Source organism: Verrucomicrobium sp. BvORR034 (assembly GCF_000739635.1).
In the GTDB taxonomy this organism is placed as follows: Bacteria; Verrucomicrobiota; Verrucomicrobiia; order Verrucomicrobiales; family Verrucomicrobiaceae; genus Verrucomicrobium.
This window is the reverse complement of sequence record NZ_BATQ01000064.1, coordinates 1-57,671: the sequence shown is the minus strand read 5'-3', so window position 1 is coordinate 57,671 and position 57,671 is coordinate 1. Positions and strand designations below refer to the sequence as shown.

Here is a 57,671-nt window from a genome sequence, read left to right as displayed (position 1 = left end):
CGTTACTTTTTTGCCACTGCCGAAAACCCTCAATCACCGCCTCTCTAAGCTCCTCAGGATGAGCAAAAAAACCTCTCTAAAAAGTGTTCAAAATCCGTTCCAAAATTGGCCTCCTTTTGCCTCACCTCATTTTGCCCAATCCCAAGTGTATGTTTGCAACGGCGGCAGCCCCATTCTGCTCTCTCATGCTTACGTCACCGTGGTCGCTTCGTTGAAGCATTCGAAAGCCCTCGAGCATACCTGGGAGGTTGCCTCAATAGACGAACACAGTCTTATCCGGCTCGCTGCGCGTATGGTCCCTTAAACCCATGAAAACGGAACTGGCTTCAACCCCGCGTCACAATCGCAGTGCTGAGAACAAGAAGTTAGATAAGAGCCGCCCACAAGGCAATCAAAACATGAAAACCAAGACCACGACTGACCGCATCCGTCACTTTGACGAAAGCGAGACTACTTCCATCGAGACGACCATCTACTCGGAGAACTCCATCTCCATGAGCGAATACCGTATCCTCAATCCCCAGACCGCCGAGGTGCCTACCTTGACTCAAAGCCGGGTGCTGGCTGCCGTGCTCGAACGTGTGCGGATCAAAGAAGCCCGCCGTGCCAAGAGCGCCGCCCGTCGCAAGGAGCTGATGGAAGCCGCCATGAACGCGGTGCTTCACCCTTGGGAGCAATTCCTGAGTGTGTTCCATCACGCTCCGCAGCCTGCTCTGGCCCGCGTGCATGTGGCGACCGGTCATCAGGCTGGTAAGAGCGCGCGCGTGACCTCTCCCTATCTCGCGCTGCCCCGCGCCTGATGAATTGATATTCCGATCGCGCAGCCCGGGCACCTGGCATACGTCCTGACGCCCGACTACTGCCCTCATGGGCACAAGCAACATTCTGCTGCGCCCCTTCTGCAGGTTTCCGGCCCGGCCAACCGGAGCCTCAGCAGAATCCCTTCCAAGTTATTCCCGTTGCCGATCAGAAAATCGGTTGTCGATCCGCGGCGGTCCATGGTCTAAGTTGGGACAGAAAGCCTCTGTTCAAACCTGGCCATCGCCATGATCCACCTCTTCCCTGCTGCCTCCGAGCACCACGATGCCATCTGGCACATTTTCCATGAAGTGATCCAGGGTGGGGATGCCTACGTCTTTCCGGAGCACATGAGCCGGTCAGAAGCGCTGGCTTACTGGCTCGCTCCAGGCAACCACGCCTATGTCGCCGTGGATGGCGGCGGCCAGGTGGTGGGCAGTTATATCCTGAAGCCCAATCTGCCGGGTCGCGGGGCTCACGTGGCCAATGGCAGCTACATGACCGCCGGCAGTGCCCGGGGCATGGGCGTCGGCTCCATCATGGCGGAGCACTCAATTGCGGAGGCGGAACGGTTGGGCTACCGGGCCATCCAGTTCAACATCGTCGTCAGCACGAACGGCACGGCGGTGCGACTCTGGCAGCGGCATGGTTTCAAGATCCTTGCCACCCTGCCCCAGGCATTCCATCATGCGAAGCTGGGCTACGTGGATGCCTATCTCATGCACCGATTTGTGGGTGAAGCGCCTGCAGATGCGACGATGCCGGGTGAAGCCCTGCCTTGATCACACGGGTCAGCTCCCACCGGCATCAGAATGCCCCTTATTGCCAAACGAAGGGAAGGTTAATCCTCGGCCAGGAGGCCCAGGAATCCGGGGGAGATTCTCAAGACACATAGTGTCGCGAAGCCCTTTTCCTGCCCACTACTGGTACGAATATGACCCACCCTCACACCTATGCCCGGGGTGGCATGCGGGCTGCTTGGTGAACGTCGGCCCAAGACTCCCTTAAAACTACCGTCTCCTACGGTACAAGGGATGTCCACGGCCGCGTCACAAGCAGCCCTCGCCGTATGAGACACATCACATTCGTATTTTTTCCACTTCTTGTTTGTACGTTTCTGACGCTGCCCAGCCTTGCCCAGACGCTGACTTTTGACGGCGTGCCCATCCCCGTCAATTCAGGTACGCAGAATGGTGGCGGAGACTGGAACACCACCGCCCTCAACTGGTACGATCTCACCCTCAACCAGAACGTCAGCTGGAACAACGACGGGGCCCACGACGCCGCCTTCGGCAACACGAACAGCGTCACCGGAGGCACGATCAACCTCACGGAAAACATCTTTGTCCGTAACATGCGGTTCAACAGCCTTCAGGCCGGCCCGACTATCGCTGGAGGCATGACGCACACCTTTAGCTCCACCAACGGCAGTGCATTGAACTTTGCCGACGGAGCCATCATCACGGCAGCAGAGAACAGCTCCTCAGGGTCGGGCACCATCCTGTTCATCAACTTCAACCTCGCCGTCAAAGCCCACAACCTGACGATGGCACGCGATTCCGGCACGCTGTCGGCGACTTTCCAGTACCTGCGCTTTGCCAATGACAACGACCTTACTGGCACCCTGACTCTACAATCCTCTCCCGATTTCACCAAAGGCATCTTCCTGCTGACCGCTGGCAACAACAACCTCGAGGGCCTGGACAAAGTGGTGGTACAGGCGGGCAGCGTCCTTGCCACCAGCGGCACCGGCCAGACATATGTGACCGACATTCACCTGGCCGGAAATGGCGTCGGAAACGGAGCCATCCGGGTGGACTCCGCAAACATCACCTATACTGGTGACATCGTCCTGACGGCGGATGCGGGCATCATGACCAACGCTTCCGCAGGAAACGCGGTCATTTCCGGCGGCATCTCGGAGCAGGGTGGGAGCTACGGTTTCGCCCGGTTCGCTTCGGCCGTGGATACCACTCTGACCATCACCGGGGTTAATACCTACACCGGTAAAACGACTTTTGGGCGATCCAACTCCGTCGCAGGAGGCATCACCATCCTGGATTTTAATGGTGCAGGCGCACCGGAGGATGACATCCTCTACAACAACGTGGCCAGCGCCGGGATGCTGGAACTTATCGGCGGCACCTATGGTCGCGCTGCCCTGGTGCTGCAAGGCAAAGACGGAGTGGCCAACAGCCAGCGCTTCGGCAATCTCAGCGCCACCGGCACGCGATCCACCGTGTCGTTGATCTCTGGCACTGGAGGAACCATGGACCTCTCTCTCGGCACCATCAGCCGGGTTCAGGCTTCCACTACCCTCGCCTTCATCACGCCAACATCAGGCACCATCTCCACCACCCAGGCCAATGGTCTCATCGGTCCGTGGGCAACGATTGCGGATGCGTCGGGCAATGGCGGCTGGGCCCAGGCCAGCAACGGTGTCGTGACCCGCTTCACCGGCACCACCACTCACACCTTGGGCAGCACGCTGAACACCTACACTGCCACGACGGATCTCCAGCTGACCAATGCCTCCCGCGCCGTTGCGACCGCCAGCGGATCAGCGATGGTGGCATCCATTTCCCAAACCGACACCGTCTCAAAGCGCTTGCTCGACATCGGCACGGGCAATCAATTGCAGCTTGGTCAAACCGCTGGCATCCAGATGACAGGCGGAGCCAAGGATCTGATCGTGGGACGTGCGGGCAGCGCTGGAAAGCTCACGGCAGGCACCGCCACGGGGGCCAGTCTCTTCCTCACCAACATGTCGCCGAGCGCCACGCTGACGATCCATTCCCAGATCGTGAACAATGCTGCTGGTCCCGTGAACCTCTACATCAACGGCTCGGGCAATGTCGTCCTGGATGGTGACAACACCTTTACAGGCAGCGTCCAGATCGCGAGCGGATCTCTGGAGATACGTCACCCAGGGGCTCTGGGCACCACAGCGGGCTCGACCTCCGTCCTCGCGGGAGCTGCGCTACGACTCTCCGGGGGCGTCTCCTCGGCAGAAGCCATCAGCATTGCGGGGAACGGAGTGAACAATGACGGAGCGCTGCGCAGTGTGGGCGGCAGCAACATGCTGACGGGTCCCCTCACCCTGGCCGGGCCGGGCCGCATCAATGTGGATACTGGCACGCTGACGCTTCAGGGCGCCACCCTCGCCACCAACGTGATTACCGTCAGCTCCACCTCCAACACCTTGACCTTTGGTGGGGCTGGCACCCTGGTGGTCAACGGCCGGATCAACTCCTCCACTGGCACCGCCTTTACGAAAGACGGCAGTGGCTTGATGATCGTGAACGGTGACAATGCATTCACCACTGCGACCGCCGTGAGCAATGGCATCCTGCGCATTGGCCACGTCAACGCGCTAGGCACCGCCGCCGGGGCCACCACGGTCTCCGGCACGGGAGCCGTCGAACTTAACGGGAACGGCTGGTCTTTGGCCGAGACCTTCACGCTGGGCAGCACCGGCACCAGTCAGGGCGGGGGTCTGCGCAGCACAGGTGGGGACAACAGCCTTACCGGGCTCATCACTGTCAACAACGCCTCCCGCATCCAGTCGCTGGATGGAACCCTCACTCTGGATGTCGCCAGTGGCAGCGCCATCATCAAGGACAACTCCAGCACCAACCGGGCGCTCGCCTTCGGAGGCGCGGGAAACATCTTGGTACTCGATGCCATCTCCAGGCAGAGCACCGGCATCTTCTCCATCACCAAGGACGGCAGCGGCACCTTGACGCTGCGTGCCGCCAGCAACTATGACGGCACCACCACGCTTAGCGGAGGCGAACTGTACCTGGACTTCGCCGACGCGGGCGTTTCCACGAACCTGATCTACAACGGCCTCTCCACCCCGGGCGGGCTCACGATAACCGGCAGCACTCTGAGGGTCACCGGACGTTCCGGCACCACTACGAGCCAGCAGTTTGGCAATCTGGCCATCGGCGTCGGCCAGTCCTACATCACCACGGTGCAAAATGGTGCTACCGCTGTAAACATCTCGTTTGGGAACATTGCCCGCGCGCTCTCCGGCAGCGTTCTGGAGTTCACCCCACCTCCTGCTGGCAGCTACAGCACCACCGGCGGCGTGAACAATGCCCTCATCACCCACGATGGCACCGCCTCCGTCACCTGGGGCAAGAACGACTGGGCTGCCACTACCGCGGCAGTGGATGGACGACGCCAGATCGTGGGACTCTCCAGCATTGTGGACGGCTACACTGCCAGCACATCCACAAGCCTGTCCGGCAACGCCGATGTGGTGCTGGGCGCAGGCATCATCACACTCGCAGCCAGTGCAGATACCAGCAGCCTCCGGTTCAATGCCGCACAGAGCAGCTACATCGGCATGAGTGACGGCATCACGCTCACCACCGGAGGCATTCTCGTGGGAGAGGGCGTGGGCGCCCACACGACTTACATTGACGGTGGAACACTGCGAAGCAACTCCACTGGCCTGTCATTCACCACCTCCGACCTGGTGATCGTGCAGAACAATACCTTGGGCGATCTCATCATCACCGCGAACATCGACAACAACCTGGGTGGCACGAATACCAGCACATCTCTCACCAAGAGCGGTGCTGGCACCGTCATCCTGGACACGGCCACGCACAACTACTCTGGCACCACCAAGGTGATAGAAGGCACCTTGCACCTCCGCACGGGCAACATCAACACCGCAGGTCAGTACACCCTCGGCGGAGGCGCTACCAGCGGCAAGTTTAAGATCGGCAACAACACCACCTCGATCCTGGTGTACTCAGACTGGCTGCAAATCGACGGCTATGGTACTCAGAACGCTCTCGTGGGTGGTGGGACGGTGCTCTCCACCTTCCTGCTGGATGGCTCCAACATCACCAGCGACTTCCGCAAAGGCTACATCGGCGGTGCCGGACAGTATGAGAACAACATCAGCATCCGCATGGCGGCCGACAACGCCCCGCTGATCTTGGGCGCGAACAACACCTATGCAGGAAAGACCACGATTTCCTTCGGCCTCATCGAGGTGGAAAAGCTGGCCGACCTTGGTCAAGTCAGCTCCCTGGGCACCGGCACCTTCAACGGCACCGGCCTCACAGCAGACTCCGGCATCATTGACCTCTCGAACCGCACGACTGGCTCGACGGGTCTCAATGCCTATTCCGTGCTCCGCTACATCGGAAGCACGGACTCATCCACCAATCGCGTGGTCCGGATTTCAAACACTGATCTACCCAATGAGATCATTTCCGTCGTGGCCGTGCTCGAAAACAACGGCACCGGCACGGTGAAATTCACCTCTGCGATGCAGGCAGCCGGGTCCAATCCGGTCGAGCGCCTCTTGCGTCTCAGCGGCACCAACACCGGAGCGAACTCCATCGTCAGCATTAACAACCCGAGTGCAACCATCCTAACCCGCATTGAGAAGACCGGGACCGGCACCTGGGCCATCACAGGTGCCAGCACCCACGGCGGCGGCACAGACATCCTGGCGGGCACCCTCCTGGCGATGAACACCGGCGGCAGCCCGGGATCCGCCACGGGTAGCGGGAACGTCACCGTGGCCGCAGGGGCCACGCTGGGCGGCATCGGGCGGGTCGCACCGGGAACAGGCTCGAACATCACGGTTAACGGCACCGTGGCAGTGGGCGATTCCACCCTGGCCATCGCGCAAGCCGCCCGTCTGGAGATCGCCACCACTGGCAGCGGCACTCTCACCTTCAAGTCTGGCAGCAGTCTTGCACTCGATCTCATCCATGGCCAGATGTTGGGAAACAACGCTGGCGACAGCACTGCGGCGGATGTCATGGTCATCAATGGCTCACTGGTCATCGAGAACGGAGCCACCCTCATCATCAACAACCCCATGGACATGATGGAATGGGCCGTGAACGATTCCTGGAAGCTCTTTGACTGGTCCGGCCTCGGGTCCCGGACGGGAGAGTTCAGCATTCTCGCCCTCCCCGGTTTAAGCGGGGATCTTTCGTGGGATACCAGCAAGCTTTATACAGAGGGCGTCATCTCCGTCACGAACGTGCCTGAGCCGGGAAGAACGGTGCTGCTAATGGTAGCCCTGGCGGTGGGAGTGATGAGGAGGAGAAGGCGTTTCTAGTGCTTGGGCCGGGTTCTGTTTGTTTCAAACAGCTTCCTCCGGGCTCCAAGTTGACATCCATTTGGCCTCGTCACGAGACACCACAATCGTTGGCCCTCGAACCCGGAGGGTTCACCATGAATAGCCATGGGTGAAGCGAGCGTAGCGAGTGCAACCCATGGAAAAGGGCACCCCGTATTCTACCGCAGAGCGGTAGGCCCATCGGGTGAACCGCCAAACCGCGCCCTCTAACCAAACAACCTCGCCAGGGCCTCACGCATCACGCCCTTGTCGGGCGAAACTCCGGCCCAATATTCAATATTGGTCGCGCCCTGGTTCACAAGCATGCCCAGACCATCCAGCACCTTGCAACCCAGGTTCTCGGCCTCATTGAACAGCCGGGTGTAAGGAGGATTGGGAATGACGTCCGCCACCACCATCTCTGGTTTTAATGTCGCCAAATCGATCTCCGGCATGACATCCACGTCTGGATACAGCCCGATGGAAGTCGCATTCACCACCACTCCGGCATCCTCCGGGATGGCGAAGGGTCCGGTCCAGGGTGCGAAGACCGCCGCAGCGGGCGTATTCCGCGTGACGTGCGTCGTCAGCTCCATGCCGCGATCCTCGGAACGGTTCACGATGGTGAATTTCCTCGCTCCCGCCAGGGCCAGCTCCACGGCGATGGCGCGAGCCGCGCCTCCGGCCCCCAGAATGACGACATGCTGCCCATTGGGGTCTGCCACTTCCTGAAGGCTGTTGAGGAAGCCTTTGCCATCGGTGTTCTCCCCGATCCACTGGTCCCCACGTTTCACAGCGCAGTTCACTGCTCCAATCAGTCTCGCCGATTCACCGAGTCCATCCAGGTGCTCGATGACCGCCACCTTGTGCGGCAAGCTGCAGTTAAATCCCACATACCCCTGGGCCTTGGCACCGCGCACGGCATCTGCCAAATTTTCAGGGGACACCTCCATGTTTACATAGAGGTAGTGCAGCCCGTGGTGGCGAAATGCCGCCTCCATCATCACCACAGTGGGATTTTCAGCGACAGGCTTGGCAAAACAGCCGATGAGGGTGGGCAGGAAGTTCATGCTGCGGCAGGCGGTGCATACAGGACGAACCGAACGACTCCGGCCTTTCGATCCATCGAGCAAAGATCATGACTCCCGGATTGTTTCCTTGTCAACCGTTGCGTAAACTGGCGTTGATGAACGGTGTCTCCCTCCCGCCAATCCCTGCCCTGACATTCATGGCTGGACTCGTCCTGCTGCTGATGGCCCCCGCCTGGGGCCAGAACGGAGGCAGCGGCACCTCGAAAGAAAAAATCGAGGCTCCCACCGTCGCGGACCCCGCCCTCAAGGTGGACCTCTTTGCCAGCGATCCCCTCCTGCGTACACCTATTGGGCTGACTTTCACCCGGGACGGCAAGCTGCTCGTCATCGAAAGCAACACCCACTTCCGTCCTCCCGGCTACCAGGGACCGGAGCACGACCGCATTCTCTGGATGGAAGACGCCGACAAGGACGGCAAAGCTGAGAAGGCCAATGTGTTCTTCGAAGGCACCAGCATGACCATGGATCTGGCCACGGCCCCGGATGGCTCCGTTTATGTGGCCACACGCAATGAGATCCTCCGACTGCGGGATGCGGACGGGGATGGCAAGGCTGAGCAGGTGGACCGCAAGCTCGTCTCTCTCGAGACAGAAGGAATTTACCCCCACAACGGTCTCGGTGGACTGGCTTTTGACGGGAACGGCGGCCTCTATTTCGGACTGGGGGAGAATCTGGGTGCCGCGTACACCCTGGCAGGTTCAGACGGGAGCAAACACAGTGATCAAGGGGAAGGCGGGAACATCTTTCACGCCACCACCGAGGGCGGCAAGCTGCGGCGCATCGCCACCGGCTTTTGGAACCCCTTTGGAGTCTGCGTCGATTCCTGGGGCGATGTCTTCGCCACAGACAATGATCCTGATTCCCGGCCACCGTGCCGTTTGCACCATGTCATCGAGGGTGGCGACTACGGCTACCAGTTCCGCTACGGCCGCAGCGGTCTGCATCCCTTCATCAGTTGGAACGGAGAACTGCCCGGGACGCTGCCCATGCTCGCCGCCACCGGCGAGGCCCCGTGTGACATCACCTTCTATGCCCCCGGCGCGACCAAGGGGTTCCGGGGCCTCCCCGCCCCATGGCACGGCAGCCTGCTCGTGGCCTCCTGGGTGGATCACACCATCGAGGCATACTTCCTGCCCGACACCGCCCATGCCTACCTCCCTGCGGAGAAAAAAGTCCTGGTTCATGGTGGCAACGACTTCCGCCCGGTCGCCTTTGCCACGGCACCCGATGGCTCCCTCTATGTGAGTGACTGGGTGAAGCGAGACTACGAACTCCATGGCAAAGGGCGCATCTGGCGAATCTCTGCCAAAAAAGCGACTGACTTGAAGGGACCGCTCGCGGTGAAAAGCGGCGTTGCCTGGAAGCAGGAGCAACTCGACAAGATCCTGAAGAAGGAAAAGGTCACCGCACTGGAGGCGGCAGAATGGCTCAATGATCCCAATCCGTGGACCTTCTCCGCCGCCATCACCCGGATGGCCCGGGAGCAGGATCTCCTCTGGATTCTGAAGGACAACAAACTCCCCTATCCCCACCAGCGGCAGGGGCTGCTTCTCGCGCTGAGCCGTGATGCCAAACGCACTGGAGCGGAGCCACTCCTCCTGCCCAAGGAATTCCTCACCGATACCGATCCCACCGTCCGCCTCCTCGCCCTGAAGTGGGTTTCCGACAATCGGATGGCGGACTACAAGGCAGATGTCGAAAAGCTGCTGACCGATCCTGAACTCACTCCGGCGCTGTTCTACGCTGGCATCACCGCATTGGGGCGCCTTGAGTCCGAGCAAATTCAGGAGGCCGATCTCATCAAGCGCTTGAAAGCCCGCCTTTCAGATGCCCAGACGCCATACCGCCTCAAGCGTGCCGCCCTGGAAATATTGCCGGATCGTGAACATCAACTGCTGGCTGCCGATCTCGCGCCCCTTCTGAATGAGGGCGACGGTGCCTTCCAGGAGTTTGTCACCCAGATCATCGGTTCCCTCCGCGACAACAATCGGGAGAGTCTGCTCCGACAGGTCGCGTTTGATCCCAAGAAGTCTCCCGAGGCCAGATCCGCAGCCTTGATGCACATGACCTTGAATGAGGAGGACAAGAAAGCCCTGGGTATTCTTAACATGGACTCCGACCCGATCATGAAGCGGGCCAAGGAACTCGCCATGAGTGACGCCCCGCTGCCGCCTCCACCCACCGGCCGTCCCCCATTCAACGACATCCCCGCGTGGGAGAAATACCTGGCTGCGGTACCCGACAAGCCCGATCTTGCGCAGGGACGCGAGGTGTTCTTCCACCCGAAGCTTGGCGGTTGCGTCCTGTGCCATCGGATCGACGGCGTGGGCAGCCCCGCCGGCCCCAACCTCTCCACCGTCGGTGCCGCCAAATCACCGGATTATATCCTTGAATCCCTGCTTCAGCCCAGCCGCAACGTCCCACCCCAATACGAGTCCTACAACCTGACCACCAGTGATGGAAAGGCGCGCACCGCCTTCCAGCTCATGGAGCGCGGCAATGTGCACACCTACGTCGGTCTGGATGGCCGCCCATTCGATGTGAAGATTGAGGAAATCACCAAACGTGAGCACCTCCCCGTCTCCATCATGCCCGAGGGCATGGTGGCCCGCCTGAGCGATGTGCAGATCCGGGATCTTGTGGAGTATTTGAAGTCGAAGAAGTAGGGATACCCAGCCCTGCAACATCTCAGGCTTATTCGCACGCCCCCTCCACCACACACCCAACACCTGATCTTGCGCAGCAAGATTTTGGGACTGCGGTGAGCATCACCGCTTTGGCTACGCCTTGTGAAATCCAGTCACCTCACAATCTCCGCCGAAGCCCCTGCTCTCAGGTCTTGCGTCTTGTGTCTCGCGCAGCAGGCCCTACTGCCGCATGATGAGCACATCCTCCGTGCGCGCCATCAGCCTCAACTCATCCGGCCCAGGCTGGTACAGCGTGGAGGGGTTCATCTCACTGATGCGGAGTAAGGTCCCATCTCGCGTGCAAAGCTCGTACTGCACCATCTCGCCGAGATAGGTGGTCTCGATGATGTTCCCAAAGAAGCGATTGGGAGAGTCCCCCACTTCCCCTAGAAAAAGAGCCTCCGGCCGGATGGACAAGGTCACCGGCTGACCAGCCACAGGCACAAACTCCCCGCTCGGGCTGCCCCGCAACATGCCGCAGGGCGTGTCCACGTCCCAGAGACCGGCACGGTAGCTCTGTTGTTTCACCGTACCATTGATGAGATTCGTCTCCCCGATGAAGGCGGCCACCATCTTGCTGCCGGGCTGGCAGTAGATCTGCGGGGGCGTTCCCACCTGGACGATCTTGCCGCCGTCCATCACCGCCATCCGGTCCGCCATGCTCAGCGCCTCCTTCTGATCATGGGTCACATAGACCGCCGTCAGACCGGAGTCACGGCAGATCCGACGGATCTCAGAGCGCATCTCAATCCGCAGACGTGCATCCAGGTTGGAGAGCGGTTCGTCCAGCAGCAGCACTTGCGGTCGTACCACCAGCGCCCGTGCCAAAGCCACGCGCTGCTGCTGTCCCCCGCTCAATTGCGATATCCGGCGGTCCCCCAGCCCGTCCATCTTGACCATGCCCAGGGCATCTTCCACCCGGCGGTCAATCTCCTTGGCCGGGCGGCGGCGCTCTTCCAGGCCAAAGGCCACATTCGCCGCCACATCCATGTGCGGCCATAGGGCATAACTCTGGAACATCATGGCCGCCCCTCTTCGATGCGGAGGCAGGCCACTGACATCTTCGCCGTCGAAAAGCACCTGCCCCTTGTCCGGCCGGTAGAAGCCCGCGATGTGACGCAGCAGAGTCGTTTTTCCACAACCGCTCGGACCGAGCAGGAAGAACATCTCCCCGCGCAGGATCTCCAGGCTCACGTCATTCAGGCCAAAGACCTGGCCGAAGCGCTTCGTGACGTGCTTGATGGAGATCGAAACCATCCCGCTTTCTAGTGGGTCTCAACGGCCGTGGCAAGCAACGAACCGCACAACCTGACCGGAGCCCCACGGCCCCGGCCTGAGTCAGGCACTACCGGCGCGAAGGAGATGCCGCATGCTTGAGGATGAACTCCACGATGGGCGTGCTGTCCTGCAACCCATGGGGGTGATGCCCCACACCCGCTTTCGCGATCAATTCAATCGGGGCACCCAGCTTGCGATAACGCTCCGCCACGAGGCCGGTGTTCTCCTGCCAGGGCACGATGTCATCGGCATCGCCAAACACGTGGATGATCGCCACCTTGCGCTTGGCCAGACCTTCCAGGTTGTCCACCGGATTGCCCTTGTACGCGAGCGCCTCGGCTTCGTCCTTGAACCCCCAGAGATCCATCACAAGCTGCCAGTTTTTCGCGTCGCCCTTGCCCTTGCCCTTGCCACCGGGCCAGCTCTTGAAGTCACACACTGGCGCATCGCCATAGATGCAGGCCACCTTGTCTGGGTTGGCAATGGCCCAGTTGTAGCAATACAGACCACCACGGCTCAGACCGACCAGGGCGGGCTTTTTGTTGAACCCATACTGCTTGGTGAGCACGGCATAAAAAGCATTCCAGTGCTTCACCGCAGGAGGACTGCCGAGCATGTCGCTCACGCGCATGTAGGCGATATGGAAACCTTTTTCCAGCAGGGCCACATCGGGATCCGGCTTGTGACCGAAGAACTCACCATGCCACACCCAGGGTTTGCCCTTGGCCGCCGTCTTGGGAGCCACCACCGTTACCAGCGGGCCGTTCACATCGAAGTCGTAGCGGTCAAAGCCCTGCCATTTGCTGCGGCGCCCTGGGAAAAGCGCGGGACCTTCGGGTTCTGCGGCAGAATCCACACTGTTCCCCGGCAGCAGAGGCACACCGGGATTCTTCAAAGCCGGAGGGGGCACGGGAGCGGACAAGGGAACCGGTTCCGCCTTGACCAAGGTGGCGGCTGCCACCATCGGCGCGGGAGGCAGGGGCAAAGAGGGTGAACCCTGCGGAGTCGGAGCCGTCGCAGGTTCGGGAGCGGGAGTGGCCTCCGGTTGGGGAGCAGAAGCTGCGACCACCATCGGGGCCGCCTGGGGCTCCACCTCAGGAGCGGGTGCAGGCGTCGGGGCCGGAGCCATCGCTACTGGGGCTGGGGCGGGTGTCGGCGCGACCTCTGCCGTTGAGGCTACAGGAGCGACCGCCATGGGAGCGCCAACGCCAACGCTGGCACCTGGTTCAGAAATCGGCACTGCGGAAGGCACAGGTGCCTCCGGCGTAGGACTGGCGGCCAGCACCGTAGGGCCACCCTTCAAAATCGCCTCGATCTCCGTGGTCAAGGCCGCGGCTTTCTGCTGGGCTTCCTCCAGAGGGAGACCCGCTTTTACCCCGGGCCGCTTGTGTCCCACCTCGCTCAGCCAGGCGGCCTTCATGAGGTGCTGGCGCTCTGCGACCACCGCGTAGAGCTTGCCCAGCCGTCCCTCGGGCGTGGTCAGGTCCTCCAGCTTGTAATCATGCTTCACTCCCCATGAGGCCAGCAGCGGTTGGGCGATGACCCAGTGCCCCTCCTCATTGGGGTGCACCCCGTCCTTGGCCAGGGTGAATTCTGGATCTGCCTTGCGCTTCTCCTCCAGATAGTCCGCCATGGCCGTGTGCACATCCACCACGCGCCACCCGGTGCGGCGGCCCTTCCCGTTCATCCACAGGGTGTAGCGGTCGAGCACTGAGTTGTAGCGCTCGAAGGGCTCGGGATAGGAGTTTCGCCCTGCAGGCAGGACCTTGTCCTTGATCGGCAGCGGGTCGAATACGGGTGGGGTGAGATGGGTGATGGCGATCTTGCGGTCCCAGGCGCGGTCCCGGACCACCTGCACGCCAGCCACGAACTTGTTGAAGCGGTCATCCCGATACGGGTGGTAGATGCCATCGTTCATGCCATAGCACGCCACGATGAGCTGGGGTTTGGTCTTCTCCAGGGCCCGGGCGAGACGTTCATGCAGGTTGGGGCGTGGGAACTTCCCGTCCGCATGCCCATTCTCCGTCAGCCCGGAAACGGTCTCGCTGGCCAGACCGAGGTTGATCATGTCATACCGCTTGTCGCTCGTGGCCAGCACGATGGTCTCCACGTACTCGATGTACTTGCCATCTGCCGTGATGCTGTCCCCGAGGAAGAGGATGCGTTCCGCCTTGGGGAGTTCACCCACCTTCCCCACAGAGTAGCCGGACGCGGAATTTTGCGCGGAGACATTGCTGGCCCCCAGCCCTGCGCAGACGGCAATCACGGCAGACAACACGGAGGTCGGCCAGGCATGCTTCAAAAAGAGATTCATCGCGAGAGAAGTCAGAGGTGGTAAGACAGGACGGGCAGGAGTTCGCCGGACACGCCGGAGACGCGCCGCCCTGCCTCGTGGCAGGGACTGCAAACCGACCTCTGAAAACGCCCCTCGCAAGCGATTTTTGACAATCTGTGCGGGTTCCCGCCCCGCAGTACCCCTTAAGATGCAGGCTTCGCGGGTTCGCTGGCGTGCTTGAGAATGAACTCCACAATGGGAGTGCTGTCCTGCAGGCCGTGCGGATGGTGACCCACGCCCTTTTTCTCGATCAACTCAATGGGCCCGCCGAGACCGCGATAGCGGGTGGCGATCACACCCGTGTTCTCATCCCATGGCACCACATCGTCCGCATCGCCATAAACGTGAAGCAGCGGCACCTTGCGCTGCGCCAGGGGTTGGAGGTTGTCCACGGGATTCCCCTTGTAGGCCAGCGCCTCGGCCTCATCCTTGAAGCCCCACAGCTTCAGCACGAGCTGCCAGTTCTTGGGGTCTCCTTTCCCCTTCCCTTTCCCGCCCGGCCAGCTCTTGAAGTCGCAGACCGGCGCATCCGCATAGATGCAGGAGACCTTGTCCGGGTTGGCGATGGCCCAGTTGTAGCAGTAGAGGCCGCCTCTGCTCAGCCCCACGAGGGCGGGCTTCGGCCCCAGGCCATACTTCTCTGTCAGGACCTTGTAGAGGTCGTTCCAGTACTGCACCGCCGTCGGACTGCCCAGCATGTCATTCACTTTCAGGTACACGATGTGGAAACCTTTGCCGAGGAGGGCCACATCCGGATCTGGCTTGTGGCCAAAGAACTCCCCATGCCAGACCCAGGGTTTCCCCTTCGCGACGTTTTTGGGCACCACCACACTCGCCACGTGCCCTTCCACGTCGAACTCATACCGATCATATCCCTTCCAGACGCTCTTCTTGCCAGGAAACGGCGCTGATGCGGACGCCGCAGCTGGCGCTGGCGCCTCCGACTTGGCCACGCCCACCCAGGCGGACGGCCCCACCGCCAGCAGGGTCTGGATCTCGGCCGTCAGTGCGGCGGCCTTGGCTTGCGCTTCTGGCAGGGGCAACCCTGGGGCCACGCCAGGGCGCTTGTGCCCAACCTCGCTCATCCAGGCCGCCTTCATCTGACGTTGGCGGGCGGCAACCGCCTTGTAGAGCACGGCCAGCCTGCCTTGAGGGGCCGTCAGGTCCTCCACTTGGTAATCGTGCTTCACACCCCAGGCGTTCAGCAGCGGCTGAGCCATCACCCAGTGCCCTTCCGCGTTCGGGTGAACTCCGTCCCGGGCGAAAGCAAATGCGGCATCTGTCTTGCGCTTCTCATCCAGAGCCTTGGTCATCGCCCCATGGATGTCCACCACCGCCCATTTCTCGCTGACAGCCATCCGCTGGAGCCAGGCTCCATACTTCCCCAACACCTCATTGTACCCCACGAACGGCCTTGGGTAGGCGTCCAGGCCTGCGGGCAGGACCTTGTCCTTGATCGGTACCGGATCAAACACCGGCGGCGTCAGATGAGTGACCGAGATGCCACGTGCAGCCGCCTCCCTGCGCAAATCGCGCATGCCCGACTCATATTTCCCAAACCGCTCGTCACTGAACGGGTAGTAGATCCCGTCGTTCATCCCGTAGCAGGCCACCACGAGTTGCGGTTTGGTCCTGTCCAGCGCCCGGGTCAGCCGCTCGTGCAAGTCTGGACGCGGAAACTTCCCGCCTGCGTGCCCATCCTCAGAAAGTCCGGACACGGTCTCGCTGGAGAGCCCCAGATCGATGATGTCATACCGCTTGGAGGTCTTGGCCAGCAGTACAGTCTCCACATACTCGACGTACTTTCCGTCGGCGGTGATGCTGTCTCCCAGAAAGACGATCCGCCCGGCGTCGGGAAGCTCCTGTTGGGCAGAGGAAGATGAAGCTGACTGGGCAACAACGGGGTCGACTCCGAGGACCGCGGATGCGGCAACAGCAACCGACAGCAGTAAAGCTGGCCAAGGACGATTCAGGGGGATGCTCATGAGGTGAGGTGACAGTGGAGAGACGTCTGGGCGCAAACAGACGTTCGCCCCTCTCCTAAATAGCCAGTCCCCGGCTTTTCTTCCCAACTATTTGCCATTCAATGGCGCAAAACCTCCCCGACCGTCACGCGCATGGCCTTAAGCTTGAAGGGACCGAACAGGGTCGCCAGCGCCACATCGGCAGCATCCCGCCCATAGGCCACGACGATGCGGTTGCCCTTGGTCACGTCCTCGGTGGCATCGAATGTGAACCACCGCCCGCCCAGATAGGCCTCGAACCAGGCATGCAGGTCCATGGGCTGGAGTTCGTGTAAGAAGCCCACCACCATCCGCGCCGGGATGTTCATCGCCCGGCACAGGCTGATGCCGAGGTGCGCGAAGTCCCGGCACACGCCCACCCGGCTTTGAGCGGTATCCAGAGCGGAGGTGGAGGCGTGGCTCGCTCCGTGTTGATAGGTGACGTTCCGGTGAATCCAGGTGCGGATGCGGGCCACCCTCAGATAGGTGCGGGGAGAGTTCCCCGCCACCTGGACGGCCAGTTTCCCCAGTTGATCCGACGGGCAGTACCGACTCGGTAGCAGGTAGTGCATCACCTCAGTGGGAAGCTGCTCCACCGGCAGGATGGGTGCCATGAGATCCACATCCACGCCATCCGCCACATCCGCCCGGTACTCCACAGACAGGTGAAGCCGCCCCTTGGGTATGACGAGCCGCTGGCACAGGTTGCCATAGAGATCGTCAAACTCCACCACCGGCACCCGGGGATGGAGATGAAAGGACTCCTTCATAATCCACTGGGCCCATCCGCTGCGCGGGCGCAGCATGAAGACGGCAGAGATGGAATTGGAGCATTCATAGTCCAACTGGCAGGTGGCATCGAGGATCATGGGTGGCAAAAAATCGCGACTTGGTTCTGACAGGCCGCCTAATCCCGATTCGCCCTGCCGCGCCACGCTGGTTGTGAAGCATGCTGGGGAAGTTGCCTTCGCACTCAAAATGGTTTTACATCATGTCCATGCGAACCAAGCGCGATCGGCACCCTGCCATGGCCACGGCGTCCCTGTGCCTCACCCTCCTGTTGCTGGCGGCGTGCAGCGGCCCCGTCAACGCCCGCAAGCCCACCTCACGCAAAACCACCCGCCAGATGGAGCACTACAACAGCCTCTACGGGACCCCGGTGCTGGGCGAACCCTCACCAGACGACCAGTACGTGCCCAGATCGCAGCAGGACGGATTCACCAACTTCCAGGTCCGCTAGGTGACGTTTGGAGCAGATCCCTTCGACAAGCCCCTTTTCCCCATGGATTCCTCCCAACCTCCTGTGCTTCCTGAAACCGTCGTTGGCGGTCTGACGCCCGGCGAGATCCGGGCGGTCACCCATGAGCGGCTCCGGCTCCTCTCCTGGGGTTATTTCATCACAGGCGGCATGGGCATCCTGATCTCCAGCTTCCTCCTCATCTATGTGGTGTTGTTTGGTGCCCTGTCGATGATTCCCGCCTCGGAGTGGGAGTCTTCATCGTCACATCGGGCTCAACAGGGGGAGCACTTGAGTGACGACCGAGACCCATCTGTGCAGAATGAAGGCCAAGCTGAGGAGTCCCCTTCTACTTCACAAAATCGGCCGTCCTCTGGGCCGCCACCGGTCTGGATCTTCCGCATCTTTGCCGGGATGATGTTGGTGTTTGTCCTCATCGGCTGGACCATCTCCGGGCTCACCATCTACGCCGGCCGCTGCATCCGCCAGCGCCGCAATCGCATGCTCATTCTGGTGATGGCAGGCTTCAACTTGATGAGCGTCCCGTTCGGCACGCTCTTGGGGATCTGCACATTCCTCGTTCTACAGTCCGATCCCGGCCGCCGGGAGTTTGGGCTTGCCTGATCTCGGACTGAAACAAACTCTAGCCGCCCTGAGTCACGGCCAGTCCGGGCACGGCCTTGATCTTCTCAGCCAGGTATCGCGAGTAGATGCACGCCCCCAACTGGTTCAGGTGGGTGCGGTCGGCGAGGTCCCCCTCGCCCGCCCCACACTCATCCGTGTCCAGAATCTGGATCACTGCCGCAGGAGTTGGCTTGAGGGAAGCCACATAGTCGGAGAACTGCTGGAACCCCTTGCTGTAGCGCGGATCTGACTTCACGAGTTTCACCACCTCGGGATGCACGGGCATCTGATGCAACACCACCGGCACCTTGTGCTCATCAAACCAGGCCAGAAGATTGCGCAACGACTCGTCCTGAAGCTCTGACACCCGCCAGTTGCCAAAGAAGCGGCGGGCGACCAGCTCCGGGGAGACCTTCTGACGATCGCGGTTGTAACGATGGGCGTGATTCACCACCCAACCGGCAGCCGGAAGAGCCTTCTGCTCCGGACAGGGGCAGAGTGCATTGCCCGGACAGGGATCAAGCACATTCAAAAAGACCGTCCGAAGAGACCGACGGGCCGAGTAGAGCGGCAGCACGAGGTCCATCAACTGCCGCCTCCGCATGTGGGCGCTGGCAATGGTGAGCCGCTCATGCAGAGTCGCCTTCTGGCTCAAGCTCAGCACCATGCGATCATCGCCTTCCAGCCCCTTTTGCAGGACGAACGGGTTGATCTCCACCACCGCCAGATGCAAGTCCTTGAAGCTGTCTGGATTCCGGCGCACGAGACTCCACATGTCGAACGGCGTCCCCCCGGGGGTTCCGAGATTGCGCACACGTTCCGCCTTTTCTCCCAGACAGGTGGCCACTTCACTCTCCGAGATGCCAAACACGCTCTGGCTCGTGCCAAAACAGGCGACCTCCACGGGGTTGGGATTCTTCTTCAGGTAGTAAGTTTCCACCGCCCCGTAGGCATCCATCCCACCCCGCTCATCAAAGTGGGGCAGTCCCCGCAATTTTTCCGCCGCGAATCTTCCGGCAAGAAGGACGGCCAGAGCCACCAGCGCCCCTGATCCAAACCACTGCGAAATGCCGCGCTTGGGTGAGGTGGGTAGAGAGTCTGCCATGAGAAGGGTAGAATGCCGGAAACGCATAACACACCCAAGTGAAAAATCCAGCCTCAAGCCGGGCCGGATTCATTCAGAGATCGTCCCGCGCCTTTTCCGCAGCCACTGGGTCCACCAAAGTGCGGATGTTCTCGCCCAGATGAAGGGAGTAGTAGCTGGCACCGCTTTCATTCAGGTGCATGCGGTCCGCCATGCCCGACATCCCCGCGCCGCACTCGTCAGGATGCAAGAGCCGCACCATGCCAGCCGCTTTCGGACGCAGGCTATCCACATAAGCGGAGTACTGGGTATAGCAGTGATGAAAATGGGTGTCGTTGTGGATGAGATCCACCACCTCCGGATGCAGCGGGAACTGGTGAATAAGCACCGGGATCTCGTGCTCCTCCATCCAGGCCAGCACCTTCTTCAGGCACAGGTCCTGCAAGGCAGACGCCTTCCACCCCTTGTATCCCACCAGCCGCCGGGCGGCTACATCCGCTGGCACCATCGAGCGCTTCGTGACGGCACCGGCATTGTGCATGTACCAGTCGGCAGCGGGGTGAATGCGCCCTTCTGGAAAAGGATAAAGTTCCGCCCCTTCCTCTGGATCCGCCAGTGCGAGAAACACCGAGCGCAATGAGTGCCTCGCAGAGGTCAGTGGCAGCAGCCACTCTGCCTGCTGCTTGAGCCGCTCATGCCGGTGATGCAGCAGATTGCGCTCCTCCAGCGTCGCGTGCTGGCTGATGGAGTGCTGCAAGCGAGCATCCCCTTCTTTCCCTGTCTGCATCATCACGGGATTCACCTCCACCACCGCCAGTTTCAGGTTGTCAAAGTACTCGGGGTTGCGCCGGATCAGGTTCCACATGTCAAACGGCGTGCCCGCTTCCACTCCAAGGACCCGCAGTTCGTCCGGATCGTGCCCGGAGGCGCGACCGATCACCTCCGGCACCAACCCCCAAAAAGTCTGGCTGCTGCCAAAGAAAGCCACCTGAGGATCCACCGGCTTCTTGCGCAATCCGTAGTGCTCCACGGCCGCAAAGGCCTCCATTGCACGGCTATCATAGTGCCCCAGCGTTCTGAGAGGCTCAGCGGCCAGCCTCCCCAACACGAATAGTCCAGCGGCAACCAACGCCCCAGAGCCCAACCATCGCTTCTTGGAGAGAGGTGCCGCCGGAGTGTCAGGTGAGGGATCGGTGGCGAGCATTGTGAATCATGAATGAATTTTCATTCATAGTCCAGCGCGCAACGATGCCTGCTTGAAACTTTTTTAACGCCTGCCTTGGGTGAACGGATCAGGCCGCCAGCGCGTCGTCGTCCCCCTTGTCGTCGGCATACGGCCCTTCAGACAACTCGATATCCGGGTTGCGATTCTGAAAGGTGCCGAGGTACCAGGCGTCTGAAATCAGCAGCACTGGGCGGCCCAGCTCGTCCCGGGCCAGGGCGGTTTCCCGCACAGGAGTCACCGCATCATCTGACCATGTTTCCCCTCCCTTGCGCCGCACCCATCGAACGACCTGCCAGGAGGCATTCTCCAGGCGCGATTCCGCGTTGTATTCGGATTGCAGACGGTACTTCACCACCTCGAACTGCAGGGGGCCGACCGCTCCGAGCAGAGGCACCCGCTGCACGGAGCCAGGCTGGTGGAACTGCTGGATCACGCCCTCCTGGAGGAGCTGTTGCAGACCTTCACGGAACCGCTTGTAGGTGGAAGGCGAATCGCCATGCAAATAAGCAAAACACTCCGGCACGAAGCGGGGCATCACATCGAACTTCAGCTTCGGATCGGCCGCCAGAGTGTCACCGATCATCAGGTCGTAGTTGCCCACGACGCCGAGCACGTCCCCTGCGAAGGCCTCGTCCAAGGTCTCACGCTCTCGGGCAAACACACGTTGGGAGTTGGACAGCTTGACCGCCTTGCCAGTGCGTGGGTTGTTCACCACCATGTCACGACGAAAGGCTCCTGAGACCACGCGAAGGAAGTAGATACGGTCGCGGTGACGGGGATCCATGTTCGCCTGGATCTTGAAGACGAAAGCCGAGAACTCTGGAGCTTCAGGGGTCACCGCTCCAGTGTTGGCCACCCGCGGTGCCGGGGGGGGAGCCATCTCCAGGAAAGCGTCCAGCAGGAGCTGCACGCCGAAGTTGTTGCTCGCACTGCCAAAGAACACGGGAGTCAGTTCACCGCGCGAGATGGCGTCCATGTCGAAGGCATGGCCCGCTCCATCCAGCATCTCCAGTTCTTCACGAGCCTGGGCCAGGGCATGCTCATCCACATGCTCTTTCACATACTCATCCTCCAGCCCACCCACCCGGACTGGTGCCCGATAAGCACCGCCGGCGGTACGCTGAAAGAGATGCACCTGGCTCTCGCGACGCTCGAAGATACCGCGGAAGCGGTCGCCCATGCCGAGCGGCCAGTTTTGCGCACACGCTCCGATGCCCAACACCGTTTCCAGCTCATCCAGCAGCGTCAGCGGTTCACGAGCCGGACGGTCCAGCTTGTTCATGAACGTGAAAATGGGCACACCGCGCTTGCGGCAAACCTCAAAGAGCTTCCGTGTCTGGCTCTCGATACCCTTACCGGCATCCACCACCATGATGGCGGCATCCACGGCGGTGAGCACCCGGTAGGTGTCTTCTGAGAAATCCTTGTGACCGGGAGTGTCCAGCAGGTTCACCACGCAGTCCTTGTACTCGAACTGCAACACCGTGGAGCTCACAGAGATCCCACGTTGCTTTTCCAGATCCATCCAGTCGGAGGTGGTGGAGCGCTGATTCTTCCTGGCCGTGACTGAGCCAGCCAACTGCACCGCGCCTCCGTAGAGGAGGAGCTTTTCCGTCAGCGTGGTTTTCCCGGCGTCCGGGTGGGAAATGATGGCAAAGGTGCGGCGGCGGCGGACTTCGGAGGCAATGTCCATAAGGTCAGGTCAGAATCGAGCGGCTCCCCTGAGAGGTCCCAGAGGAAAAAAGTGGGCGGCGAGCAAACCACGGAAAACGGGTGCTGGCAAGCGATGGTACACCGCACCTCAGCACCCGCGCGGATCAAAACTGGAAGTACACAAAGGACACCCCGGTCATCTCCCCCAGATAGGTGAGCAACAGGAGCAGGCAGCCGAAGACCAGCCCACGCTGCCAGGAGGGGGCGTCATCCGCCACGGGACGTTCGCGATCATTCCACCAACAGGGGAAATCCAGCAGCACCACGACGAGACCGTAGAAGGCAAAATAGACGGCCGGAATGGTATCGGCGGTGGAGAAGCCCTTAGTGAAAATGCCTGCCACATGGTTCCAAGCCTCCGTCAGGTTCCGGGTCTTCACGAACACCAGGGTGAGACACACCGCGTGGAAGGTGAGGAACATGCCCGCCAGCTGCACCGCCCAGGCACGGGGAGTGTGCGGCCGATGCGGATGTTTGCCCGCCTTGGGCCCCGCCCAAAGCTTGTGGATCACCAGCAAGATCCCCAGCACCATGCCCCAGAACACAAAGTTCCACGAGGCACCGTGCCAGATGCCGGACACGAGCATGGTGACAAAAAGGTTGAACGGGATCCACTTCTTGCCCCGGAAGATGCGGCACAGCGGGACGAAGAGGTAGTCCCGCAGCCAGCTCGACAGGGAAATGTGCCAGCGCTCCCAGAACTCGGTGATGTTTCTCGAGAAGTAGGGCTGGCGGAAGTTGATCATGAGTTCCACCCCCATGAGGCGGGAACAGCCGCGAGCGATGTCGCTATAGCCAGAAAAGTCCCCGTAGATCTGCAGGGCAAAGAGGTAGATGCCCAGCAGCAATCCCACCCCTGAGTGCGGCAGCCCAGGATTGAAGGCATCCGCCGTGATGGGAGCGATGGCATCGGCAATGGCCACCTTTTTCACATAGCCAATGATCACCAGCTGGAGGCCGCTCCAGAAGCGCTCTGGAGTGAGCGTGCGCTGCCGCATCAGCTGGGGCAGCAGATTCGGCGTCCGCTCAATGGGCCCTGCGACGAGCTGCGGGAAGTATGCATGAAACAACGCAAAGTCCCAGAAGCGATCCGGCGGCTTCTGGGAACCGCCATCCACATCAATCAGATACGACAAGCCCTGGAAGGTATAGAAGCTGATGCCCGCTGGGAGGATGAAATTCCGCTCCATCGCCGTTAGATGCCAGCCCATCTGCGCGGCCAGCGCCTCCACATTCTCCATGAAGAAGCCGCGGTACTTGAAGTAACCCAGCATCCCCACATTGATCGCCACGCCCACCCAGAAGATGACCCGCCTTCGCTTGGATTCCTCGGGCAATGGATAGAGCGCCACGGCGCAAACGTGGGTGGCCACTGTCGAGGTGATCAGCAGCACAAGGGGCAGCGCGCGATCAAAGCCATGCAGACCGGGAGCATGAAATCCCCACCACCCGTAGAACACATAGCTCGCGCCCAGAAGGAACCAGTTCTGCCAACGCCAACGGCGCGCCATCATCCAGTAGACGGCGAAGACAACGAGAAAAAAAACGACGAACTCAGGTGAGTTGAAAAGCATCAGTTAAACAAGAATGACGATATGTGCGTGAGCCCACTCCCCCCGATGGCGCAGTGCCTGGAGGTTCAATAGTTGGGTTGTGCTTCAATCATCTGAAGCACGTCAGCCCCGCATCACGGCGGCGTCATGGTCTTGGTCAATGGCATCGCTGGTCTTGAGCTTAGGAAACCTGCGTTGGCAAATCGGAATATGAAGAAAGTTTCAGCATGGATTCACCCGCACGCCCCTTGCGAGGAACGAAGCCAAAATCCGCGAGGAGCGTCTGCACCGGGACATTTTTGGCCGTGGGCAGGTATTCGCCGTTCACGGCATCGTAGCCCAAGTCCCGCGCTAGGTGGGCGAGATGGTTGAGGGTCCAGTGCTCAACCGTCCGCCCCATGGCGCGACAGCTCATCAGCCAAGTATCCAATCGCAACGCATTTTCGTCCCCAGAGCCCTTCGTCCCCAGCACCACGGCAATCAATCCGTAGTCACCAAACTTGTCCGCCAGACTCACCGCAAAGGCCACTGAGCCAGAGGCAGCGACCATCTCCTCCACCGCGGCGCGGGAGTGGCGTCGGGTGGTGAGGTTGAACTGGTTGGTCTTCGTGATGAGATCCACCACGCGGTCCAGATTGGCCTCGGTAACCGGCTGAGCCTCCGCCTTCATGTTCAGGGAGGCGAGGTAGTCCTCGGGTGATGCAGCGCTTTCCTGACTGGCGCGTCTGGAGCTTTCCGCCTGGTATTGCGCAGTGCGTTCCGCGTCCGCGCTGGTCACGTCCACGGCCTCAAAGGCCAGGGACTCCTGCAAAGCACGGATGTAGAGATCCGGATCGACCGGAGCCTCAACGACCGTCACCTCCGGCAGTTCCGCCCGCATACGCTCACGCTCCACGGGGTTGTCATCAAAGAACACAAAGCTGTCCAGGCCCAGGTTGAGCTCCTTCGCCATGAGGCGCAGTCGAGAGGGCTTGGGGTCCCAGCTCGCGTGAAACGACGCGAAATCGGTGAGCTTCAACACCATCTCTTCGTTTTTCTCGAATGGCTCTCGGGCATCGGCATCGTTGTTTTTGGACGATACCGCGAGGATCACGCCGGAGTCCTTGAGACGCTTGGCGTACTTCTGAAACGCGGTGAAGGCCTGCCCCTCCCCGGTACCGCCCACGGCGATGCCATGGGGACCATTCTCCCCCACCACGCCGCCCCAGAGGGTATTGTCCAGATCCAGCACCAGCACCTTGCGCCGTCCAGAGGTCAGCGCCCGCACACCAGTGGCCAAATGACGGCCCACCAGCGACAACCCCGTGGGCGAGAAGGGCTGCTTGAGCCAGTGATAGTTGCGCTCGTCATAGAACTCGGCCTTGCCGCGCCAGGCGCTGACGCTTTCGAGATCCACGAAGTACGAACCAGCGGGCAGGACCGCCCGGAGGGCCGCATTGGTACGTTGCACCAGCTCCACCGTGCCGCCGCGTCGGGAGGAAAGGCTGTAGCCCAGTGGGCCGGGATGTACCCAGTCGTAGGAGACCTGCACCAGCTTGGACTTCAGACGGACCACTTGGGCCCACACCTGCTTGAGAAAAGCCAGCTCATCATCCACACGCTCCACCACTCCACGATCACCGCCACCGAGGAGGCGCTGGTTCCAAGGCAACACCACAATCACAGCCGGCGCCTGGTCCGGCGTCAATTGCATAAGCTCCTGCAGCACCTGGTCGTACTCGCCATCCTTCACACTCACCCGCAGACCTTCTGACCATGCCCAGGCGGTGACCGCCGGCGGCAGATAAGTCGTGGTGCACTGCCCGAGCAAAAGCACCTCCACGGCAGTCGCGTCGCCATCTCCGGCAAGACCGGCTGAGGCAGGCAGGTCTTTTTGCAGCAGTTTCCCAAGCTGGGCGACTTGCCCCGGCTCCAGGGTTGGCACAGCCTTCCGGGCCAGCCGCAGGGCCTCATTGAGGGCACCGTCTTTGCGCAGGCGGCGGTAGTTGGCGACGAGGTCCGGGGAGGCGTTGGACTCCATGGTTGGTCAGCTCAGGGAAGGAAAACAGGAAGCTGTTGTGGCAGGTCAGGTGTGCGCCTTACTTCTTCTTCTTCCTGTCGATGAGTTCCACGAGGTCGCCCACGTTCTTCAGGTAGGCCATTTCTGAGGTGGACAGGCGCACCTTGAAGGCATCCTCCACTTCCAACATCAAGGTCACATGCTGGACAGAGTCCCACGCTTCAATGTCCTGTGCGGTGGTTTCGTTGGCGATCACCAGTGAGTCGTCGTCGAAGACATTTCGAAAAACTTCCTGAAGCTGCGCGAGAGTGCTCATGATGCTTCCGCTAGCTCAAGCTGGATTTTTATCAACCCGGTGTTGCTGGAGGCACTTGCCAGGTGGGATTTCCGCCCTCCCGTTTCTCGACAACTTCCCCGTGCTGACCTAGTTTGGGCGGAATCTGACCATGAAATCCCCTTTACTTCTCCCCCTTTGTGCCGCTCTGGCGACCACCCTGGTGGTCCTGCCTGCTTGTTCCAAAAAGCAGGAAACGCCCACCGCGAACACAGAAGAGGCGGCCCCTGCGGCCCCGGCCTACAAAACACTGGCTGACGCCCCGGAGGCGGATCGCACGGCTCTCGATGCCTTTGCCAAGAAGCTGGAGCAGGATCTGAAGGACAGCAACGCCGCCGGAGTTAAGGCAGCCTTCAACCTCAAGGGCATCATCACCAAGATCCTCTCTGGAGTGCAGACCTCCGGTCCGGACATAGAGAAGTTCCGCCTCGGCATGAACCAGGGCTTGAGACAGAATCTGGACCACCTCATCAAGATGTGGTCGGAGCAGCAGGTGACTTACAAGCACCTCGTCATTCATGAAGGCCTGATCAAACCCCGTTTCCGTTTCTCCTCCGATACAATGGGCACCATCCTCCTCGACTTCACCGTTGAAAAGGACTCCGAGGGCAAGCTGGGAATCGTGGATTTCTACAACCAGGTGCTGGGCTCCGGCATGGTGGAGCAGAGCCGTCAAGCTGCGCTGCCTGCTCTCGCGGAGCTGGACAAGTCCTTTCTGAACCGGCTCTTCGACAAACCCAACACCAAGCTGGAAGACATCGAGAAGTTTGGAAAGATGTCGGACAAGTTTCGTCAGCAGGACCACAAGGGGGTCATTGAGGTTTACAACTCGATGCCCACCGAGATGAAAAACAGCGTCACGGCCAACGCCATGTACCTGGGTGCCCTGCAGGCTGTTGGCGATGCCGACGGGTACAAGAAGGCCCTGCTTGCCTCCGCGAACCACTACACCTCTGCCAACTACCAGTTCAAGCTGGTGGATCTCTACTTCATGGAGAAGAATTACGACAAGGCGATTGAATGCCTGGATGGCTTCATGGCGGCGTTGGAAAAAGATGCAGAGCTCCTGTCCTGGAAGGGGCAGCTTCAGGTGGCCAAAGGTGAACCCGCCAGCGCGGCCACCACGATCCGCGAAGCGCTGGCCCTGGAACCCAAGAATGCAGACGTCCATGCCCAGGGACTGGACGTCTTCCTGGCCGCCAAGGACTTCGAGTCGACCGCCAGCAGCATGAAGTTCCTAGAAAGCACGGGCAAATACAACTTCAAGGACTCCCTGAAGGATCCTCTCTGGGCGGAATTTCTCCAGTCCCCCGCCTCCCAGCCCTGGCGTTGAGCCAGCCTTCTGCGGCCCGGAGCACAAAAGTACCTCTTGCAGGCACAAAGGCGCGCCAGTTGCCGTCGGGGATTCCCGTAATCCCCGCATGACCCGACGTTTTGTGATTTCTGCGCTGACGGTTCTTGCCGCCGCGCTGGCCGCACCTGCCTCCCCTGCTGCTCCGGTTTTTAAAGCCGGGGCGCATGCCCAGGACATCTCTCCCACGCATTTCCCCACGCCGGTGAACGGCAGCATGAAGGGCGGGTTTGCCAAGGGCATCACGGACCCCATTCACGCCCGGTGCCTGGCATTGCAGGATGGCAGCAAGGCCATGATCCTGGTGGTGGTGGATGCCTGCATGATTCCGCAGGACATCTGCGACAAGGCCAAAGCAGCGGCGTCGGCCAAGACCGGCGTGCCAGTGGACCGGATGCTCATCTCCGCCACGCACACGCACAGCTCCGCCACGATGGCACCGGTGTTCCAGAGCGACCCGGACCCCGCCTACCTCGCCGCCCTGCCTGACCGCATCGCGGCAGGCCTGATCACGGCGTATCAAAACCTCGAACCCGCAGAGGCGGGCTGGGCGGTGGCTGAAGATGCCACACAGGTCTTCAACCGTCGCTGGCTTGTGAAAGAGGGTGAGAGCTATGAGAACCCCTTCGATGGCAAGGCGGATCGCGCCTGGATGAACCCCGGGGTGGGCAATGCCAAGGTGAGCGGCCCGACGGGTCCGGTGGACCCACAGGTGGCGGTCTTCGCCGTGCGGTCCGCCGCCGACAAACGCCCAATCGCGGTCCTGGCCAACTACAGTTTGCACTATGTGGGCGGCAATCCTCCGATCTCGGCCGACTACTTTGCCGCCTTTGCCAATGAACTGGCGCACCAGTTAGACGCAGGTGGTCAGCGCTATCAAAACAAGCCGCCCTTTGTGGGCATCATGTCCAACGGAACGAGCGGCAACATCAATAACATCAACTTCGGCGCTACGGTGCCTGCCGGAAGACTTCGCGCCGGACAGCGCATCCAGGAAGTGGCCGCGTCCGTGGCCGGGGCGGCCATGAAAGCGTACGGTGCAGTCCCCTGGAAAAACAACCTCACGCTGGACTCGCGGGAAGAAGTGCTCCAGCTGGACGTGCGGAAGGCGTCCGGGGAAGAACTGGTTCGAGCCCGCAACCTGCTGGACACCGTTCCCAAAGACAAGGACGGGCAGTGGGCAGACCGCAAGGCCATCTATGCACGGGAGGCCGTGCTGCTGGACGCCTATCCAGACAAGGTGCCAGTGAAGCTGCAGGCACACCGGATCGGCGATCTCGCCATCACCAGCATCCCCTGCGAGGTGTTTGTGGAGATCGGCCTGGATCTGAAAAAGACGAATCCCTTCAAGGGCAGCTTCACCATCTCCCTGGCCAATGGTTACAACGGTTATCTTCCCACTACGGAGCAGCACGCCATGGGCGGCTACGAGACCTGGCGGGCCCGCAGCAGCTATCTGGAGGTGCCGGCGGCAGACAAGATCACCGCATCTTTGAAGGCCATGCTCACCAGCTTGAAGAAGGACGCCTCCTGAGGTTTCAGGAAGCACCGCGGCCAGGGCGGAAGGCGCGGCAGCCTGGATGAAGCCGGGGCAGCCAAAGGAAAAGCGTGCTTTGCAGAGGCAAATTCGCTATCTATTGGGAAAACGCCGCAGGTTATCCTGTGGCGGAACCCCCACCCGACAGCACCTATGCAACCCCGCGCTTTCCGGGCCGCCCTGGCGGCCGCTGGTCTTTGGTGCCTGCCCTCCTTGATCGGGGCGCAGCCCAGCCTCGCCCAACCGGTGAACCCCGCCCTGCTCTACTGGCAGGGCATCGGACTTCTCACGGAGATGACCCGCAATGAGGTCGCCCTCTTGCAGGGGCATCGCAACGGCAACCATTGGGACCCGGAGAACGTCCGGGCTCTCCTCTCTCACCAGAAGGCCGCCCTCAACCGCTTCACCAAAGCCGGAGTCTCGACCGCCCCTTGCGACTGGGGTCTGACCATGGAGGAGGGTCCCTTCATGCCGCTGCCTCATCTGGGCAAGATGCAGACCCTCTGCAATCTGGGGCTCATGAAGGCGGCTTTTGAATTCAACGAAAGCCGCACCGGCCATGCCCTGGATGCGGTGGACGCCGTACGACGAGCCGCGCGGCATCTGGGTGATGGCGATATGATGATAACCGCCATTTCCCAGTACTCGATGGAGAGCGATGCTCTCTCCCTGCTGGCCAAACATCTCCTGACCCTGGATGAAGCCACGCGTCGGGAACTGCTCACCAGGGAGACCAAGCTGCCCGCTCTGCGCACGATGGCCCAAGCCGTATCCGGCGAACGAGGCTTTGCCGCGTGGGCAGAGCAACAGGCGACCGAGGTGGCCACCCTGATGATGCTGCAAAACTCGGCGCAAGCCGCAGGAGCCGCCACCGAGGGAGCCCCGCCCACACCGGCCTCTCCCCCCGCCGGCGTGGATGAGCACCTGTTTTCCTCCCTCACCCCGGAACTCCTGAACTCCTGGCTGGCGGAGATGCGGTCCCGGTATGCTGAGGCAGAGTCCGCCCTCACTCTCCCTTGGCCGCAATCCCAATCAGCCATCAAGGAACTCCAGGAGCGCCTTAAAGCAGGCAATCCCCTCGTGCGCACCATCTTCCCCTCTCTACAGGCCGCGAGGGACACCCAAGCCCGCACGGAGACGCAACTGCTGATGGTGAAGCTGGCCCTCCTCCACGGTCCAGGGCTGACGCCGGAGATCGCCGCAAAGGCTACTGACGCCTTTGCCGGACAGCCTATCCAGTTCAAAAGCAACCCGGATGGCGGGTACACTCTGTCCAGCCTCCAGGCAGTGCGGGGAAAACCGGTGGCCTTGAATTTTACAGCCCCCAAGCAAAACTAGAATTTCTGAACTCTTGTTAAGCAATCCTGTCAAAAACGGGTCTCTGGCGAGTGCCGTGCTGTACTTGAGACACCCTCTATCAGGTCATGAATCCGTCCTCTCCCGCGGATCCCGTTCCTGCCGGACCGAAGATCCTCTATCACGATGAATGGGTGCCCAACCGGACCCGTCGACGCATGGCAGCCGCTCTGGCTGGCACCACGGCGGGAGCATTGCTGGGGGCAGTAGGCTACCCGTGGATCGCTGGCAAGAGGCAACAGGAGCTGGCCACCCTCTTGGACCAGGCCTGGAACGGCACCCCTAAATCGCCTCGAGAACTGGTCCAACGCATCAAAGAAGAGGCCGGTGACCGGGATAGCACCCATCGACCCATGGTGCTCGACGCCACCGGTGTGGCGTACCAGACCTTTCTGGAAGAGCTCCAGCTCCAGCACATCCGCCCCAAGGACCTGCTGGCCGCCCACTTCCGTACCCGTCAAGGGGTGAACAACGAACTGCCTGGCCGCCATCTGTGGAAGAACATGGTGGCCACCCTGCGAATCGCGGATCGTCTTCAGGACGAACTGGGCGTCCGGCTGGTGACCATTGCCAGCGCCTACCGCAGTCCCGCCTACAACGCCACCTGTCCCGGTGCCGCGCCACAGTCCTTCCACCTCCAGAATCTAGCGCTCGACCTGGTGTACGACTGCCCCCCTGCCAAAGTGGCCGAGGCCGCCCACGCCCTGCGCAACCGCGGCCTGTTCCGCGGCGGCATCGGGAAGTATCCCAGCTTCACGCACATCGACACGCGCGGGAAGAATGCAGACTGGGGCTGAGGAATGCGGAATTGGGGGTGTGGGCAGTCGGTTCGCCGATCGGAGTCAAGCCAAACGCAGCTCTTCCTCGAAGAGGATATGGCCACAAGCCCTACGTTGACGAGCTTCCAGCGAGTCTACGTTGGGTGGGTGTAAGATGGAGCTTTACTCCGAAGGAGTTTTGGCGGTCCGGGAGAGTTCCAGGAACCAACAGGAAGACTGCCCGCCCCATGCCGAACAACGTCAGAGGTGGCCAGAACACCCTCGACTTCTCCTGCTCCCCCTGCGCTCCTGAGCCGACGGGGACCGTAGGACTACTCCCGCAGCATCGCTTCAGACGTAGTCCGGTTGTCCCAACCGGCTCAGTCGCCGCAGGGACACTCGTCCAAAAACCAATCCCCGCCAACCGTCAGGCTCACCAAACCCCTGCATTTTGCAATCAAAGTCGCGGTTTGCATGGCGTTTCGGGCCTCCAAAGCCAATCCCTTCACACATCTCCATAGAGCAATCAAAAATCCCGACTTTGGCAACCACCTCAAAATGAACCCCATTCAGCAGGATGCTCCGCCCTGCCCACGAGCGATGTGTCACAGGGCACATTTGATGCACCAGCAAGGAGTATGAAGACGCTCAAACCCTTTTGCACCGAGCTTCGAGGATGCCTCACGGTGCTTGGCATCATCTCCCTCACCAGTTTGAGCGTCAACGCCCAGACCTACACCACCTCCAATTCCAACGGTAACTCAAACTCCCGCCGGACGACGGTCGCCACTTCCTCAACCCGCGAAGAACCGGGGTTCTTTGACCGTCTTTTCTCCCGGCAGACACGACGGGAAACGACCCAGTCCCGGGCCCAGGCGCAGCGTCTGCAACAACAGCAGCAGTATGCCGCCGCCACAACAAACACCCGCTACTACAACCCGCCCACTTCCACTTACATCCCCACCCAGCCTGCCGCTCCGGGGATGACCCTCACGAACCGCACCATCCCGGTCCGGAGCACGGTGATCTACCAGAACACGGCGCCGCAGCCAGGAGTTGTCTCATCGAACTACGCCTCCAGCTACACCGCAAACTCCACCACCCGGTTTCTCCAGCCGGGCGAGTCTGCCACGATCACTTCAGACGGCACGGTGTATCGCACGCAGGAGGGACAAAACTTCACCACCAGCCCGCAGGCTGACACAAACACGGGAGCCCTCACCCCTCCGCCGCGAGACCTGATGCCTGTCACCGAGCCCAAGCCAGCGGCACCGCCCAAGGCGCTGATCGACAAAGAATCCCTCCCCGTTGCAAAATGGTCCCCGACATTTGGTCGCGTTGTTTCCCCTTACCCTCCTCATCATGAACTGGATGTCACCGGCCTTCCTCCCGGCTCCCTGGCCCGTGATCCTGTCTCGAAGCTGATTTTCCGCCTGCCATGAGCAAAGCCCCCGCCGCGACTGGAGCGAAAGCTCCGGCCACAGAAAAACAGAGTCTTCGGGAACGGGTGGAGCAGCAGTGGCACTTGTTTGCCAATGACAAACCTGGCGAACGCTTCGTGAATCTGCACAAGCGCCGTCAAGAGCAGCGCAAGGGCGGTTTCAGCTGGGGGCAAATCTTGTTTGTTGGAGTCGGCCTCTTTCTGATCATCGCCGGATTGTTCTTCATGGCAGTGCCCGGACCAGGGCTGCCGGTACTGGTGGCCGGACTGGGCTTGATGGGCAGCGAATCCCTCTTCATGGCCCGAGGGTTGGACTGGACGGAGCAGAAACTGCGCCCACCAGTGTTAAAGCTCAAGGCCCGTTGGGACGCTTTGTCACCTCGAACCCGGCTGTTGTGCTGGTGCGGTGTCGGCGCAGCAGGTGCTGCCGCTGGCACTCTGCTGCTGATGTGGTGGAAGTAGCTCGAACCGGATCAGGCGGCATCTGGGGCCTCCAAGAGCCCTTTGAGCCGACGCAGGTCCGCCAGCACCATTCGCTGATCTGCGGCAAATTCCGAGGCGGACATGCCCGGCAGACGGAAAAGGGTGAACATCACCTCACTGCCATAGGGAGCGGCGACCACCCGCATGGGCACATGAATCTCAACCTCCGGTGCCGGCCGCACCCAGTGGTCCAGCACCCCTAGCTCATTGCGGGCCGTGAACTGCAGACGCACCGGCGCCTCGGGAGTGTCGATGATCCACTCATCGCTCCCTTCGCCACGGCGGATGTTATTGCATAAACCAGGCGCCCAGCGCGGCAAATGGGCCGGATTGGAGGTAAAGTCATAGACCACCTGCATCTCTCGCAGGATGGAAACGGTGAGCGTGACAGAGTTGGAATGGGGGTCGGACATGCGCAGCCCCATTCTGAGGCGATCCCGCAGAAGTTGCAAGGCACCTTGCATCTTCCAGAAGCGTAGTATGTTAGAGGAGGGTCCGCTCAATGTGACCCTTTGCCCAACCGTCATGACACCCGCACTGAAAACTTCCAGCCCCGCCCGCCCGGTTATCCGACGGTGGACGGGTGGTCGCGGGCACCGTCTTGACGCCAGCCGCGCGTAAGCGGGGCAGGCCTTTGCCAGGGATTGTCGGCCATTGAGCCCCGTCCTGGTCTGCCCTGATTCATTCCTCCCTCATGCGTACCCACGGGCCTGCGCAGGTCCGTCACGGCCCGGTCTTGTCATGTCCGGAGCCGCTCTCAATCCGTGCCCATATCCCATTTTGATCCATCATGAAATCTTCCCCTCTCTTCACCATTTCCCAGTCTGACCTCCATACACTCCGCACCTTTCTGGACCACGACGATGCCTTCAACCCCCTCGATGCCAGGGAGCGCAGTCTGCTGGCGGACCGGCTTCAGGATGCCAAGGTCTTTGACGATGAATCCGACGACGAACCTTCGGTGGCCGGACTGCAGACGCTCGTGCGAGTGGAGGACCTTTCCACCTCACCACCGGACCGGTTTGACTTTACCCTCGTGCTTCCGCATGAGGCGAACTTCGAAGACGACCAGATTTCAATCCTCTCCCCGTTGGGGGCGGCGGTCTTCGGCCGGACGGCCGGAACCCAGGTGGTGATGGACTCGCCGACCGGGACCAGAAGGTTGCAATTGCTTGCAGTTTTTAAAAAGGCGGCGATCCATTGATGGCCCCCGGCTCCATGAATCACGACGATCTCCACAAAGCCGCCGAACTCGCCAGTCACGGAGGCACCAGCGCAGCAACCCTCGCTGAAGTCCCCCGACAGAGCTGTTTGGACCAGGTGGAAACCTGGATCCGCCGGGTGAACGACCGCTGGCTCGTGCACTCGGGACTGAATCACCACGCCCGGGCCTACATGGACCGGCTGGCGGTGCTGGATCCCCGGCGGCTGGCCCGATCCTGTGAAATCGTGCACCGGCTCATGAAGATTCATGACCCGGACTCTGATCCCAAGCCCTGGTTCTACGGCGGGCTCTTCTCCCTGGCCACCCCGGAAGAGGAGAGCCAGTATCTGGAAGGTCACCGCTTCACGCGGATGCTGCTGCCCTCCACCCCGGAAGGACGCATGCGAGGTGAGGCGGAAGACTTGGAACTGGCACCGGAAGTGGTGCGGCGGGTGCAGAACATCCGTTCCCAAATTCGGGAGCAGACCCTCCACACCAGCCGCATCGAGCTAGAGCTCAAGGCTGCTTGTTGAGCACCGCCTTGATGGGCCGCCCCACACAGCCGTTGGGCATTTGAATGTGCAAAAGCGCCGCCACGGTGGGCGCGATGTCGTGCTGATAGACGACCTCGTTGCTGCTGCCGTGGCGGATGCCCCAGCCCATGAACACCACGGGAATGTGCGTGTCATACGGGTACCAGGAGCCGTGGGTGGTACCCTGCTTGCCGGCACCAGTAACCCAGCCGGGATTCGGCACCACATGAATGCTGCCGCAGCGCTTGGCGTTGAAGCCGTTTATCATCATCGTGCGCAGCGGCTCAGGCACGGGAGCGCCGTCCATGTTCTCCATGTCCACAGCGAAAAGCACGCCCGGATACTTCCGGATCCAACGCACCGCGGCATTTTTGATGGCGTCGAAGTCGAGGTTCTTCTCCTCGATCTTGGGCAGGTCGAAGTTCACCAGATAGTTTGCCTCACCTGCCACCAGCTTCTCCACACCGAACCGTCCGTTCAGATAGTCATTGAGCTCACGCACCAGGCCCTTCGGATTCCACCCCTCTGAAGGGAGGCGGTTTTCTTTCATATAACCCACGGTGTGGGCCACCCCGTGGTCCGCGGTCAGGAAGACCAGGTAGTTTCCCTTACCCACACGACCGTCCAGAAAGGTGAAGAATTCCGCCAGATCCTGGTCCAGGCGCAGGTAGGTGTCTTCCACCTCCATGGAGTTCGGGCCGAACTTGTGTCCGACATAGTCAGTGGAGGCGCAGTTGATGGTGAGGAAGTCCGTCACCGGTCCTCCACCGAGGTTGTAGCCTTCCACGGCAGCCTTGGCAAAGCGCAGACTCAGCGTGTTGCCGAACGGGGTGGTGCGGATGGTATCCTTCTTCAGCTTGTACGAGAAAGAAACACGGTGGGGGAAGACTGGAGCCGCCTCTTTGTCAAACTTGCCCTCCCAGGGCACATCATCACGGGTGCTCTGCACATACTCCTCCGCCGGGCGGAGAAGGTTCCACTCACCGGACAAGAGCTGCTCACCCACCTTGGAGTCGTTGAACTGCTTCACCCACTCCGGCAGGTCGTTCATGTAGTACGTGCTGGTGATGAAGTTGCCTGTCAGATCCTCCAGCCAGTAGGCGGCCGTAGCCGTGTGTCCGGCGGGAAGAATCGAGGCGCGATCCTTCAGCGACACCCCTACAACCTTCGAGCGGTAGTTGGTCGCGATCCGCAGCTCATCCGTCACTGTTGAGGTGAGCATGTTGCGAGGCGACATCTTGCCATCGCCGGTGGTGCCCCCCACGGTTTGCACCGTGTCGTCATCGGTGCAATACACGCTCTTTCCGGTGAGCTGGTCAGTCCAGTCGTTTCCTGTAATCCCGTGGATTGCAGGAACAGAACCGGTGAAGACTGTGGCATGGCCGACCGCTGTGTAAGAGGGAAGATGACCGATCATCCCGTTCTCACACGTGAAGCCCTCCCCCACCAGCCGCTTGAAACCACCTGCGCCATAGCGCTCCTGGTACTTGTAGAGGAAGTCCCAGCGCATCTGGTCCACCGCAATGCCGACCACCAGCTTGGGCCGCTCAGGACCTGCCCCCCCGGGGGGCGTATTGACCGGGTCCTTGGACGCCTCTTGCGCAGTCGCAACGGAGGGAAGCCAGACAGTCGAGAGGGTGAGGACCGAACAGAATAGGGCCAGGGGCGGGCTGGAGAATCTCATGGAGCAGGTTGCGTTGTGATAAGGCCGGGTGGCTGGCGAAGGCTCACACCTTCACCACCGGACCCAAGGCAACGCACTGGCCCCTGGCATTCTGTCTTGCAAATGAGAATCCATGAAACATCGGAAGGCCCACTGACTGTCGATCAGTACCGCCGGACGTGGACACCCACACCAGGCCCGCGATAGGCACCGCCGTAGTAGTAGCGACCACGGTGGTAGTAGCGGTGGTCATAGTAGCGGCCGCGATAGTGGTAGCGACCCACATCATACCGTCCGCCATAGTAATACCGGTTCCCATAGTAATAGGTGGGACCAGCATATCCGACGGGCAGGGTGTTGTAGTAACCCAAGTCTGCCGTGACCACACGCCCAGGGGGAGGAGGAGGCAGGGGCTCGACAACGCAGGAGGGCAGGACGGCCATGGCCGCCAGGCCCAGAGCGAAAAGTGCAAGCGTCTTCATCAATCCCGAATCGTCCCCCTGCGACGTCAGGATTTAAAATTCAGCTCCATCCAATTTCCGAACCTTTTCCGACTGAATTGACCCGTCTGCAGGGTGGTGCCACCTTTCCCCATGACCTGGCGATTCCAGTTCCCGGAAAGAACCTTCCTGCTGGCTGTGCTGGCCGGCTGCCTGAGCCTCTGGATTTTCATCGAGGTGGCGGACGAGGTGCGGGAGGGTGAGAGCCATGCCTATGACGAGGCCATTCTGCGCAGCCTCCGCCAGCCGGCCGACCCTGCCCTGCCCATCGGCCCCACCTGGCTGCGAGAAGCCAGCCGCGACATTACCGCTCTGGGAGGCGGCACCGTGGTCACCCTGGTGACGCTGGCCGTGCTGGGCTTTCTGCTGCTCAGGCAAAAGTTCGCTCTCATGCTGGTGGTGCTGATCTCCACCGCTGGCGGCGGGCTGCTCTCAGGCGTTCTCAAGAACTTCTTTGCCCGGGAGCGCCCCTCTCACATCCCTCATCTGATGGAAGCGACCTCCCCTTCCTTCCCCAGCGGTCACTCCATGCTTGCGGCCATTGTGTACCTCACCCTGGGTGCCATGCTGGGGCGCATCACCCAGCGCCGGAGGGAGAAATATTACTTTCTGGTCGTGGCCGTGGCCATCGTTATCCTCGTGGGAATGAGCCGCATGTACTTGGGCGTCCACTTTCCCACAGACGTCCTGGCTGGCTGGTCTGCTGGCATTGTCTGGGCCGTCTTTTGCGCCTCCGTGGCCCGCTGGCTGCAACAGAAGGGACAGGTGGAACCGCCTGATGCGACCTGACCTTGGAGAGCAATCCCATGCACCAATTTCTCCATGATACTACCTGCATGAAACGTTTTACTTGAAATCGTGATCGCGTCGCAGTCCCGTTGGGAGGCTGATTCCAGCGGCTTTTTGTTGACAGCCTGCTCATGAAAAGGCCTGCGCAGAGTCTTGACAGCGCGCCTTTCCGACCCCTAACATGCGCCATGGCCAAGAAATCCACCTCCTCCGAGCGCAAACCCAATCCTGCGCTGATGAAACCCGTGCAGCCCGATGAAATCCTTGCGGTCATCGTGGGCTCCACGCCCATCCCACGCAGCGAAGTTACCAAGAAGCTCTGGGATTACATCAAGAAGAACGAGCTTCAGGATCCGAAGAAGAAGACGAACATCAACGCGGACGAAGCCCTCAAGGCCGTATTTGGTGGCAAGAAGCAGGTCACGATGTTTGAGATGACGAAGCTCGTCTCTGCTCACATCAAGTAAGCGACCCGCTGCCTGCCATGCAAGGCGGTTCGCGACGGGAAGCTTCCGGTTGAGATCGGCCGCGCCCCGTGGTACTCCCACTGCCCTGCTGAAAGGCACCCATCATCCTAGGTATTCCTGTCGAAGGAGGGCCCTCACCGGCCCTCCTTCCTATTTTCATCTGCTGCCACCCGGCAGTTCCTTTGAGTAAATCCGGGCCGGTCGCTGTCGGAATGTGCCAGTTCCCCCGTTCCACTTATGAACACGCGCCCCCGACTCCCCCTTGTGGCGACCCTGGCCCTGCTGCTGGCGTGCTCGCTGCTGAGCGCCGCGAGCACGGACTCTCCGCCCCGCAATTCCAGCGCGGAGGCCACAACGACGCCGACCTCTCCGCCCAAGACGGAGCCCGCCCCATCTCTGGGCACTGCTGACGCGTTGTCCCATCTGCCCGGTGTGGGCCTGGCCGAAGGGGTCTCCCAGATCACCGGCACGGCCGTCAGTCCGCTGCTGGGTGTGAGCGCTGTCGGAGCATGGAAGTACTTCGCCACCGAGGAAGCCCTGCGCTCCCGACTGCCCTGGTACTGCCATCCAGGCGTCTGGGGCAGTTGTTTCGCGGTCTTGGGACTTTGTTTTCTGAAGGATTTTCTGGGCGCGGCCGCTCCGCCGCTGGTGAAGAAGCCCCTGGATTTCATCGAACTCTTTGAAGACAAGGCCAGCGCGCTGGTGGCCAGCACCGCCTTTGTACCGCTCGTGGCCGTAGCCATGGCGCAGATGAATGCCATCCCCCTGCAGCCAGAGGACGCGGCCCAGAGCACAGCCGTGATCACGCAGACCGCGCAGATGGGTTTTGCCACTCTGCCAGTCCCCGGGCCTGCGCTCGCCGCAACGGATCTCACCTGGGTCAAGACCGCCCTCTACATACCGATTGGCTTCGCCATCTTTGCTGTGGTGTGGCTTTCCAGCCATGCCATCAACGTCCTCATCGCCCTCTCCCCCTTTGGCATTGTGGATGCCGCGCTCAAGGTGGTGAAGCTGGGGGTCCTGGGGCTCATCACCGCCAGCGCCTTCATCCATCCTGCTTTGGGCCTGCTGGTGTGCCTTCTGATCATCATCCCAGCCTGCTTCATCGCCGGCCCGGCCTTCCGCCTCATGGTCTTTGGCAATGTCTTTGGTCTGGACCTTCTGCTGGCCCGCAAAGCAGTCCCCACAGACGTAGCGGCAGGGGTTCGCGCCTTCAACTCCACCAAGATCGGTGGCACGCCTGCGCGCACTTATGGCCGGTTGGGGCGAAATGCCCAGGGCGCAGCGGTCTTCCGCTATCGGCCCTGGCTCATCCTTCCCATGCGTGAGACGGCAGTGGCCGCGACCCCGCAACCGGATGGCATTGCCCAAGGGCTCATCTACCCTTCACTGACGCGGGACGACGGCTCCGGCAAGTCCAGGACCTCGTTTGTGCTGCTGCCCCGTTATCGCGATTGCGTCAGCCGCATCACCGAACACTTCGGTATCACCAAGGTGACTGACAGCACCCTGCTACGCGGCTTCAAGGCCATGCGCAATTGGCTGGTGGAGGCCCTGAGCTTTGGCCGGAATTCCGTCGCATTGCCCGCCCCGGGACGACAGTAGGGACCGCGACCACACGACTAAAAGCAACCTGCCCTGATGCTGGCATCGCATTGGATTGCATTGTGGCAGTCCTGCGCTGTAGTGCCCGCATGATCGTCGAACGCGTCAAATACATCATCTGGGCCGCAGACATGGACCGAGCCGCGCGCTTCTACACAGAGGTGCTGGGAGGCACGGTGTTGCGCCAGAATCCGCATATCTGTGAGATCCAGATCGCCGGCGGCATCATCGGCATCCACGGCGGCGGAGAAGGCACCCGCACCTGGACCGGCCTCAGTTTTCAAGTGCCTGACGTGGTGGCCGGTGCCGCCGAAATCGCGGCCGCTGGCGGCCAGTTGGTCCGCGAACCCCAGCCTGAAGACGACGAACCTCCTCACCTCGCCATGTGCGTGGACACGGAAGGCAATGAGATCATGCTGACACGGAAGAGATAGGGCTGCACAGCCGGACGCAGTTGCCGATCCAAGGAGAACAAACCAATTGCGAGTTCGGAGCGACCGCCAAGGAACCCGGGCTGAACTATCTCCTTCAGTCCGAAGCTAATCCCTCATCGGGAAGTAGATTCTGTGGCGTTTGATTCTACCTCGCCTTGCGGCCCTAAAGCCACCCTTGGGCAGTTCGCAGCACTCCCCGGGAAAACATCGCATACCGGGAAGCTAGTGCCTCCTCACGTCGACAACTACGACCGGCCTTGGCGGTCGCACGGCAGAAGGAATCCTCAAACACCTTCTCTATCCGCACCCACCCCGATGGCTCGCGCCACTCCTCCCACCCACTGGTGTTTGATCGCCCACCACCCAGCGCCCCTGTAGTTGTCGACGTGAGGAGGCACTAACTGAAGCGTCTGCAAGCTTCACCTCCTCGCCGATGTCACCAAGTTTCGACAGGCTCTGGTCCTCCACGCGCAGGACGCTGGAGCATGCTACTTCCCAGGATCACTGCTCCGATTTCAATCGGTTATCGACGCTGAAAGGGATTTGTAGCCCAGCCCAATGTTGGACAAGCCTCAAGCGAGTCAACGTTGGGTAGAGTTGGAGAAACGATCAACGCTGAAAGCGTTGTGTAGATGCTTCGTCCCCTGAATCGGCTTCTTGGCACAGGCACCACTTCAGAGGCAAGAAACTCTTCCCCCTCTGCCCAAACGCCACCTCCTCCTGATGCGGAGCATCCTTGGAACTGCGGTGAGCATCACCGCTTTGAGGAGTCCTGTGTCGGACGAGCGCCGGAGCCCTGCGGCGAACACGCCAGACTCTGCTGGATGGCGAAGGGTTCTAGCCCATCACAAGTGCCGCCAAAGCGGCGGTTCCCGCACGCACTCCAAAGATGCTTCGCATCCAGACGCTGGATATCGAAGACTCCTAGGATGACACCTCAGATTGCAACACTTCCATGAAAAACTCCTCGAACCCTTCACTGACGCACTGACGCACTGACGCACTGACGCACTGAGTTACCGAATCACCGACCTCCCGCCTCCCCCACCGCCAGCAGGCTCACCTTCAACTCCGCACACCGGCGAAACACTTCGCTTTGATCCAGGATCAAGGTCATACCAGCCTCGACGGCGATCACGTCCACTCCTGCGGCGGCGGCGGTCGAGATGGTGTCAGGCCCTACAACTGGGACGTCAAAGCGCATGTCCTGGTTGGGCTTGCTCACCTTGACCATGGTGGCACTGCCCTTACCCAGGGAGCCACCACGTTTGATGGCTTCGTTCGTGCCTTCGAAGGCCTCGACGGCGAGTACGGTACCGTTGCGCACCACGACGGTCTGTCCGATGTCGAGCTTGCTGGAGGCCTTGGCGATGGTGAAGCCGTACTCCGCGTCTTCCCAGCGGCGTTTTTTGGGATTGGGCCCCGCCACATGACCGGCGGTGGGCATGAACTCCTCCAGAAACGTCGTCGCGGGAAGCAACTCGATACCGTCCTTCTTCATCTCATCGGCAATGCCGCCAAAGAGGGTCTCGGCATTGCGCCGCTTCAGACGGGCCAGCATCATCAGCAGGCGCAGGTCCGGACGGAGGTCGAACAGATTCTTGGGGGCGATCTGGCCCACCATCACCACGTGCTTCACCCCTTCTTTTTTGAAGAAGGCGATCATCTTGCTGAGCTGCCCCACCCGGAACCAGGCCATGGCATCCACGCTCTCTTCGAGATCGAGGCGGGTCTCATCAAGAAACCCTGCCACGACGAGGCGATCCACCCCAGCTTTACGAGCGGCACGGACGAACGTTTCCGGATAGACGCCGTTGCCGGCGATCAGGGCGATGGTGGACGGAGGAGGCGAGGCAGACACTGGAAGCGGTGGAAGGGCAGAAGCCGGTCAGCTAGTTAGACGCGGTTGTGCGCCAAATCAACTGTGCAGCCACCCTCTCCGGCCGCCTGGAACCCGCACGTGGCACTCAGTCCAGATGAAATTTCCCGCTCTGCTTCATGAAGGTCACGGGGTTGTCATAGGCCACCCGCTGGATGGCGGTCGGGCTCCAGCCACGGCGCTTCATCTCCAGCATAGTTTTGGGCACGGCCATGGGATCACTGATGCCCCAGTCACACGCTGAGTTCATCCAAATGCGCTCGCCGCTGTGGGCCTCGAGCATGTCAATTGCACGATGCGGCGTGCACTTGCTCTCTGGGTACAGGGTGATGCCCGCCCAGAAGCCCTGATCCAGCACGAGGTTGATGGTGTGCTCTTCCACGTGATCAATGATGACGCGGTCTGGCGTGATCTTGGAGTGGTTCTTGAGCGCGTCCAAAATCAATCGAGTGCCCTTGAGCTTGTCTTCCAGATGGGGCGTGTGCACCAGAATGAGCTGGTCGTAGTCTGCCGCGATCTGGATGTGCTTCTCCAGCACCTGAAGTTCATTGCGGCTGTTCTTGTTCAGACCGATCTCACCGATGCCCAGCACGTTGGGCTTGCCCAAAAACTGCGGGATGAGCGCCAGCACATCATCCGCCAGCTCAAGATCCTCTGACTCCTTGGGATTGATGCAGAGCCAGGTGTAGTGCTTGATGCCGAAGCGGGCTGCGCGCTTGGGCTCGTACTCGGTGATTTGACGGAAATAGTCGTAGAATCCCTGGGCGCTGGCGCGGTCAAACCCCGCCCAGAAAGCAGGCTCACAGATGGTTTCACACCCGGCCAGAGCCAGCTTTTCGTAGTCATCCGTGGTGCGGCTGACCATGTGACCATGAGGCTCGATGTAAGGCATTTTGAGTAGGGAAGAAGAAGCAGACGCGAAAGACGGAAGCGGGAGCAACAGAGCGAAACAAACCAGCAGGGCTCAGCCCAGAGCGGGAGGAACGGCTCCTACCGCCCCTTGGGTCGTAGCCTTGGGGATCGGCTCCATGCTGGGATCGCTAAAGCTCAACAAGATGTTCCGGGCCCGCTCGGGCTGATCGCCCGCCAGGAGCTGAATGGCCTGCTTCAGCGCAGCCACACGGAAGTCCCCCTCCTGCCCAACCCGCTGCACACGATCCAAAAAGGCAGCGAGATCAATAAGCTTGCTTCGCGAATCCATGAACCCGAGGTCCACAAGATTCACATTCACAGGAGGCGTCCAGGTGTTCATGAGTGAGCGTGAGAAAGCGGCAAGTGCAAAAGACGGGATACGACAGACAATGCCGTCGAATCAAGTATTTTGGACACCTAACCGTCCGGGACGCTGGTTTTTGCCCGCAGCCCCACCCACTTGAGGTGCCTCACGCACCCTGCACCGCCGCTCACGCGTCAGAATTGACGGATTTCCGGCTGACAAAGCAGCCTTGACCGGTCCACGCCTTGGCGGCCCGGCCTACCCCCTCAAAAGAGACTACTCCACCCCCTGCTCAATCGAGAAGCGGATCGTATCCACACTCGCGGTCTTGGCGTACCGCTGAGGATCGGGTTTGGGTGCACTGGCTTGCACCATGCGCACCTCCTGCTTCTTAGGCTGCGAGTTAGCCACTCCTGCTCGGTTGGCGTCTATTAGTTCCAGAATCATCCAGAGACCGAACCCAACAGAAAGGGTCGCCATCGCCAGCCCCGAACCAAGTACAAGGATGGCCATCAGCCAGGAGCCCTTGGGCTTGACGGTCCGCCGCAGTGGGATCTGCACACGCTTCGAAGTCATGTGCGCTAAATGCCTCATTTTGGCTCACACGTCGAGGAATAATTTCTCATAACCCCCTCACCATCAATAATCTTCAGTTGGAAACTATTTCGACACCATAGATTTCGTTGACACATTATTTCCCCCACAACACCTCCTTTTTTTGACACAGTTTACCAGTACATGGAGTCAACCACCATTCTCAGCCGTTGAACATGTGTAATTTCCCATAATATTTGCAAGCGCCAGCATAACCCCTATTTCATCTATCCCATGGATTAACTCTTTGTTACAACAGCGCATGCGTTTCTAGTTTCTTAAAATTTGCACTCAGGAGCTATCTGCAGCTCGCCTATAAATATTTTTTTGGAGGAAACAACCGCCGGACTTTTTCCGCCACGCCGCCCCCTGTTTCCAACCGATTTTCGGGACTGTCGCAGCACTCTGATGGGGCGGTCCCGTTTCGCCATCCGTCCCAGGTTGCTCCCCTCCTCTGAGTCATTTTCCCCGGTTGCAATCCGCGGTCTGGACGTACCTTGAGAACCCACCCGGCCGCCTCCATCGAGCCTGTCCGGCTGCTTTCTCCCGCTGCCCCGCTTCATGTCTGATCCCCTTCCAGCCCTGTCCCCCGATGAGTTGCGCCGATATGCGCGGCATCTGAGCATCCCGGAGTTCGGGATCGATGCCCAACGTCGGCTCAAGGCCGGTGGGGTGCTCTGTATCGGCGCTGGCGGATTGGGCTCCCCCATTGCCATGTACCTGGCGGCGGCCGGGCTGGGGCGGATCGGTCTGGTAGATGCCGATGTGGTGGATGTGTCCAACCTGCAACGGCAGATCCTGCACGGCACCGCGGATGTGGGTCGGCCGAAGCTCGAGTCTGCCAGGGACCGGCTCCACCAGATCAATCCCCATGTGCAAATCGATCTCCACCGGACCGTTTTCACCGGCGAAAACGCGATGGCGATGGCGGCGGACTACGATGTGATCATCGACGGCACCGACAACTTCCCCACCCGATACCTCAGCAATGACGTGGCTGTCTTTCTGAAGAAACCGAATGTGTATGGCTCCATCCTGCGGTTTGAAGGGCAGTGCAGCGTCTTCGCCCCGCACCTGGGCGGCCCCTGCTACCGTTGCATGGCCCCACAGCCACCCGCTCCTGGGCTGGTGCCCAGCTGTGCAGAGGGAGGGGTGCTTGGTGTGCTGCCAGGCCTGATCGGCACTATGCAGGCGACGGAGGCGATCAAACTGATCACCGGCATCGGCCAGCCCCTCGTGGGCCGCCTGTTGCATGTGGACACGCTGAGCATGAAGTTCCGCACCTTTAACCTCCGGCGCGACCCCGAATGCCCGGTCTGCGGCGACCAACCGACCATCACTGAACCGATCGACTATCAGGGCTTTTGCGGCCTGCCTTCTCAGAACCAACCCACCATGAGCTCCCCCACCACTCCCGACGTCCCCGCTATCACCGTAAAGGATCTCCAGGCCATGCAGGCCAACGGGGAGACCTTCTTCCTGCTGGATGTGCGTGAACCCTACGAGTTCGAGATCGCCCGTATTCCCGGCTCCACCCTCATCCCGCTGGGTCAGCTGGCCGAACGTCTGGATGAGGTGCCGCAGGACCAGAAGGTGGTGATCCACTGCCGCAGTGGCATGCGCAGCGCAAAGGCCCTGGGCCTGCTTCAGCAAGAGGGCTACAAGGATCTGTGGAACGTCACCGGCGGCATCCTAGCCTGGAGCGACGAGGTTGATTCGACTGTGCCGACGTATTGATGCAGGAAGGTGCGCGGCTACCGCAGCAGTTCCTGGCTGCCCGAGCCTGTCCTCACCTGTCTGCCATCGATTCCCCTCCCGTCCGCCCGGAAGCCATGCCTCCGGGCTTTTTTGCAATCACCGCGCCCGAACTTCGCGTCACACCTGGGCTCAAACGGCCATTCGATACCGTGCTTGGGAAAAGCTCGTGCGCTTCATCTGATGATTTTGTAACTTTTATCTACTCCAAACTTTCTTCGAGTTGAAGCAAGTCCGGCGCAATCTACCATCCGATTGAATCATGCACGAAGTTCTCGCCCAAATTGAGAAGCTTGCTGTTGTCCCTACGATCGTCCTCTCAGACGTTTCGCACTCTGAACCCCTCGCGGAGGCGCTGATCGATGGCGGTCTGCCCTGTGCCGAGGTCACCCTGCGCACGCCCGTGGCTCTCGAGGTGTTGCGCCGCATGGCCAGCCTCAAAGAGTCCATCCTTCTGGGGGCAGGCACTGTTCTAAACATTGAGCAGGCTGATGAAGCGATCGCCGCCGGGGCGAAGTACATCGTTTCACCCGGCATGGATGAAGGCCTCATCCGCCACTGCCAGTCCAAGAACGTGCCAATCATCCCCGGAGCCTGCACGCCCACAGAGGTGATGCTGGCGGTAAAGCTGGGGCTGGAGTGCGTGAAGTTCTTCCCCAGCAGCGCGTATGGCGGCATCACGGTCATCAAAGCTCTGCATGGACCGTTCCCAAACATGCGCTTCCTTCCCACCGGCGGAGTCACCCGGGAAACCATGGGCGAATACCTGGGCTTCAAACCCGTGATCGCGGTGGGTGGCACGTGGATGGTCCGGAAGGAGTGGCTCGCCAACGAGCGCTACGACATCGTGACGGACGCCTGCATCGTCACCCGCAGCACCATCGATCTCATCCGCCGCTCGAAGCCCCAGGAGGGCACCGACGAATGACCTCCGGGGTGCGATGACCCCTCTGCTGCGATGAGAGTTCTCTTCATTCCGTAACACTCCCCTGCTTCGAGACATATCCTCCATTGCAGTCTGCTTTCCTCACCACACTACCATGAACCGACGCTCCGCTGCCGAAGCCTACGAAAAAGTCCCCACCAGCATCTTTGAATCCTCATCGGCCGCAGCCGCCTCTCTGGCCAAGGAAGTGCGCGAACTGATCGAAGCCCGCAACAAGGAGGGCAAGCCCGCCATTCTGGGACTGGCCACGGGGTCCACCCCGGTGCCATTCTACCGCGAGCTCATCCGCCTGCACCGTGAGGAGGGCCTCAGCTTCAAGAACGTCATCACCTTCAACCTCGACGAATACTACGGCCTGGGCTCCGACCACCCGGAGAGCTACTACCGCTTCATGTGTGATCAGCTCTTTGATCACATCGACATCCCGAAGGAGAACATCCACCTGCCCAGCGGCACCGTGCCAGGGGACCAGGTGTTCGAGCACTGCCGCCAGTATGAGGAAATGATCGACGCCGCCGGCGGCGTGGACTTCCAGATCCTGGGCATCGGCCGTACCGGTCACATCGGCTTCAACGAACCCGGCTCCTCCCGCGAGTCGCTGACACGCCGCATCACGCTGGACCGCATCACCCGCCAGGACGCAGCGGCTGACTTCCGCGGGGAGGAGAACGTGCCCCGCTTTGCCATCACCATGGGGGTGGGCACCATCCTGCGAGCGAAGCAGATCGTCCTGATGGCCTGGGGTGAAAACAAGGCTGGCGTGGTGTCGCGTGCCGTGGAGGGCCCGGTCACGGATGCCGTCTCCGCCTCCTTCCTGCAGGATCATGACACCGCCCGCTTCTTCATCGACCAAGCGGCTTCCCGCGAGCTCACGCGCATCAAGCTGCCGTGGCTGGTGGGCCCTGTGAAGTGGTCCCCAAGCGAGACGCGCCGCGCCGTCTGCTGGCTCTCCAGCACCTACAAGCGCCCCGTGCTGAAGCTCACGGACGAGGACTACAACGAGCACGGTCTCTCTGACCTGCTCAGCGAGCAGGGCCCGGCCTACCAGCTCAACATCCGCATCTTCAACCAGCTCCAGCACACCATCTCCGGCTGGCCAGGTGGCAAGCCCAATGCGGACGACACCTTCCGCCCGGAGCGCGCCAAACCCTACCCGAAACGCGCCCTCATCTTCAGCCCTGAGCCACAGGACGCCATTGTCAGCATCGGCGGCACCATCGACCGTCTCATCGAGCAGGGCCACGATGTCTGCCTCGTGAGCATGACCAGCGGCAACCTGCGCGTGCCCGATAGCGAGGCGGACAAGTTCGCCAGCATCCTGCAGGAACTCGCCACCGCCTCCCCCGAAGGCTGGAGCGAGCAGACAGAGTATGCCCGGCACATTCTGCGCCTCCTGGAGGAGAAGGGCCCCTTTGGTGAGGACCCACCCGCCGTCCGCCAGCTCAAGAGCCTGATCCTGCGTGGAGAACTTCGCGATGCGGCCCACGCCTTGGGCCTGCCGCCAGAGAAAGTGCAGTTCCTGAACCTGGCCTTCTACGAGGCAGGACGCTACCGCCGCTTCAAGCCCACGCATGATGACACGGCACAAATCGTGACCTTGCTGCGCGAGTTCAAGCCTCACCAGATCTATGCCACGGGCGATGCGGCAGATCCCTCCAGCGTGGCCGCCCTGTGCTACCGGGGCATCGAGGCAGCGCTGGCGGAGCTCCAAAGTGAAGACTGGTCGGCGGCCTGCTCCATCTGGCTCTATCGCGGCAAGGAAAAAGCCCTCGAACCCTGGGAGATCGACATGGCCATGCCCATGAGCCCCAACCAGCTCGAGCGCAAGGCCCGCTCCCACACACGATACCAGTCGCTGACCACCATCGAGAAGGACGTCGTGCGCAGCAACCAGTCCACCGCAGAGCAGTACGACTCCCTCGGCCTCGCCAACTACGAAGCCATGGAGAGCTTCCAGCGCAACCGCCGCGCCTAGCTCCCCTCCTTCTCAGTCGCAACCATCCCCAGGCCTCCTGACACTCGTTGTCAGGAGGCCTTCTTATGCTATCCCAACTTGCGCATTCAGTTTCCGCATTCCGCATTCCGCATTCCGCATTCCGCATTCATAATTCATAATTCATAACTAGCTCCCCCATGTCCCGCTGTCCCTGGTGCCCTGCTGATGATCCTCTCTATGTGGCCTATCACGATGAAGAATGGGGCGTACCGACGAAGGATGGTCATCACCTGTTTGAGATGATCAACCTGGAAGGAGCCCAGGCCGGGCTGAGCTGGAGGACCGTGCTGCACAAGCGTGAGGGCTATCGACGGGTTTTTGAGAACTTTGATCCTGCCAAGCTGAGCAAGTGGACTCAGAAGCACATTGACCACGCCCTGCTGGATCCTGGCATCGTGCGCAACAAGCTCAAGGTGGCCGCCGTAGTGCGCAACGCCCGCGCCGTTATGGTGCACTTCAACGGGAGCCTGGATGCGTTTTCGGAATTCCTCTGGGATCACGTCGGCGGCAAGCCGGTGCAGAATGAGTTCGAGGCAACTTCCCAAGTGCCAGCGAAGACCGAGGTGAGTGATCGCTTGAGCAAGGCGCTTCAAAAGAAGGACTTCACCTTCGTGGGCTCCACCATTTGCTACGCTTTTATGCAAGCCGTGGGCATGGTGAACGATCATCTGGTGAGCTGCCCGCGATTCCGCGAAGTACGGAAGACGGTAAAGCGCAAGGTTTGAAACGGGGGCCCAATGGCGTGACTGAACTGGCTGAAGCCCGTGACTACTTTTGCTGTTCACACAAACGAAGAAAGCCCAACGTTGACGAGCTTCCAGCGAGTCTACGTTGGGTAGGTGAGGTAGCGAAACGACTCCGAAGGAGTCGCGGCGGTCTGGTTCGCAGCGGCCCCAAAGGTTCCTTGGCAGGCACTGCTGAAGCCTCTCTTTGGAGGTGGTCACGCGATCACCGGTCAGCCGTACCCACACCTTGGTTCCTCGAACCTCCAACTCCTCCGTTCCCCAACCGACGGGGCCCGTCGGACTACTCCCGGGACCTCGCCACGGATGATTCGAGAGGCCGCGACTGCCAGCCTCCCCCTCGCTCCCGCGGGTGCGGGAGTTCAAGTCTTCTGTCTCTTCTCCTACTTCTGCGCGGCAGCCACGCCCTCCTTCAGGCTTAACATGAACGCCAGCACATCCGCCAGCTCCTGCGGCTTCAGGATCAACCCCATGGGAGGCATCGGGGAGATCGGCGTAGCGGTGTAACTTTCGGCCAGCTTCGCATTGGGTTCGAGGAGACTCTGCTGGATGTAGGCCTCGTCCTTGTGGCTGGCGATGCCATCAAGTGCCGGCCCCACCGCGCTGCCCTTCCCGCCGAGCATGTGACAGTTCACACAAGCCGCCACAGGATGGGTCCAGAAGATGTTTGCTCCTCGCTTCACATCACCCGTCAATAGAGCGTCCCCGGCGGCCTCGCCAGGCAGCACCTCACACAGGCTCACATCGTCAAAGATCGCATCGCCCTTCGCCACATGCAGGATGTTGATGCTCAGACGGGTGCGATCCTTGGAGTTAAACACCACCTCCACCTCGCTCCAGTTGAAGTTCCGCTGCACCTTGTCCGTCTCCACCGGAGTGCTATGGGCATTCAGGCTGGCCTTGCCTCTGAAGGCATGAGTCTTGATCCATCCGGCCAGGCGGTACTCCGTGTTGGGCTTCACTGGCACATCCGCATACAGGCTCGTATCAGCATCCGCGCGAGTGACGCAACGGACGCCGTTGCTACCAGAGTGAGTGTTGCCCTCGCCGGACACCACCTTCCACTCCGCGCCCTGATTGCCAGGATTGCGGCCGGAGCCGTAGTCACGGCGCGCCCACCCCTCGGGCAGACCGTTGGTCGCCAGCACCTCGAATCCTGGATTCGGCAACAGATTCGGCCCTAGCTTGTAGGCCTTCACCCCGTGCTTCTTCTCCAGCGCCCGGTTCATCTCTCGCAACCATTCATCACTCTTCACTGCAGCATCCGAGGCCAGACTAACGACCAGCGTCTTGATCTCCGGTGTGGTGGGAAACTCGCCCAACTTCACCAGTGCGGCCAGGCGGGTGGTCAGATCGGGATCACTCACCACCCCGGCGCCAAAATACAGGCTCTGACTTTTCAGATCGGCGCCGAGAGCGCGGATGGCGTTGCGACGCAGTTCGGGAGCCTTGGCCAGGAGGGCAGCACGATGGGTGGATTCATCCAGCTGACTCAGTCCCTGGAGAGCCCAGAGAGCATGGATGGCCCCAATGTCGCCATCATTGGCCAGCACCTTCTGCTTTAGTGCAGGCACGGCATCGATCACCTTGCCCTCCACCAGGCGCTGCTGGGCGTGCAAGCGGGTGTACTGCACATCGTCATCCAGCAGGGCAACGAGATGCGCTGCGCTCGCCCCGCGATACTGCGCCGGTTTGCGAACTGGGGCATCGGCCGCCACGATGCGATAGATGCGTCCGCGCTCATGATCGCGCAAGTCATTCACGTGCGCCCCACCAGGGCCGGTGGTGGCTTTGTAGCCGCCGCGCTCCTGGCTGGGCGTGGGATTGTGCTGGATAATGAAGTTCTGCCAGTCGGCAAACCAGACCGCACCATCTGGCCCCACCTCGGCAAAGACAGGCGACATCCACTCGTCGGTGCTGGCCACAAGGTTGTAGGCGTCCTTCGCCGCAAAGCCCGCGCCTTCAGGCACCACTTTCATCAGGGAGATGATCTTCAGTGTCGGCTCACACACCATGGCACAGCCCTGGAAGCGGGATGGCAGGCTCTTGGAATAGAGGAAACTCGAACCCGCCGCGGAGGTGTAGCCGCCAAACACATCCACCTGGCGGAAGTTCGGCGTGATGGTGTGGGCCTTCTCCACGAGGTTGATCTTCTTGGCCGTCATCGTCCGCACACCCTCGGGAACCACAGTTCTAGGAATGCCTCCGTAGAAGAGGGGCGCGCCATTGGCCGTGCCGCCAAACTGGTCCCCCGCAGCGTTGTAACTGTGCCCCCACGTGTTGTTTGTGAACTGGTGCAGGAACTCCAGCGCGGAGCCGTCTGCCTTGAAGCGGTAGGTGCCCTGGGTAAACTCGATCGCCTTCCCCGCCACGGTGCCCTTGAAGGCCGAGTAGCCCACCGCACCGTAGAGCCAGTTGTCATAACCATAGTGCAGGTTGCTGGCCTGGGCGTGTGTGTCGCCGATCCCCCAGCCGGTGAGGATTTCCTCCCGAACATCGGCCTTGTCATCGCCATTGGTGTCCTTCAGGAACAGGAAACGCGGCGGCTGCGAGACGATGATGCCACCATTGGCAAACACGATCGCAGTGGGAATGTTGAGCTTGTCGGCAAAGACCGTGAATTTGTCCGCGCGACCGTCCCCGTCGGTGTCTTCGCAGATGCGGATCGTGTCATTTCCTCGTCCCTCAGGATTTACCCCATGCGGATAGTCGCTGGTCTCTGCCACCCAGCAGCGGCCGCGGTCGTCCCAGGCCATGGCGATGGGTTTGCGAATGTCCGGCTCGGACGCAAAGAGTTGCAGCTTCAGATCGGCAGGCACCTGGGTGCGCTCCATGCTGCCCTTCACGTTGAAGGGCTTTTGAAACGTCAGCGGCTCGGGCCGCTTTTCGTAGTTGGCCACATTCGCGTTCTTCTCCCGGATCTCCGGCTCACGCTGGGCCAGAAAGGCCTGCCAGTCCTTCTCCAGCCCGAGCTCGCGGGCGACTGCAACCACCTTCTCACGAATAAGCACGGGAGTTTCCCCACCGCTGAGATCGATGCGCCCCTTCGATGGCACAGCGGTAACGTCAGCGCCCGAGCCAGATACGATGGCAATCTGGTAGCGAGCCGCCAGTTCCGGCGTCAGGTCCTTGCCAGCCACATAGTCGAAGTAGATTGCATCCCGTCCGAGTTCGGCCATGGCGGAATGAAGCGGGCCCAACTGCGATTGCTCGGTGCCGCTGGCATCGTAGTAGAGCACGCGCAAGGGTCCCGCCGCCGCCAGAATCGGAGCGGCGCAGGCAAGGCTGAACAAGGAAGCGAGGAAGCGTTTCATGGTTTTCGTGGGCACTTGAATTTCGCCACAAACAACGCCTTTCTGCGATTCCTTTGTGCTGACATGTTTTATGGGGAATCAGACAGCACCCCACCCTCAATCTTGGCACAAAAAAGGGTGAAATCGGACCCATCACTCCAATTGCAAGGACTTGTTTTTGGACCAAACGGTCTGTAGATGAAGCTTTTACTCCCGGCACAAGTGTGCTAAATCAGACACGTGGGCTTACACCATCCAACACCGCAAACTCAGGAAGAACTGCTCTCGGCAAGAGACCAGTTCATGCGGCAGATCTCACCGGACTCCGCCTTCCACCGGTTGTTTGACCACATGCCGGAGGTGTCCTTTTTCGCCAAAGACCGTGAATTCCGGTTCATTGCCGCCAGCCGTCGCTTCTACGAGAGGTTTGGGTTTACCGAGGAAAAGCAGATCATTGGTCACAATGATTTCGACATCTTTCCCACCCGTCTGGCGGAGAACTTCCGCAAGGATGATGAAGTGGTGCTCTCCACCGGTCAGCCCAAGCTCAACATCATGGAGCTGTTCTTCACCCAGCAGGGCATCCCGGACTGGTTTGTGACCAACAAGCTGCCCCTCTTCAACCGCGAGGGCCAGCCCATCGGCATCATGGGCTCCGTGCAGAGCTATGAAGGGCGCAAGCAGGTCATGCAGCCCTACCTGCAGCTCGACAAGGCGGTGAACTACATCCGCCAGCATTTCCGCACCGGGGTGACCATCAGCGAGCTGGCCGAGCTCGTCCACCTCTCCCCGCGCCAGCTGCATCGCAAGTTCGTGGAAACATTCGGCAGCAGCCCGCAGGCCTTCATCATGAAGCTGCGCATCCAGGCCGCCTGTGAAGCGCTCCAGCATGAAGACCGCCAGATCAGCGAGGTGGCCATGGAGATGGGCTTCTGCGACCAGAGCTCCTTCACTCAGCAGTTCCAGAAGCATGTGGGGCTCACACCCATGAGGTATCAGCGGCAGTTCCGGTTGCGGGCAGGTTAGCGGGAGCTTTGGAGAGACAGGATTAACAAGATTTCGGAAGGATTTACAAGATGGGGAGCAGGGTCGGCAGGCGACTGGGACGACACGGGAAATCGTACCGGGTTTGGCAGTGTCGTTGAGAGGATGGTTGGCTGCTGGGTGCGATAATAACAGTCCGTTGCCGCACGTTCGGGGACACCACTTTACCGACGCGTTCAGAGACTATGGCCAGTCAGTCGACGAGTAGTCCATGTAGCCCATCCGCTCAGAAGAAGCTCTTCCTCGAAGAGGATGCGGCCACAAGCCCAACGTTGACGAGCCTCCGGCGAGTCTACGTTGGGTTGACAAACAATGACATCTACTCCGAAGGAGTTGTGGCGATCGGATCGCTGGCCCCCGTCCGCAGGAGCGCCAGCTCAGGTCTTCCAGTCTTCTGTGTCCCTTACACCCCAGCCTTGTCGGCCTCGTGCATCTGGCCGCCATTTCCATTGCCCTTGCCCTTCTCCACCCCATTCCCATGCGCAGCAGGGTGGCTCGTCAGCTTGTCAATCCACGCGAGAACGAGGGCAGAGATCAGGAAGGTAAAATGAATGCATGTCTGCCAGAAGAGCTCGTGCAACGTCTTGCTGTTGGCATCAATGAAACTCTTGAGCAGGTGAATGGACGAAATGCCGATCAGGGCGGTGGCTAGCTTCACCTTCAACACCCCTGCGTTCACATGTGAGAGCCACTCCGGCTGGTCTGGATGCCCGTCCAGATCCAGTCGCGATACGAAGGTCTCATAGCCCCCGATGATCACCATGATGAGCAGATTCGCGATCATCACCACATCGATCAACCCCAACACGATGAGCATGATTTCCTGCTCCTTGATGACGGGAGCATGTCCCACCAGGTGCCACAGCTCCTTGAGGAACACCCAGACATACACCCCCTGGGCGAGAATCAGGCCGAGATAGAGTGGAGCCTGCAACCACCGGCTCAGGAAGATGAGGCTGCTAAGGGTCGTGCGAAATCCGTTGGAAGAAGGGGGGGTCATGCGCGGGAGATTTAGAGCAAGAGTTCAGGGCTCGTCAACCGTGCACCCAGGAACGTGACAACCTGCCCGGCTTCCCATGAAGCGCGCCAATCAGACGTCCTACATCGCACGACGACCGCTCAGGGCATGATGCAGCGTCATTTCATCCACGTGATCCAACCCGCCTCCCGCCGGCATCCCTTGGGCCAGCCGGGTCACCTTCACCCCCAGAGGGCGCAGGGAGTCGGCGAGGTAGTTGGAAGTCGCCTCCCCTTCCACGTCCGCGCTCAGGGCCAGGATCACCTCCTCTACCCCCAAGGCAGGCACCCGCGCCGCCAGCTCACGAATGCGCAGGTCAGAAGGTGTAATGTTGTCCAGCGGGGACAGGCGCCCTCCCAGCACATGATACAGGCCTGAGAAGGCTCCGCTGCGCTCCAGCCGCAGCACATCGGCCGCTTGTTCCACCACGCAGAGCACCGTCTTCTGCCGTTTGTCGCTTTCACACAGACCGCAGGCCGAGTCCCGCTCGATGAAAAACCCACACTCTGAGCAGATCCCCACCCGCTGCTCCAGTTGCACCAGCGCACGCGCCAGCTCAGCCGCCCGGGCATGGCCCCGCCCCATCATCCAAAGCACCAGCCGCTCCGCGCTCCGCTGGCCGATGCCAGGGAGCGACTTCATCTGAAGGATGAGTTCCCGGATAGGGGCGGGATAGTCCAGCGCAGGCATAAGATAGACAGTCGGAGAAGGATGTGAAAAAGCAAACCGCCGGGTGCAGGGCAACCCGGCGGGAGAGATTTTAACGGTTCACAACTGACTGGCGGCCTACGGATTCACCGTCAGCAGACGCACATGGCGGGAGACGCCCTTCATGTCTGCGCTGCTTTCATCCTTCATGCCAGCCTCAGCGCGCTCCAGGAAATACTTCAGCGGCGGATCTTCGCGGGTGTCGATGCGAGCCTGCATGAGCTGCTGCACCGCTTCTTTGTAGTTGCCCTTGCGAAGGCTCACCACGCCCTGCCAGAAGGCATCGCGGGCCTTGGATTCCTCCTCGCTGAGCTTGCCCTTTTCTGCCAGCAGTTCGTAAACTTCGGAGATCTGGTGCAGCTTCGGCGCATAGACCATTTCCATCGGACGGGTTTCCACCTTCTCCTTCGTGAGGTGGAACGTACGGGCAGAGATGAGCAAGTGGCTGCCGTACACCAGGTTCACCGCGCAGAGACGGCGGCTGAAGTCAAGCGGCTCACCCACGGCGCTGTAGAATTCAAACTCGCGGAAGCCAAAGCGGCCCACGCTCATCTGGCCAGTGGCCAGAGCCACGCCGAAGGCGGGCTTCCGGTGCCAGCGGTTCTGGATCTCCTGGTCCAGGTTCACGAGGCGTTGCTTCAGTTCCAGCGCCGACTTGCAGGCGTCCATGGCGTGGGTGCCGCCATTCTTGTCCATCATGCCAAAGAAGACGCGCACGCCATCCGCCGTGCAGGTGTCCAGATAGGCCCCCTTGGCCACCATGAACTCCCCAGTCACCTGCAGGAAGAGCGAGCCGAGTTGCTCCAGATCCTTGGGCTCCATCTGGTTGGCGAGATCCGGATAGTTCAGGATGCGGCAGGTCAGCACCGTCAACTCCCGCTTTCCGGTGAGCATGGAGTCGTCCTTCGCATTGATCAGACGCTCAAAGTTCTCCGTGGAGACGCGTCCGACGAAGTAGCGGAACAGCTTGTGCCGCTGCCAGCCTGGATCCACGTGACCGAAGATGATGCCACCCAGCCCCGTCGCCACCACCGCCAGCACGGCGGAGAGCGGCTCAAAAAGGATGCCGCAGAATGCCAGGATGGGAGAAAGCAGCAGCGTCAAGAATGCCGAGGCGATGATGAACGCGACCTTGCTGGAACGACGCGGCAGCTCGATGCACACCCAGGAGGAGATGTAGGCCATCAATGTGATGAAGCCATATTGCAACGGCACCATGAACTTCAAGGGCCCCTCCACCGGAAGGATGAAGATGCTCCGGTAGAACTCCTCCAGCTGCGACATCTTGTCGCTGAAAAAGCCAGTCAGGTGGAAAACGCCCACGAGGGCGGCACTCACTACTGCTCCCAAAATCAAACTAGCCGCCCAACTGCGTCCCATAGTCTTGCTTTATCTATTTGCTTTGATCGTTGCCATGCGCACGGCGGTAAGATGCCACCACCAGATCGCTCAAGTATTTGTCTGGCTCCTGCACCGCCCGCAACGGAAGCACAAATGATTTTTCTGCATTGTTGCTCGCGATGAGCTGTAGTCCGAAGGGGTAGTCCTTGAACATCTTCCGGCAAAGCTCAGCCACCGTGCTTCCTTCCCGGGCACTACGCTCCACCAGAAGCTTCGCCGCATCCCACTCAAACCGGATCTCCAGGCCATAGTCGTGGCTGAAGCTCTGGGCGAAATCCTCCACCTCCCGGGCGGCAGCGCTCACCTGCACGTTCTGTGCCTTGTCCCGACAGTGGGCCAGGGCGGCATCTGGATCGCGCAGCAGCGTCTCATCCACCAGCAGTTCCTTCAATCCCAAAGAAGGCAGCTCGAACTTGAAGTCACGCAGAGACTTTTCCCACACGGTCATCAGACCACGCGCGCCAGTCTTCTCCTCGGCCGCCTGGCGGGCCTTCACCCGCAGCGCACTGTCGTCAAAGGTAGCATGAATGCCATAGGCCTGAAACTCGCGCTCGAACTGGCGGATCAGGCTCCCCTCGCTGCTCTTCATGATGTCGAAGAGATCGTCCGCAGTCAGGGAGTCACAAACCACCCGCACGGGCAGACGTCCGATGAACTCTGCCTCGAAGCCGTAGTCGATAAAATCCTGGGTGCGAGCCAGGCGCAAAGGCGTGCCAGAGATCACATCCTCCCGCACGGCGGCACCGAAACCAATGCTCCCCTTGCTGACGCGACGCTCAATGATCTTCTCCAGACCACCGAAGGCCCCGCTCACGACAAAGAGGATGTTGCGGGTGTTCACCACCTGGCGGCGGGGCCCGTCCCCTTTCCGCATCTCAAACATCATCTGAATTTGG

The 57,671-nt window shown here is 60.8% G+C and carries 45 protein-coding genes and 1 pseudogene; 23 read left to right on the top strand and 23 right to left on the bottom strand.

All coding sequences use genetic code 11. The annotated features are described in order from the left end of the window. Window positions 1-398 precede the first annotated feature (398 nt). From BV034_RS11640 to BV034_RS11630, 3 genes are all read left to right on the top strand, one after another. Window positions 399-800 (top strand): hypothetical protein, encoded by a 402-nt coding sequence (locus BV034_RS11640; RefSeq protein WP_265592889.1) that lies wholly within the window; start codon window positions 399-401, stop codon window positions 798-800. Window positions 801-1,046: 246 nt separating this feature from the next. Further along, complete coding sequence (locus BV034_RS11635) at window positions 1,047-1,580, top strand: GNAT family N-acetyltransferase (RefSeq protein ID WP_050027153.1); 534 nt, start codon at window positions 1,047-1,049, stop codon at window positions 1,578-1,580. Window positions 1,581-1,867: 287 nt separating this feature from the next. Then, window positions 1,868-6,898: an autotransporter-associated beta strand repeat-containing protein gene (locus BV034_RS11630; RefSeq protein ID WP_050027151.1), complete on the top strand. Its 5,031-nt coding sequence runs from the start codon at window positions 1,868-1,870 to the stop codon at window positions 6,896-6,898. Between the two features lie 227 nt (window positions 6,899-7,125). Here BV034_RS11630 and aroE read toward each other — a convergent pair whose 3' ends face one another. Next, a complete protein-coding gene (gene aroE, locus BV034_RS11625; protein WP_050027149.1) occupies window positions 7,126-7,968 on the bottom strand; it encodes a shikimate dehydrogenase in 843 nt (280 codons plus the stop codon). A gap of 158 nt (window positions 7,969-8,126) precedes the next feature. Here aroE and BV034_RS11620 point away from each other — a divergent pair, with 158 nt between their 5' ends. Then, window positions 8,127-10,655 carry a PVC-type heme-binding CxxCH protein gene (locus BV034_RS11620; RefSeq protein WP_265592888.1) on the top strand — a complete coding sequence of 843 codons (2,529 nt, stop codon included), beginning with the start codon at window positions 8,127-8,129 and terminating at the stop codon, window positions 10,653-10,655. A 201-nt stretch (window positions 10,656-10,856) separates the two neighbouring features. Here BV034_RS11620 and BV034_RS11615 read toward each other — a convergent pair whose 3' ends face one another. From BV034_RS11615 to BV034_RS11600, 4 genes are all read right to left on the bottom strand, one after another. Further along, window positions 10,857-11,933: an ABC transporter ATP-binding protein gene (locus tag BV034_RS11615; protein WP_050027147.1), complete on the bottom strand. Its 1,077-nt coding sequence runs from the start codon at window positions 11,931-11,933 to the stop codon at window positions 10,857-10,859. Window positions 11,934-12,021: 88 nt separating this feature from the next. Next, entirely contained in the window at window positions 12,022-14,268 is a 2,247-nt protein-coding gene (locus tag BV034_RS34680; protein WP_050027146.1) for a GDSL-type esterase/lipase family protein, read from the bottom strand. Window positions 14,269-14,432: 164 nt separating this feature from the next. Beyond that, on the bottom strand, window positions 14,433-16,274 hold the full coding sequence (locus BV034_RS34675) for an SGNH/GDSL hydrolase family protein (RefSeq protein WP_081887743.1): 1,842 nt from the start codon (window positions 16,272-16,274) through the stop codon (window positions 14,433-14,435). Between the two features lie 98 nt (window positions 16,275-16,372). Then, complete coding sequence (locus BV034_RS11600) at window positions 16,373-17,161, bottom strand: transglutaminase family protein (protein ID WP_050027145.1); 789 nt, start codon at window positions 17,159-17,161, stop codon at window positions 16,373-16,375. A gap of 122 nt (window positions 17,162-17,283) precedes the next feature. Here BV034_RS11600 and BV034_RS11595 point away from each other — a divergent pair, with 122 nt between their 5' ends. Continuing rightward, entirely contained in the window at window positions 17,284-17,532 is a 249-nt protein-coding gene (locus tag BV034_RS11595; RefSeq protein ID WP_050027143.1) for a hypothetical protein, read from the top strand. 42 nt (window positions 17,533-17,574) lie between these two features. Next, complete coding sequence (locus tag BV034_RS11590; protein WP_265592887.1) at window positions 17,575-18,153, top strand: hypothetical protein; 579 nt, start codon at window positions 17,575-17,577, stop codon at window positions 18,151-18,153. Window positions 18,154-18,172: 19 nt separating this feature from the next. On the opposite strand, the gene BV034_RS11585 is transcribed toward BV034_RS11590, so the two are convergent. The 6 genes from BV034_RS11585 to BV034_RS11560 all read right to left on the bottom strand — a co-directional run bounded on the left by BV034_RS11585 (window position 18,173) and on the right by BV034_RS11560 (window position 26,043). Next, window positions 18,173-19,258 carry a hypothetical protein gene (locus tag BV034_RS11585; RefSeq protein WP_265592886.1) on the bottom strand — a complete coding sequence of 362 codons (1,086 nt, stop codon included), beginning with the start codon at window positions 19,256-19,258 and terminating at the stop codon, window positions 18,173-18,175. A gap of 73 nt (window positions 19,259-19,331) precedes the next feature. Beyond that, entirely contained in the window at window positions 19,332-20,441 is a 1,110-nt protein-coding gene (locus tag BV034_RS11580; protein WP_050027137.1) for a hypothetical protein, read from the bottom strand. Between the two features lie 88 nt (window positions 20,442-20,529). Then, window positions 20,530-22,155, bottom strand: coding sequence for a peptide chain release factor 3 (locus tag BV034_RS11575; RefSeq protein ID WP_050027135.1), 1,626 nt, complete (start codon window positions 22,153-22,155; stop codon window positions 20,530-20,532). A gap of 124 nt (window positions 22,156-22,279) precedes the next feature. Beyond that, entirely contained in the window at window positions 22,280-23,749 is a 1,470-nt protein-coding gene (locus BV034_RS11570; protein WP_050027133.1) for an MBOAT family O-acyltransferase, read from the bottom strand. Window positions 23,750-23,909: 160 nt separating this feature from the next. After that, a complete protein-coding gene (locus tag BV034_RS11565; protein WP_050027131.1) occupies window positions 23,910-25,748 on the bottom strand; it encodes an HAD-IIIC family phosphatase in 1,839 nt (612 codons plus the stop codon). A 58-nt stretch (window positions 25,749-25,806) separates the two neighbouring features. Continuing rightward, the gene (locus BV034_RS11560; RefSeq protein ID WP_009963408.1) at window positions 25,807-26,043 is read right to left on the bottom strand and encodes an acyl carrier protein; all 237 of its coding nucleotides are present in this window, start codon (window positions 26,041-26,043) and stop codon (window positions 25,807-25,809) included. 130 nt (window positions 26,044-26,173) lie between these two features. Here BV034_RS11560 and BV034_RS11555 point away from each other — a divergent pair, with 130 nt between their 5' ends. The 6 genes from BV034_RS11555 (at window position 26,174) to BV034_RS11530 (ending at window position 32,966) form a co-directional block, all read left to right on the top strand. Then, window positions 26,174-27,394: a hypothetical protein gene (locus BV034_RS11555; RefSeq protein ID WP_050027129.1), complete on the top strand. Its 1,221-nt coding sequence runs from the start codon at window positions 26,174-26,176 to the stop codon at window positions 27,392-27,394. 88 nt (window positions 27,395-27,482) lie between these two features. Continuing rightward, entirely contained in the window at window positions 27,483-28,946 is a 1,464-nt protein-coding gene (locus BV034_RS11550) for a hypothetical protein (protein WP_050027127.1), read from the top strand. A gap of 156 nt (window positions 28,947-29,102) precedes the next feature. After that, the gene (locus BV034_RS11545; RefSeq protein ID WP_050027125.1) at window positions 29,103-30,287 is read left to right on the top strand and encodes a hypothetical protein; all 1,185 of its coding nucleotides are present in this window, start codon (window positions 29,103-29,105) and stop codon (window positions 30,285-30,287) included. A gap of 86 nt (window positions 30,288-30,373) precedes the next feature. After that, on the top strand, window positions 30,374-31,102 hold the full coding sequence (locus BV034_RS11540; protein ID WP_050027123.1) for a D-Ala-D-Ala carboxypeptidase family metallohydrolase: 729 nt from the start codon (window positions 30,374-30,376) through the stop codon (window positions 31,100-31,102). Window positions 31,103-31,701: 599 nt separating this feature from the next. After that, the gene (locus BV034_RS11535; RefSeq protein ID WP_050027121.1) at window positions 31,702-32,505 is read left to right on the top strand and encodes a hypothetical protein; all 804 of its coding nucleotides are present in this window, start codon (window positions 31,702-31,704) and stop codon (window positions 32,503-32,505) included. Next, window positions 32,502-32,966 carry a PGPGW domain-containing protein gene (locus BV034_RS11530; protein ID WP_050027120.1) on the top strand — a complete coding sequence of 155 codons (465 nt, stop codon included), beginning with the start codon at window positions 32,502-32,504 and terminating at the stop codon, window positions 32,964-32,966. The genes BV034_RS11535 and BV034_RS11530 overlap by 4 nt, the downstream gene beginning before the upstream one ends. Before the next feature lie 11 nt (window positions 32,967-32,977). Here the strand turns inward: BV034_RS11530 and BV034_RS11525 are convergent, their stop codons facing one another. Continuing rightward, window positions 32,978-33,400 carry a hypothetical protein gene (locus BV034_RS11525; protein ID WP_050027178.1) on the bottom strand — a complete coding sequence of 141 codons (423 nt, stop codon included), beginning with the start codon at window positions 33,398-33,400 and terminating at the stop codon, window positions 32,978-32,980. A gap of 377 nt (window positions 33,401-33,777) precedes the next feature. Here BV034_RS11525 and BV034_RS11520 point away from each other — a divergent pair, with 377 nt between their 5' ends. Further along, window positions 33,778-34,191 (top strand): GreA/GreB family elongation factor, encoded by a 414-nt coding sequence (locus BV034_RS11520; protein WP_050027119.1) that lies wholly within the window; start codon window positions 33,778-33,780, stop codon window positions 34,189-34,191. Between the two features lie 14 nt (window positions 34,192-34,205). After that, entirely contained in the window at window positions 34,206-34,724 is a 519-nt protein-coding gene (locus BV034_RS11515) for a hypothetical protein (protein ID WP_265592885.1), read from the top strand. Here the strand turns inward: BV034_RS11515 and pafA are convergent. Next, on the bottom strand, window positions 34,708-36,408 hold the full coding sequence (pafA, locus tag BV034_RS11510; RefSeq protein ID WP_050027117.1) for an alkaline phosphatase PafA: 1,701 nt from the start codon (window positions 36,406-36,408) through the stop codon (window positions 34,708-34,710). The two genes, BV034_RS11515 and pafA, sit on opposite strands and share 17 nt — an antisense overlap. A gap of 143 nt (window positions 36,409-36,551) precedes the next feature. After that, the gene (locus BV034_RS11505) at window positions 36,552-36,869 is read right to left on the bottom strand and encodes a hypothetical protein (RefSeq protein ID WP_050027115.1); all 318 of its coding nucleotides are present in this window, start codon (window positions 36,867-36,869) and stop codon (window positions 36,552-36,554) included. Between the two features lie 111 nt (window positions 36,870-36,980). Between BV034_RS11505 and BV034_RS11500 the strand changes: the two genes are divergently transcribed. From BV034_RS11500 to BV034_RS11485, 4 genes are all read left to right on the top strand, one after another. Continuing rightward, on the top strand, window positions 36,981-37,676 hold the full coding sequence (locus BV034_RS11500; RefSeq protein WP_050027114.1) for a phosphatase PAP2 family protein: 696 nt from the start codon (window positions 36,981-36,983) through the stop codon (window positions 37,674-37,676). A 188-nt stretch (window positions 37,677-37,864) separates the two neighbouring features. Beyond that, the gene (locus tag BV034_RS11495; RefSeq protein ID WP_050027113.1) at window positions 37,865-38,143 is read left to right on the top strand and encodes an SWIB/MDM2 domain-containing protein; all 279 of its coding nucleotides are present in this window, start codon (window positions 37,865-37,867) and stop codon (window positions 38,141-38,143) included. A 237-nt stretch (window positions 38,144-38,380) separates the two neighbouring features. After that, complete coding sequence (locus BV034_RS11490) at window positions 38,381-39,748, top strand: hypothetical protein (RefSeq protein ID WP_050027112.1); 1,368 nt, start codon at window positions 38,381-38,383, stop codon at window positions 39,746-39,748. A gap of 89 nt (window positions 39,749-39,837) precedes the next feature. Beyond that, on the top strand, window positions 39,838-40,182 hold the full coding sequence (locus BV034_RS11485; protein ID WP_050027111.1) for a VOC family protein: 345 nt from the start codon (window positions 39,838-39,840) through the stop codon (window positions 40,180-40,182). A gap of 1,024 nt (window positions 40,183-41,206) precedes the next feature. On the opposite strand, the gene lpxI is transcribed toward BV034_RS11485, so the two are convergent. The 4 genes from lpxI to BV034_RS11465 all read right to left on the bottom strand — a co-directional run bounded on the left by lpxI (window position 41,207) and on the right by BV034_RS11465 (window position 43,853). Beyond that, entirely contained in the window at window positions 41,207-42,043 is an 837-nt protein-coding gene (gene lpxI / locus BV034_RS11480; protein ID WP_050027109.1) for a UDP-2,3-diacylglucosamine diphosphatase LpxI, read from the bottom strand. A gap of 106 nt (window positions 42,044-42,149) precedes the next feature. Then, on the bottom strand, window positions 42,150-42,953 hold the full coding sequence (locus BV034_RS11475; protein WP_050027107.1) for a TatD family hydrolase: 804 nt from the start codon (window positions 42,951-42,953) through the stop codon (window positions 42,150-42,152). A 72-nt stretch (window positions 42,954-43,025) separates the two neighbouring features. After that, window positions 43,026-43,313, bottom strand: coding sequence for a hypothetical protein (locus BV034_RS11470; protein ID WP_050027105.1), 288 nt, complete (start codon window positions 43,311-43,313; stop codon window positions 43,026-43,028). A 240-nt stretch (window positions 43,314-43,553) separates the two neighbouring features. Further along, complete coding sequence (locus BV034_RS11465) at window positions 43,554-43,853, bottom strand: hypothetical protein (RefSeq protein ID WP_050027103.1); 300 nt, start codon at window positions 43,851-43,853, stop codon at window positions 43,554-43,556. A gap of 579 nt (window positions 43,854-44,432) precedes the next feature. Between BV034_RS11465 and moeB the strand changes: the two genes are divergently transcribed. From moeB to BV034_RS11445, 4 genes are all read left to right on the top strand, one after another. After that, complete coding sequence (moeB, locus tag BV034_RS11460; RefSeq protein ID WP_050027101.1) at window positions 44,433-45,608, top strand: molybdopterin-synthase adenylyltransferase MoeB; 1,176 nt, start codon at window positions 44,433-44,435, stop codon at window positions 45,606-45,608. A 280-nt stretch (window positions 45,609-45,888) separates the two neighbouring features. Further along, window positions 45,889-46,554: a bifunctional 4-hydroxy-2-oxoglutarate aldolase/2-dehydro-3-deoxy-phosphogluconate aldolase gene (eda, locus tag BV034_RS11455; RefSeq protein ID WP_050027099.1), complete on the top strand. Its 666-nt coding sequence runs from the start codon at window positions 45,889-45,891 to the stop codon at window positions 46,552-46,554. A gap of 112 nt (window positions 46,555-46,666) precedes the next feature. Then, window positions 46,667-48,547: a glucosamine-6-phosphate deaminase gene (nagB, locus tag BV034_RS11450; RefSeq protein ID WP_050027097.1), complete on the top strand. Its 1,881-nt coding sequence runs from the start codon at window positions 46,667-46,669 to the stop codon at window positions 48,545-48,547. A 158-nt stretch (window positions 48,548-48,705) separates the two neighbouring features. Further along, entirely contained in the window at window positions 48,706-49,293 is a 588-nt protein-coding gene (locus BV034_RS11445; protein WP_050027095.1) for a DNA-3-methyladenine glycosylase I, read from the top strand. A gap of 401 nt (window positions 49,294-49,694) precedes the next feature. Here BV034_RS11445 and BV034_RS11440 read toward each other — a convergent pair whose 3' ends face one another. Further along, entirely contained in the window at window positions 49,695-52,625 is a 2,931-nt protein-coding gene (locus BV034_RS11440; RefSeq protein ID WP_050027093.1) for a PVC-type heme-binding CxxCH protein, read from the bottom strand. Between the two features lie 282 nt (window positions 52,626-52,907). On the opposite strand from BV034_RS11440, the gene BV034_RS11435 reads away from it, so the two are divergent. Then, on the top strand, window positions 52,908-53,630 hold the full coding sequence (locus BV034_RS11435) for an AraC family transcriptional regulator (protein WP_050027091.1): 723 nt from the start codon (window positions 52,908-52,910) through the stop codon (window positions 53,628-53,630). A gap of 421 nt (window positions 53,631-54,051) precedes the next feature. Here the strand turns inward: BV034_RS11435 and BV034_RS11430 are convergent, their stop codons facing one another. The 4 genes and pseudogenes from BV034_RS11430 to BV034_RS11415 all read right to left on the bottom strand — a co-directional run. After that, window positions 54,052-54,648: a TIGR00645 family protein gene (locus tag BV034_RS11430; protein ID WP_050027088.1), complete on the bottom strand. Its 597-nt coding sequence runs from the start codon at window positions 54,646-54,648 to the stop codon at window positions 54,052-54,054. A 99-nt stretch (window positions 54,649-54,747) separates the two neighbouring features. Further along, a complete protein-coding gene (recR, locus tag BV034_RS11425; RefSeq protein ID WP_050027086.1) occupies window positions 54,748-55,356 on the bottom strand; it encodes a recombination mediator RecR in 609 nt (202 codons plus the stop codon). Between the two features lie 96 nt (window positions 55,357-55,452). Then, entirely contained in the window at window positions 55,453-56,712 is a 1,260-nt protein-coding gene (locus tag BV034_RS11420) for an adenylate/guanylate cyclase domain-containing protein (protein ID WP_050027085.1), read from the bottom strand. 55 nt (window positions 56,713-56,767) lie between these two features. After that, window positions 56,768-57,671: pseudogene (locus BV034_RS11415) on the bottom strand (AAA family ATPase); the annotation flags it as partial.

Excerpts from the sequence above, each read along its gene's own strand:
- BV034_RS11640 (WP_265592889.1), top strand. The coding sequence starts at position 399 with ATGAAAACCAAGACCACGACTGACCGCATCCGTCACTTTGACGAAAGC.
- BV034_RS11635 (WP_050027153.1), top strand. The coding sequence starts at position 1,047 with ATGATCCACCTCTTCCCTGCTGCCTCCGAGCACCACGATGCCATCTGG.
- BV034_RS11630 (WP_050027151.1), top strand. The coding sequence starts at position 1,868 with ATGAGACACATCACATTCGTATTTTTTCCACTTCTTGTTTGTACGTTT.
- aroE (WP_050027149.1), bottom strand. The coding sequence starts at position 7,968 with ATGAACTTCCTGCCCACCCTCATCGGCTGTTTTGCCAAGCCTGTCGCT.
- BV034_RS11620 (WP_265592888.1), top strand. The coding sequence starts at position 8,127 with ATGGCTGGACTCGTCCTGCTGCTGATGGCCCCCGCCTGGGGCCAGAAC.
- BV034_RS11615 (WP_050027147.1), bottom strand. The coding sequence starts at position 11,933 with ATGGTTTCGATCTCCATCAAGCACGTCACGAAGCGCTTCGGCCAGGTC.
- BV034_RS34680 (WP_050027146.1), bottom strand. The coding sequence starts at position 14,268 with ATGAATCTCTTTTTGAAGCATGCCTGGCCGACCTCCGTGTTGTCTGCC.
- BV034_RS34675 (WP_081887743.1), bottom strand. The coding sequence starts at position 16,274 with ATGAGCATCCCCCTGAATCGTCCTTGGCCAGCTTTACTGCTGTCGGTT.
- BV034_RS11600 (WP_050027145.1), bottom strand. The coding sequence starts at position 17,161 with ATGATCCTCGATGCCACCTGCCAGTTGGACTATGAATGCTCCAATTCC.
- BV034_RS11595 (WP_050027143.1), top strand. The coding sequence starts at position 17,284 with ATGTCCATGCGAACCAAGCGCGATCGGCACCCTGCCATGGCCACGGCG.
- BV034_RS11590 (WP_265592887.1), top strand. The coding sequence starts at position 17,575 with ATGGATTCCTCCCAACCTCCTGTGCTTCCTGAAACCGTCGTTGGCGGT.
- BV034_RS11585 (WP_265592886.1), bottom strand. The coding sequence starts at position 19,258 with ATGGCAGACTCTCTACCCACCTCACCCAAGCGCGGCATTTCGCAGTGG.
- BV034_RS11580 (WP_050027137.1), bottom strand. The coding sequence starts at position 20,441 with ATGCTCGCCACCGATCCCTCACCTGACACTCCGGCGGCACCTCTCTCC.
- BV034_RS11575 (WP_050027135.1), bottom strand. The coding sequence starts at position 22,155 with ATGGACATTGCCTCCGAAGTCCGCCGCCGCCGCACCTTTGCCATCATT.
- BV034_RS11570 (WP_050027133.1), bottom strand. The coding sequence starts at position 23,749 with ATGCTTTTCAACTCACCTGAGTTCGTCGTTTTTTTTCTCGTTGTCTTC.
- BV034_RS11565 (WP_050027131.1), bottom strand. The coding sequence starts at position 25,748 with ATGGAGTCCAACGCCTCCCCGGACCTCGTCGCCAACTACCGCCGCCTG.
- BV034_RS11560 (WP_009963408.1), bottom strand. The coding sequence starts at position 26,043 with ATGAGCACTCTCGCGCAGCTTCAGGAAGTTTTTCGAAATGTCTTCGAC.
- BV034_RS11555 (WP_050027129.1), top strand. The coding sequence starts at position 26,174 with ATGAAATCCCCTTTACTTCTCCCCCTTTGTGCCGCTCTGGCGACCACC.
- BV034_RS11550 (WP_050027127.1), top strand. The coding sequence starts at position 27,483 with ATGACCCGACGTTTTGTGATTTCTGCGCTGACGGTTCTTGCCGCCGCG.
- BV034_RS11545 (WP_050027125.1), top strand. The coding sequence starts at position 29,103 with ATGCAACCCCGCGCTTTCCGGGCCGCCCTGGCGGCCGCTGGTCTTTGG.
- BV034_RS11540 (WP_050027123.1), top strand. The coding sequence starts at position 30,374 with ATGAATCCGTCCTCTCCCGCGGATCCCGTTCCTGCCGGACCGAAGATC.
- BV034_RS11535 (WP_050027121.1), top strand. The coding sequence starts at position 31,702 with ATGAAGACGCTCAAACCCTTTTGCACCGAGCTTCGAGGATGCCTCACG.
- BV034_RS11530 (WP_050027120.1), top strand. The coding sequence starts at position 32,502 with ATGAGCAAAGCCCCCGCCGCGACTGGAGCGAAAGCTCCGGCCACAGAA.
- BV034_RS11525 (WP_050027178.1), bottom strand. The coding sequence starts at position 33,400 with ATGTCCGACCCCCATTCCAACTCTGTCACGCTCACCGTTTCCATCCTG.
- BV034_RS11520 (WP_050027119.1), top strand. The coding sequence starts at position 33,778 with ATGAAATCTTCCCCTCTCTTCACCATTTCCCAGTCTGACCTCCATACA.
- BV034_RS11515 (WP_265592885.1), top strand. The coding sequence starts at position 34,206 with ATGAATCACGACGATCTCCACAAAGCCGCCGAACTCGCCAGTCACGGA.
- pafA (WP_050027117.1), bottom strand. The coding sequence starts at position 36,408 with ATGAGATTCTCCAGCCCGCCCCTGGCCCTATTCTGTTCGGTCCTCACC.
- BV034_RS11505 (WP_050027115.1), bottom strand. The coding sequence starts at position 36,869 with ATGAAGACGCTTGCACTTTTCGCTCTGGGCCTGGCGGCCATGGCCGTC.
- BV034_RS11500 (WP_050027114.1), top strand. The coding sequence starts at position 36,981 with ATGACCTGGCGATTCCAGTTCCCGGAAAGAACCTTCCTGCTGGCTGTG.
- BV034_RS11495 (WP_050027113.1), top strand. The coding sequence starts at position 37,865 with ATGGCCAAGAAATCCACCTCCTCCGAGCGCAAACCCAATCCTGCGCTG.
- BV034_RS11490 (WP_050027112.1), top strand. The coding sequence starts at position 38,381 with ATGAACACGCGCCCCCGACTCCCCCTTGTGGCGACCCTGGCCCTGCTG.
- BV034_RS11485 (WP_050027111.1), top strand. The coding sequence starts at position 39,838 with ATGATCGTCGAACGCGTCAAATACATCATCTGGGCCGCAGACATGGAC.
- BV034_RS11475 (WP_050027107.1), bottom strand. The coding sequence starts at position 42,953 with ATGCCTTACATCGAGCCTCATGGTCACATGGTCAGCCGCACCACGGAT.
- BV034_RS11470 (WP_050027105.1), bottom strand. The coding sequence starts at position 43,313 with ATGAACACCTGGACGCCTCCTGTGAATGTGAATCTTGTGGACCTCGGG.
- BV034_RS11465 (WP_050027103.1), bottom strand. The coding sequence starts at position 43,853 with ATGACTTCGAAGCGTGTGCAGATCCCACTGCGGCGGACCGTCAAGCCC.
- moeB (WP_050027101.1), top strand. The coding sequence starts at position 44,433 with ATGTCTGATCCCCTTCCAGCCCTGTCCCCCGATGAGTTGCGCCGATAT.
- eda (WP_050027099.1), top strand. The coding sequence starts at position 45,889 with ATGCACGAAGTTCTCGCCCAAATTGAGAAGCTTGCTGTTGTCCCTACG.
- nagB (WP_050027097.1), top strand. The coding sequence starts at position 46,667 with ATGAACCGACGCTCCGCTGCCGAAGCCTACGAAAAAGTCCCCACCAGC.
- BV034_RS11445 (WP_050027095.1), top strand. The coding sequence starts at position 48,706 with ATGTCCCGCTGTCCCTGGTGCCCTGCTGATGATCCTCTCTATGTGGCC.
- BV034_RS11440 (WP_050027093.1), bottom strand. The coding sequence starts at position 52,625 with ATGAAACGCTTCCTCGCTTCCTTGTTCAGCCTTGCCTGCGCCGCTCCG.
- BV034_RS11435 (WP_050027091.1), top strand. The coding sequence starts at position 52,908 with ATGCGGCAGATCTCACCGGACTCCGCCTTCCACCGGTTGTTTGACCAC.
- BV034_RS11430 (WP_050027088.1), bottom strand. The coding sequence starts at position 54,648 with ATGACCCCCCCTTCTTCCAACGGATTTCGCACGACCCTTAGCAGCCTC.
- recR (WP_050027086.1), bottom strand. The coding sequence starts at position 55,356 with ATGCCTGCGCTGGACTATCCCGCCCCTATCCGGGAACTCATCCTTCAG.